The sequence below is a fragment of the Pelagibacterium sp. genome (assembly GCF_048264985.1).
Taxonomy (GTDB): Bacteria; Pseudomonadota; Alphaproteobacteria; order Rhizobiales; family Devosiaceae; genus Pelagibacterium.
Genome location: NZ_JBLXCL010000008.1, coordinates 1 through 56,772, shown reverse-complemented (window position 1 = coordinate 56,772; position 56,772 = coordinate 1). Strand labels below are relative to the sequence as shown.

Below are 56,772 nucleotides of genomic sequence, written 5' to 3'. Positions count from 1 at the left end.
ATCTTCGAGCTGTCCATTGCCGCTCTCTTCGATCCGCAGCCGGTGATAGCCGATCTCAGGCAGGAGATGGACGAAAACGTACGCTGTTGCAGCGCCCCCGGCAAAGCTGAGCCCGGCCGGCCGGCGCAGCCTTGCGCCTATACCCAGCCGACCGGCAAAAATACAGATCAGTGCAAATCCGAATGCACTCAGGGCCGCCAAACCGTTCATGGCCCCTCAATGCGCAATGCGGCCCGATGGTTCAAACCCTGCGCGGCCCGGTTCACCTACCTGCTGCGCAGCGCCAGCTCTTCTTCAGCAGTGATGGCACGTGCACCTGCGATCATGTCGACATAGCCAAGCGCGATTCCAAAAATGCCGAATGCGGCAACGATACCAATAATGCCGATCAGGGTTTCATAGGGCATGCAAGCCTCCATCGATTGGTGATGGAGGTGTTATGCGCCTGATTTCGCTGGCTTTATTTGATCCAGATCAATTGATCCGAAAAAATCAATGCACGCTGTTCTGAGCGGCCTTGAGCGTATTGGCCATCAGCATGGCGATGGTCATCGGACCGACACCGCCCGGCACCGGCGTAATGGCTGCTGCGCGCTCACACGCCGTCCCGAATGCGACATCGCCAACCAGCCGGGTCTTGCCCTCTCCGCGCTCAGGGGCAGCGATGCGGTTGATGCCCACGTCAATTATTGTTGCGCCGGGCTTGACCCACTCGCCCTTGATAAATTCGGGCCTGCCGATGGCAGCAACCACAATATCGGCGCTGGCGCAGAGAGCAGGCAGATCGCGGGTACGCGAATGGGCAATCGTTACAGTGGCATTGGCATGCTGGAGCAAGGCTGCAACAGGGCGACCAACGAGGTTCGAGCGGCCGACCACAACCACGTTCAAACCCGAAATGCCATCGGGATGGACAGTCTCAAGCAGCTCCATGCAGCCTTTCGGCGTACACGGCACGAGCGTCTTGTCGACCTGTCCTGACGCCAGCCGTCCGATCGACACATCATGGAGCCCATCGACGTCTTTGGCCGGGTCGAGAGCGGCGATTGTCGTACGCTCGTCGAGATGGGACGGCAGCGGCAGTTGCACCAGAATACCATGTATTGCGGGGTCGGCATTAAGGTCACCGATCAGGGCCAGCAACGCGTCCTGCGTGGTCTCGGCGGCCAACGTGTGCTGGACCGAATGGAACCCGCATTCCTTGGCCATCCGGCCCTTTGAGGCAACGTAAACCTGACTGGCCGCGTCTTCACCCACAAGCACGACGGCCAGGCCCGGCGGCGTTCCGTTGGCTGTGGTGAAAGCGGCAGCGCCGGCCTTGACCTTCTCGATTGCCGAAGCGGCAACGGCTTTCCCATCGATGATCCGTGCGGTCATGGTTGTGGTCCTTTCAAGCGAAAACGACTGTCTTGTGCCCGTTGAGCATGACGCGGTTTTCAAGATGGCTTTTTACAGCGCGCCCCAGCACGCGGCTTTCGATATCACGACCGACGGCGATCAGATCGTCGGGGCTCATCGCATGAGTTACGCGTGCGGTTTCCTGCTCGATGATCGGCCCTTCGTCGAGATCGGGTGTCACATAATGGGCAGTCGCGCCGATGATCTTGACGCCACGCTCATGGGCCTGGTGATAAGGCTTTGCGCCCTTGAACGAGGGCAGGAAAGAGTGGTGAATATTGATAATCTTGCCGAAAAGCCGCGTCGAAAGCTGATCGGACAAAATTTGCATATAGCGCGCCAGCACCACAAGATCGGCGTCGGCAGCCTTGATGATCTTGAGCACTTCGGCTTCCTGCTCCAACTTCTGCCCCTTGGCCACCGGCAAATTGTAGAATGGCAAACCCTCGGCTTCGGCAATCGCGCGGGCCGTCTCATGATTGGAGACGATGGCAGCAACCTCGGCCCGCAGCGCGCCAACCTTGATCTGGTAAAGCAGATGGAGCATGGCGTGATCGAATTTCGACACCAGAATCACGATACGGGGTGTACGCGCCTCATCGATAACCGAAGTCTTCATCTCGAACCGTTCAATAACCGGTCTGAGTGCCCGCTCCACGCCATCCTTGTCCACACCCTGCGGTGCCGTGAAGCCGATGCGCATGAAGAATTTGTCTGTGTCTTTGTCCCAGAACTGGTTGGACTCCGCGATGTTTGCGCCCAGTCCGAACAATTCGCTCGTCACACCGGAAACGATCCCGGGCTTGTCGGCGCAGGACAAAGTGAGAATGAAATTGGGCATGTGATGAAGGGCCCCCGGGGCTAGGATTTACCGGGGTTAATAAGGGGTGGAAAGCGTGATGTCGAGATGGACACAGAAAGGAAAGCAGCCGTCGCCCCGGCGAGGCGACCCTAGCCTTTCGCCAAGCAAATTCGTGCCCACAAGGGGCCTGGAACCGACAATGCTGCCTAACCCGCCGCCTTTTCGCTGCCTGGAATGTAGTTGAGTACCGGCCCGAGCCAGCGCTCAACCGCCTCAATCGCCATGCCCTTGCGCTGGGCATAGTCTTCAACCTGATCGCGTTCGACCTTGGCTACGCCAAAATAATAACTGTCGGGGTGAGCAAGATAGAGCCCGGACACCGACGAGCCGGGCCACATGGCATAGCTTTCGGTCAGCTTGACGCCGATTTCAGCTTCCACATCGAGCAACTCGAAAAGTGTTGTTTTTTCGGTGTGGTCAGGCTGGGCCGGATAGCCCGGCGCGGGACGAATGCCCTGATAGGGCTCGCCAATCAGCTCTTCGGGCGCATATGCCTCGGTGGCATAGCCCCAAAGCTCGGTGCGGACCATTTCATGCAACCGCTCGGCGAAAGCCTCCGCAAACCGATCAGCCAACGCCTTGACCAGGATCGATGAGTAATTGTCGTTATCTTCGTCGAATTTGTCAGCGATGCCGATTTCCTCAAAGCCCGCTGTTACGCAGAAGCCGCCGATATAGTCTGGCGTGCCGCTCTCGGCCATAAAGTCGGCCAATGCGAGATTAGCCTTATCGCCGGACTTGCCGAGCTGCTGGCGCAGTGTGAAAAATTTCGCCAATTCATCGGACCGGGTTTCATCTGTGAAAAGCTGCACATCGTCACCGGCCCGGTTAGCCGGCCAGAACCCGACAACGGCCTTTGGCGTAAACCACTTCTCATCGACGATGCGCTTGAGCATGACTTTTGCGTCGGCAAACAATTGGCTTGCCGCCTCGCCCTGACGCGCATCGTCAAGAATTTTGGGATAGACGCCCTTGAACTCCCAAGCCTGGAAGAAGGGCGTCCAGTCGATATAACGCGCCAGCTCGCCCAGATCCCAATTCTGAAAGGATCTGGTGCCCAGAAACGAGGGCGCCTTCGGCGTGTAAGCCGACCAGTCGGGCTTGAACGCATTATCGCGAGCGGTCGCCAGTGGGACACGCTTCTTATCGGCTTCGCCCTTCCGGTGCTTGTCCGCGACAGTCTCGTATTCCTGCCTGATGGTCTTGATATAGTCGTTTGCCGCTTCTTTGGAGAGCAGCTTGGAGACCACGTTGACTGCCAGCGATGCGTCCTTCACATAGACCGTGGGCCCATTATTGTAGCGCGGGTTGATCTTGACTGCCGTGTGGACACGGCTTGTCGTCGCGCCACCGATCAGCAGCGGAATGGAAAGTCCCTCGCGCTCCATTTCAGCCGCCACGTGCACCATCTCATCCAGCGACGGGGTAATAAGCCCGGACAGTCCAATGATGTCCACGCCCTGCTCGCGGGCAGTGTCGAGGATCTTCTGGGTCGGCACCATGACGCCAAGATCGATAATCTCGTAATTGTTGCAGGCCAGAACAACGCCAACGATGTTTTTGCCGATGTCGTGAACGTCACCCTTGACCGTTGCCATCAGGATCTTGCCCGCACTCTGGCGCTGGCCGTCGGCCTCTTCCTCCATGAAAGGCAGCAGATAGGCGACTGCCTGCTTCATGACGCGTGCGGATTTGACCACTTGGGGCAGGAACATCTTGCCAGCGCCGAACAGCTCGCCAACCACATTCATGCCGTCCATCAGCGGCCCTTCGATGACATGGAGCGGGCGCGCGAAACTCTGTCGCGCTTCTTCGGTATCGGCCTCGATATATTCAGTAATACCGTTGACCAATGCATGCGAAATCCGCTCACCAACCGGCTTTTCGCGCCAGCTCAGGTCCTTGGCTCTGGCCTCCTTGCCGCCCTGTCCCTTGTAGCGTTCGGCAAGATCGAGCATGCGCTCGGTCGAGTCCGAGCGCCGATTGAGGACAACGTCCTCGCAGGCCTCACGCAATTCGGGATCGATGGATTCATAAACCGCCAGCTGGCCAGCATTGACGATGCCCATATCCATGCCGACCTTGATGGCATGGTAGAGGAACACTGCATGCATAGCCTCGCGCACAGGTTCATTGCCCCGGAACGAGAACGAGAGATTTGAGACACCGCCCGAGATATGGACATGGGGCAGCGTATCGGTGATTTCCTTGGTCGCCTCGATGAAATCGACGCCGTAATTGTCGTGTTCCTCAATACCGGTCGCGACGGCAAAGATGTTTGGATCGAAAATGATATCCTCGGGCGGGAAGCCGACTTCATCGACAAGGATGCGATAAGCGCGGGTACAGATTTCAACCTTGCGCTGCTTGGTATCGGCCTGCCCGTCCTCGTCGAAAGCCATGACCACGACAGCGGCGCCGTAAAGCCGACATAGCCGCGCCTGCTCACGGAACTTGTCCTCGCCTTCCTTCATGGAAATGGAATTGACGATCGCCTTGCCCTGGACGCATTTCAGTCCGGCTTCGATAACTTCCCATTTTGAGGAGTCGATCATCACGGGAACCCGTGCAATGTCCGGTTCGGACGCTACCAGGTTGAGGTATTCCACCATGACCTGCTCGCTGTCGATCAGCCCTTCATCCATGTTGATGTCGATGATCTGAGCGCCGTTCTCCACCTGATCGCGCGCGACATCGAGAGCCGTCGCGTAGTCGCCCGAAGTGATGAGCTTTTTGAACCGCGCCGATCCCGTGACATTGGTGCGTTCGCCCACATTGACGAAGGGAATATCTTTTGTGAGCGTAAAGGGCTCAAGGCCCGACAGGCGCAGGCGCGGCTCGATCTCAGGAACCTGGCGCGGTGGGTATTTCGACACAGCGCCGCTGATGGCTGCGATATGCTCGGGGGTCGAGCCACAGCAGCCGCCAACGATGTTGAGAAACCCATCGCGGGCAAAACCCTCGATCTGACTGGCCATGAATTCGGGGCTCTCGTCATATTCACCGAATTCGTTGGGTAGCCCCGCATTGGGATAGGCGCAGACGAAAGTGTCGGCAATATCAGAGATTTCGGCCAAGTGAGCGCGCATCGCATTGGCGCCGAGCGCACAATTGAGCCCGATGGTAAATGGCTTTGCGTGCCGTAGTGAATACCAGAATGCAGTTGGGGTCTGCCCCGAAAGCGTGCGCCCGGACAGATCGGTGATCGTGCCCGAAATCATTACAGGCAAGCGGATGTTTTTACGTGCGAACACCTCTTCAGCAGCAAAAACGGCAGCCTTGGCGTTGAGCGTGTCAAAGATCGTTTCGATCAAGATCAGATCCGAGCCACCATCGATCAGCCCTTCGATCTGCTCACCATAGGCTATGCGCAACTGATCGAAGCTGGTGGCACGATAGCCTGGATTGTTCACATCGGGAGAAATCGACGCCGTACGGTTGGTCGGCCCGACGGCGCCGGCAACGAACCGGCGCTTGCCATCCTCGGCCTCGGCCCGGATTGCGGCGCGCTTGGCAGCCTGGGCACCCGCAACGTTAAGCTCATAAGCAAGCGCCTCCATGCCGTAATCGGCCTGTGCGATTGTAGTGCCGGAAAATGTATTGGTTTCGAGAAGGTCTGCACCTGCCATCGCATAGGAAAAATGGATATCCTCGATGAGTTTTGGCTCGGTGATGACCAAGAGATCATTGTTGCCTTGCAAGGGCTTTGACCAATCGGCGAAACGCTCGCCCCGGAAATTTTCTTCCGAGAGCTTTTCAAGCTGGATCATGGTGCCCATGGCACCATCAAGGATCAGGATGCGCTCGCGCGCCGCCTGGGTCAGCGCAGCAAGAATCTCGTCGCCTTCCTTGGCAGTCCGCACCGGCTCGGTGCCAGGTTGCAGCGCGTCGACGGCAATGCTGCCTTCGCCCATGCCGCCCATGCGCCCGTCAACTGGGGCGTGGGTGTGGCCGTGGGTACATCCGGGAGCGTTGCACATAAGAAAATCCGTTTCTGGCAGGGTTATCCTGCAAGGTGACACAAAGACATAAAGATATCTTTATGTCAAACAATGAGCCCTTCGAGCAGGTCCGCAAACCGGCCGACCCGCTTTTCTGTCGCATCGGCGAAGCCGACAACAAGACCGGTACGCTTCACACCAGCGCAATAACTCGAAAGCGCTGGCGTTTCAAAACCTTCCTTGGCAAGCCGCGCTGCGATTTTTGCATCGTCGGTTCCGTCCGCCAATCCCATCACAGTCTGTAGCCCGCCCATCGGCATGGCAATCTCGATGGCATCGCCCAGCCGCGCGCGCAGGGTTTGGACAAGCAAGCGGCCGCGCTCTTCATAGGTTCTGGCGATGCGCCGCAAATGGGTAACCAGCGCGCCGCTTTCAATCAGCTCGGCATAAGCGGCCTGTGCATGAATGTTGACCCGCAGCCCGAGATTGCGCTGCGCCTGACGTAAAGGGACAGCCAAATCCTCGGGCACCACCATATAGGCAAGACGCAGGCCCGGCAGCAGGCTCTTTGCAGTCGTGCCCAAATAGATCACCTCCCCGCCCCGACTGATCCCTTGCAAGGCAGCGATCGCGCGCCCTTGCCACATGAACTCGCTATCGTAATCATCCTCGAGCACGATGGCGCCTTCGCGTCGGGCCGCGTCGAGCAGATCCATACGCCGCTGCAAATTCATCCGTGCGCCAGTCGGATAATGGTGCGAGGGCGTGACATAGACCAGACGCGCGGCGCTACCGGCAAGCGCTGAAGGGTTGGCGCCCTGGTCATCGACTTCCAGCGCCCGCGTCACAAGCTGCGCGCCCGCAAATGCCGTCCGTGCCCCAAAGTAACCCGGAGATTCGACAAAACCGGCATCGCCCGGATCGGTCAGGCAATTGGTTACCAGAGAAAGCCCCGCCTGGATCGAAGGCACGATGATGACCTGATCGGCAGTGGCACTCACCCCACGGTGACGGGTCAGATGATCCGCAAGCGCGACCTTGAGGCGCGGCAAGCCCTCGACTTGATCATAATTGGCAGCCGGACCGAATTTCTGCCGCGCCACTCGCCGCAAACACCGCGCCCAGAGATCGGCTGGAAACAACGCCTCGTCGGGCGCTCCGGGTTCGAGTTGCCCCCCATTGCGCCCGCCTGTCCATTTGCGCAAATCACGCGCCAGCGCCTCACCTCGCTTCGATAACCCAAGCCCATCGCCCGCGCCTTCGATATGGGCAGCTTCCAGTTTTGCCCGCGCGACAATTTGTGGAGCGGCACCGGCCCGCACGGCGATAACGCCATCGGCGCGAAGCAATTCATAGGCGGCATTGACCGAGTTGCGCGAAATCCCCAGCCCCGCTGCCATTTGGCGCGAGCTGGGCAGGACAACCCCCTCCCGCAGCCGACCCGCGCGCGCGGCGTCACCGATTGCGCGATAGATCTGTTCGGGCAATGGCGCACCTGAACGCTCAAGCACAATCAAACCTTCAAGCATCTGGACCCTCAAAGAATATTCAAACTGGCACTTATACAGAGCCAGTTTATGACAGATAACTGGCCCTACTTCCAAGCCCGAATACAAGAAACAAAGGGTACCGCAATGAACCAGCACGACCTGCCACCTTACGCCCGTGCCCGCCAGCCTCGCCGCGCACGCTATGACGAAGAGACGGTCAATGGCATTCTCGATGGCGGACTTGTGGGCCATGTTGGCTTTATCGCCGATGGCCGCCCCATGGTGGTGCCCATGGCTTATGCGCGCTGGGGGCAGACCATCTATTTGCACGGCGCCACCAAGGCGCGCATTGTCGCCATGCACGCTGACGGCGACCCGCTTTCAATGACAGTCACGCTGCTTGAGGGAATCGTAGCGGCACGCTCGGGCTTCCACCACTCGATGAACTACCGCGCCGCAACAGTCCACGGCACTGCGCGACTGGTCACGGATCCGGGCGAAACCGAGGAGGCGCTCAAGCTCATTACCGAACACCTCCTCCCCCTGCGCTGGAACGAGGTTCGGCCAATGCACGACAAAGAACGCAAGGCGACAGGTGTTTTGGCGCTCGAGATTGAAGCAGCCTCAGCAAAGCTCCGACAGGCGCCCCCCGACGACGACCTTGAGGACCATGCGCTACCCATCTGGGCCGGCGTCATTCCCATTGTGACCAGCCTTGGGGCGCCTGTCGGCGATGGCAAGACCCCAGGCGACGTCGCGCCGCCGCCATCGACGCATCTGGCACGCAAGAAATTTGCCTAAAGATTGCGCAGATCAAAAAAATGCCTCTTCACTTGGCATGAATTTCTATCCATAGTTCATCCCGTATTTGTTTCACGAGACTGAACCAGTGACGCAGGGCCTGCCACGCAAGGGCGACACAGTCGATGAGATCGTCAGTCAACTCGCCGATGCCATAGTGGCGGGCCAGTTCCGGCCGGGCGAAAAGCTCGACGAGCTCACCTTGGCCAATCGCTTTCTTGTCTCGCGCACGCCGGTCCGCGAGGCGCTAAGCCAGCTTACAGCCATGGGCCTTGTGTCCCGCCGTCCCAATCGGGGTGCCGTGGTGGCAGAGTTGAGCGCGGAGCACCTGCTCAATCTGATCGAAGTGATGGCCGAACTTGAGGCGGTGTGCGCCCGGCTGGCCGCCGAGCGAATGTCCGGCCTGGAACGCAGAAGCCTTGAAGCCGATCATCTTGGCGCCGCGGAATTGGTTCGACTGGGCCGCACTGATGCCTACGCCGCTTACGACACACTGTTTCATGCCCGTGTTCAAACGGCGGCCCAAAACCCGCAATTGAGCGAAATGGCAGGGCTATCGCGCTCCAGGCTCACCCCGTTCCGAGCCGATCTGTTTGCCAATCCAGCGCGACTGGCAAAGTCCTATCAGGATCATGAGCTGATTGTTACAGCGCTGCTCCGGGCCGACGGCGCAGCGGCGGAAAGGCTGATGCGTGAGCATATTCTGGCGTCAAAGGCACAGATGACACCGGTGCCCGTTGCAATGCGATAGGGGCGGCACCGCAGCGCCGCCCCACGCAAACAATCGAAATTGCTTAGCGATGTTCGAGCTTGCGCCGGTCTTCACGCATTTCGAACCACATGGCGTTCAGAATGGCGAAAGCACATGCCAACCCCACACCGAGTATCCACGAAAAATACCACATAGTTTTTCCTCTCAGTAGGCGTTGGGGTTCTTGCCAAGGCTCTCGGTGGTCACCGGCCCGCTCATCACCTTGTAGACCCAGCTTGTGTAGGCAAGGATGATTGGCATGAAGAACGCTGTGACAATGAGCATTATGAACAATGTCAGATGGCTCGAGGTCGCGTCCCATACGGTAAGGCTGGCTACCGGGTTGTGCGAAGATGGCAGCAGGAAGGGGAACATGGACAGTCCCGCAGTTGCCACGATCCCGAACACGCCCAAACCTGCTGAGACTATGGTCAAGGCGCCCGGGCGAGCTTTCATCGTGAGGGCGGCGCCCGCCATACCGGCGAACCCGAGCAAAGGCGCAATGATCGTCCAGGAATGAGCCGAGTAGTTGGCCATCCAGCCACCGACTTCACGCACAACGGTCTTGGTCAGAGGATTGGACGCCTGATCGGTGACCAAGGCGCTGGTGATGACGTAGCCCTCGATGCCAAAGGCAATCCAGAGTCCGGCAAGACCGAACAGAACGATCGTCGCAAGTGCTGCCCATTGCCCGTACCGCCCCGATCGTTCGGCAAGGGGTCCGGCTGTGCGTGCAGCAAGAACACTCGCTCCCATCACCACAAGCATGCCCAGGCTGACCAACCCGCACAGAAGTGCGAAAGGCGACAACAGGCCAAAGAAGTTGCCCAGGTAAGACGGCCGCAGGGTGTTGTCGAGATCGAACGGCGCGCCAAGCAGAGCATTGCCGACGGCAACCCCGAAAATCAGCGCGGGAACGAATCCACCGATGAAAAGAGCCGTGTCCCAAGCATTGCGCCAGCGCGGATCGGTTATCTTGCCGCGGAACTTAAAGCCAACGGGCCGCAGGATCAGCGCCAGAAGAATGACGATCATCGCCAGATAAAAGCCCGAAAAACTCACAGCATAAAGCGGGGGGAAGGCAGCAAAAATAGCGCCCCCGCCGAGCACCAGCCACACCTGATTGCCTTCCCAGGTCGGGCCTTGCAGATTGAGCATGACCCGGCGCTCTTCATCGGTTCTGGCCACCGCGGGCAACAGCGCCCCCATGCCCAGATCCATGCCGCCCATTATGGCGAAACCGATCAGCAGCACACCCAGCAATGCCCACCAGATAAGGCGTAGCGTTTCGTAGTCGATTGGAATGAAATCCATGATCAGCTCTCCTTATTCTGCCGGGGCTGGCTTGCCGCCAGCATCATCGCCATAGCCGTCCGGCGACTGGGGAATGTCCGATTTTGGCTCGGGCGTTTCCATCGGGTCCGACTCCCCATTGAGAAGAGCCACATAATCCTTTGGCCCTGCCTTGATCGCCTTGACCATGAGAATCACCATGATGATCGCAAGGATCGTGTAGAGGGTGACGTAAAAGGTCAGGCTGATCGAAAGATCGAGCACGCTCAGACCCGAAGCTGCGTAAAAGGTCGGCAAGACCCCCTCGATAGCCCAGGGCTGTCGGCCGAATTCGGCGATGATCCAGCCAGCTTCCGCAGCCATCCATGGCAGTGGCATTGCCGCCACAGCGCCCCACAGGAACCAACGGTGTTTATCGAGCGTGCCACGCGATGCCTTCCAGAAGGAGAAGGCAAAAAACGCTATAAAGAAAAACCCGATGCCGACCATCAGCCGGAAGGTCCAGAACAACGGCCAGACAGCCGGGACTGTATCGGCCGCAGCCAAGGAGATTTCCTCTGGCGTGGCGTTTTCGATATCAACACGGTAGCGCTTGAGAAGCAGCGCATAGCCGAGGTCGGGCCAGGTTTCCGAAATTACCGCACGAGCTTGTGCATTCTGGCGATCGTCTTCGAGAACCTCGACGGCCTGATACGCCAGCAGCCCGTTTTCGATGCGCACTTCGGCATGCTCGACAAGTTCGTCGATGCCCGGAAGCTCGGTATCGAAGCTGCGTGTCGTGATCAGACCCAGTACCCAAGGCACCTTGAGTTCGAAGATCTCACCATTTGGCAGCGGGAACGCAACAAGGCTAAGCCCTGCGGGCGCCGGCTCAGTGTGATACATCGCTTCCATGGCGGCGATCTTCATCTTCTGGTGCTCGGTCGCGACATACCCGCTCTCGTCGCCGAGAACGACAACAGACAGCGCCGCTGCAAGACCGAAACTGGCCGCGACGACCATCGACCGCTTCGCCAGCTCAAGATGCTTGCCCTGCAAGAGAAACAAGGCGCTGATGCCGAAAACAAAGACAGCGCCGGTCACATAACCGGCCGAAACCGTATGAACGAACTTTGCCTGGGCAACCGGGTTGAACAGCACAGCCATGAAGTCGGTGACTTCCATACGCATGGTGTCGGGATTGAATGCAGCACCGACCGGGTACTGCATCCAGCCATTGGCAATCAAAATCCAAAGCGCCGAGAAATTGGCGCCCAGTGCGACCAGCCAGGTGACAACAAGGTGGCCGACCTTGGAGAGCCGGTCCCAGCCGAAAAAGAACAGACCGATGAACGTGGCTTCCAGAAAGAAGGCCATAAGCCCTTCAATGGCCAGGGGCGCGCCGAAAACGTCGCCGACATAGTGACTATAATAGGACCAGTTCATGCCGAACTGGAATTCCATCACGATGCCGGTTGCGACGCCCATGGCGAAGTTGATGCCGAACAACGTGCCCCAGAACAGCGTCATTTTTCGCCAGATCTCGCGGCCCGTCATCACATAAGTGCTCTCCATGATCGCCATCATGAAAGAGAGCCCCAGCGTCAGCGGCACGAATAGGAAATGGTAGAGAGCGGTCACAGCGAACTGTAATCGCGACAGGTTTACGACAACTTCGTCGATCATGGGTATGCCCCTAAGTCATTTGGGTGCCATCCGCAGACCAAGCGCCAAGTCGTGCGGAGAGCGACTGCCTAACCCTTACACTCTAGCACGATTTCGTTTCATTGACCTGGATCAAGGCGCCGCGCGGCGCGATGGCGCATTCAGAGCACTCAACTTTCGCGTATGGTACGTCCATGGCCTCACCATTTGACACAACGGCACCTGCAAAAACCACGCGCAACCTCATGGATTTGCGGCGGCTAGGCGGCAATGCGCTGACCGTGGCCATCGCTGCACCGCTCGTATCGGGCGTGTTGCTGGTCATTTATGCCTGGCTGCTGGCTCAGACGCTGGGGCGGGTGATTGAAGGTGGCGAACCGGTTTCTGCGGTAGCCGGCCTGATCCTGTTTTTGGGGGGCATCATCGTCGCCCGGGCTATTCTGGCGATGATCGGCGAGCAGGCCGGCACCATCGGCGCCGAAACAATCAAGAAGTCCCTGCGCGACAGTTTGTTCTCCCATCTCCTTGCCCAACGCCATGCCCTTGACCTTAGGCCTGGCTCCGGCGCGGTCGCAGCCGCGCTTATCGATCAGGTCGATGGGTTGGAAAATTTCTTCGCCCGCTATCTACCCGCCATGATCGCTGCTGCCATACTGCCCATTGCCTTCGCAGTGATCCTGTTTCCCATCGACTGGATCGTTGCGTTGCTGTTCCTGTTTACGGCGCCCCTGATCCCCGTATTTATGGCTCTTGCCGGATGGGGCGCACAGGCGGCGACCGATAGGCAGGCGACGGCGTTGTCGCGTCTGTCCGCTCATTTTTCCGACAGGCTGCGCGGTCTTTTGACCCTAAAACTGTTCGGCCGCGAAGCCGATGCTATCGCCGATGTCCACGCTGCAAGCGAAGCGCTGCGCCATCGCACCAACGCCGTGCTGCGCATCGCGTTTTTGTCCTCGGCGATTCTCGAGTTCTTTGCAGCGCTCGGCGTCGCCGGCGTAGCGCTGTATGTGGGGCTGACTTTTCTTGGTTTTCTGGGGGTCAATCCGGGCCTGACCCTGAGCGCGGGCCTGTTTGCCCTCATCATGGCACCGGAAATTTATTCACCCCTGCGCCAGCTTGCCGCTCATTACCATGACCGTGCAACGGCACGATCGGCGCTTGCCGAGATCGAAAAGCTGGTGGCCGACCCCAAAGCTCTGCTCAGCGCTGACCTTTCGCGCCCCAATATGGACAGCACAAGTGCTGCCCGGCTGGACGCAAGCGGGCTCACCGTTCGCGCGCCCACAGGAGCGCCCGTGCTGGACGCTCTCGACCTTGATCTTGCGCCGGGGTGTTCGCTTGCCATCATGGGACCAAGCGGCATCGGCAAATCGACACTGGCCCGAGCGATTGCGCGGCTGGTGCCCTATGAGGGTGCGATCACTATCGGGGACCGCCCCCTTGACGCATGGGCAGAGCCTGATCTGCGCGGAACATTGGCCTACATCGCTCAGAAGCCGAGAATTTTCAGCGGCACGATTGCCCAAAACATCGGGTTTGCCGATCCCGACGCCGATAGCGTTGCTATCGTTTCGGCAGCGGAGCGCGCGCTAGTCACCCAGTTTACGACTGGCTTGCCCGAAGGGCTTGCCACAATGGTCGGGGAGGCCGGATACGGCCTTTCCGGTGGCCAGGTGCAGCGCATCGGGCTTGCCCGGCTGTTTATGACCAACCCGTCCCTCATCATACTCGATGAACCGACAGCCCATCTCGACCCCGAAACCGAAGCACAAATCCTCGATCAGATATTTGCCTTCGCTCGGGGCCGAACGCTGGTCATTCTCACCCATTCGCCGTCTGTCGCCGCGCGCGCCGACGCCGTAATGCGCATGGCTGGCGGCAAACTGCTGCCAACCCCACACCGCAGCCAGCCGGCCGCGGCCAAGCGGGAGGATCGGGCATGAAGTCGCTATTGTTTTTTGCGCCCCTGTTCAAACCGCACGCAAAGCGGCTCGCTGTAGCGCTTCTGCTGTCATTGATAACGCTGGCTGCCGGTACCGCGCTGCTCGGCGTGTCGGGCTGGTTCCTGACAGCCACCGCACTGACTGCGCTCGGTGTTTCTTTTAACCTGTTCGCCCCATCGGCAATGGTGCGCGGTTTTTCCTTCATCCGCATTCTGTCGCGCTATTTCGAAAAACTGGTTGGCCACAACGCCACGCTTTCACTTTTGTCCGATTTGCGTCGCTGGCTGTTTGCAGCCCTTTTCCCGCGCCTTCCGCTTGCCGATCGCTCCCTGCGCCATGGCGATCTGGTGACGCGCATGACAGCCGATATCGACGCGCTCGACACCATTTTTCTGCTGGCCATCGGTCCATTTATCGCAGCATTGGTGCTGGGCAGTGCGGTTTCGGCGGTGCTGTTCACATTGCTTCCCGACGCCGGCTGGATCTATCTTGGCGCCATCCTCATCAGCGTCCTTGTCATTCCTGTTGCCCTTGCCAGCGCGACAAAGACGCTGGGCCGGCAGACCGTAGACGCCGCCGCCAATTTGCGGGCCCATACTCTTGATGCCATTGCCGGCCACGACGATCTTGTAAGCTTCGGCCAGACCGGATTTGTCGCTGCCCGTTTCGACGCCGCCAGCCAGCGCCTTGCAATGTTGCGTACCCGTCAGGGCTTGACCACGACAATCGCCGCAACCGGCGTCCAGATCGTGACCGGGCTTGGCTTGCTGGCCATAGTCCTTGTCGGGCTCGACGCTGTCGGGGCCGGAACCATGGATGGGCCGGTGCTCGCCGGCGTCGTGTTCGCAGCGCTTGGCAGTTTCGAAGCGACGGCAGTCATCGTGCGCTCGATCGGCAAGCTCGGCACGGCGCTGGCATCTGCAGAGCGACTGCACCAGATTGCCACAACACCTATCGCCATCGGTGATCCCGCCCGGCCAATAGCCTGCCCAAAAACCGGATCCGTTACGTTTGAGGAGGTCACATTCGGCTATCCGAATGCAGAACCTGTGCTTGCCGATTTATCCCTTACCATTGCAGCGGGGGAGCACGTCGCGATCTCGGGTCTGAGCGGCGCTGGAAAATCGAGCCTCCTTCATCTCGTCTTGCGCCTGTTTGACCCCCAAGCGGGTGCCGTGCGCATCGATGGCACAGATATTCGCGATTTCGCCCAGGCCGATCTGCACGCCAATGTCGCCCTGCTCAGCCAGGACAGCCCGGTGTTTCTCGATACCGTCCGCAACAATCTGCTTATCGCCAATCCTGATGCGACCGACGCCGACCTTTATGCGGCTCTGGCCAAGTCGCGGCTTGAAACCACAATACGCGCCCTGCCGCGCGGTCTCGATACGATCCTGGGTGAAACCGGCGCCACGCTTTCCGCCGGACAAGCCCGGCGCCTGTGTCTGGCGCGGACATTGCTGGCCCCGGCGAGCATCGTTCTTCTCGACGAACCAACAGCGGGTCTCGACAGGGATACCGAACTTGAACTGTTGGCCGACTTCCCCAATGCCTTGGCAGGTCGCACAGTGGTCCTTGCCACCCACGCCCTGTTGCCCCAGAACACGCCCTTCCGCCAGCTGGTCCTTCGCGATCGCGCGCTGGAAATGGTCTGATCCGATGCGCAAGGCGCCTTTGTCGGATGACCCCAAATACCTGCTCGGTGCCGCACATGACGATCAGCTTGCCCTGTGCGCGACGCTTGAATCGATTGCCGATTCCTTGCCCGACAAAGTCGATCGCCCGGGATGCATGAAGGCTGCACGCGCCGTTGGGCCGCTTTTTGCCCGCGTCCACGCGCTCGAAGAGGATATCGTTTTCCCCGCTGTCACAGCCCGCTGGCAGAACTTTGCCGATATTGCAGCCACTGTGGACCGGCTGAAACACGAGCACTTGGAAGACTCGTGTTTCGCAGAAGAACTCCATGACGCGCTGATGGCCTATGGCCGCGGTGAAAACAGCCCAAATCCCGAAGCGCTCGGTTACATGTTGCGTGGCTTTTTCGAAAGCCTGCGTCGACATATAGCGTTCGAACGCGAAGTGATCGTTCCACTCTTTGCCATGGCAGAGGCTGCAGCTAGCCCGAGCGCGCCCCGAGCCGCTCCAGATCGGGAATGAAAAAGGTGCGGTTGTTTTCGACCGAAATCACCCCTTCCTTGCGCAGCTTGGTCAACTGCCGCGAAACTGTTTCGATCGTCAGGCCCAAAAAGTCGGCGATGTCGGCACGGCTCAGTGGCAAATCGAATTTTGCATCGCTCCGTTCCCCGCTCTCACGCTGAACCTGAGCGACGGGATCGATATGGGTGGCGATCAGATAAAGAAAGCTTGCCACCTTCTCTCCGGCGGTCTTGCGCCCCAGCGTCACCATCCAGTCGCGCGCCTCGTCGAGTTCGCGCAGCGTTTGTTCAAGCAGACGATGCTCGAGCGCCGGGTTTTCGGAGATAATCGCTTCAAGTGCGCTCTTTGGAATGCGGCACAATTCAACGTCCGAGGCTGCTTCCGCAGACAGCCGGCTTTGGTGGCCGTAAATCCGGCCGAGAAAATCGGGAGCGAATTGCAATCCAACAACCTGCTGACGCCCATCCTCGAGCATTTTGGTCAGCTTGACCACGCCGCGCATGACATTAGCGTATGTGGTGACGTCGGCATCATCGGCGATCAACTCGCTGCCCGCCTGCTGGCGCACCATGCGCGTGTGCTTGGAGAGCGCAAGCAATTGATCGGGCTCGAGCACACCGCACAATCCTCGATGTCGCACTTCGCAATTGCGGCAAAGCACCGGTGTTTGCGAGTTGTGGATATCGTCCCTGCTCATGAGCTCAGTCCTTTCCATGGACCTGCTTTAAGGCCGTTAGCCGACAATTGAAACCGCCACCTCGCCAGGAACGCCAAGCGAAATCGTCGCACTGTCCAACATACTCATACAATTGATCCGATTGAAACAATTCCGGTTTAAGCCCGAGGGACTATTGAGACGGTTTTGCCTCGATAAATAACAGTAATTTTCATGCGACATGATTCCAACGATGATCCCCGGCTGGCCGATGGGCTGGATCCCGAACTGCTAGGGTTCATCAACGGTATAAGCGCGGCCTATGGCCGGTTTCCAAATTTCGAGACACTCGATATCCCGGCCCAACGTCGTGTCGCAGAACATGTGCGCGCGCCTTGGGCAAAGGGTGGCCCGCGCGTGTTCCGATCAACCAACCGGGTGATCGGTCAGCTCCGCACCCGGATCCATTGCCCTCGCCCCGGACCGCTTCCAGCGCTTGTCTACCTGCATGGCGGGGGATGGACATTTTTCAGCGTCGACAACAACGATCGGATGATGCGCGAGTATGCCTCGCGCGCCGGTATCACCGTGATCGGCGTCGAGTATCCATTGTCTCCTGAAACCCGATTTCCCAACCAGCTCACGCTTCTGGCCGACTTCGTCCGGCTGTTGGCCAATCGCGGCGAAGAATGGGACATTGATCCCACAAGGCTTGCCATCGGCGGCGATTCGGCGGGGGCCAATCTCGCGCTGGGAACAGCGATGACATTGCGCGACTGCGACTATGGCGATGCGCTGTGCGCGATGCTGCTCAATTACGGCGCATTCGATGCGCGCATGGGCAGCGAAAGCTACAAGAGGTTCGGCGATGGGCGCTATATACCAACGGCGGCGGAAATGGATGCGCTGTGGAGCAACTATGTCCGCGACCCCGCTCAACGGCTTGACCCTTTCGTTAGCCCCGTGCTTGCAGATCTTGCAGGACTGCCCCAGACTTTCATGACGATCAGCGCGCTCGATGTGCTTCGTGACGAAAACCTTGTCGTCAAATCAAAGCTTCAAGCTGCGGGCGTTGCAGTGTCTGGCGGGTTGTATCCAGGTTCAATCCATTCATTTCTGGAGGCCGCGTCGGTTTCCAGCCTGGCGGTCAAGGCCCTGAGCGATGGCGCAAGCTGGCTTACCCAAAAGCTGGCGCCGTCCGCGCAGCAATAAGTGAGCCGCCATGTGGGGCCATGGCGATCAGGCCTGGTATTGGTCGTCGGACACCTTTTCCAACCAGTCGACGGCTTTGCCATCCTGGACTTCTTGCACGGCGATGTGGCTCATCGCCGTTTCAGGCGCCGCGCCATGCCAGTGCTTTTCTCCGGGCGCGAACCAAACGATATCTCCGGGCCGAATTTCTTCGATTCCGCCCTCCCAACGCTGAACGCGACCAAGCCCTGCGGTAACGATCAGCGTCTGACCAAGTGGATGGGTGTGCCAAGCTGTGCGCGCACCCGGCTCGAAAGTGACGGCAGCGCCCTGCACGCGGTCCGGGGCAAACCGGTTAAAGAGCGGATCAAGCCTGACTGTGCCGGTGAACCAATCGTCCGGCCCCTTACCCGATGCTATCGAGCCAGCTCTCATGATTTCCATGATCTATCCCTTCCCGTTTGCCGCTTGCGTACTCGTGCCTTGCGTACGCGTGCGATGGTAAGTCAGCGCCATGCGTATGCAAAGGGCAAGCGGGGTTTTCACCGGCTGGATCAGAGTCGGGACGATCAGGGCCCGATTGCCTTCGAAAAGGAAATCGTCCGCGAAATGAGCGCGGAAGTTCTCGATCAAATTCGTCCGGCAATTGAAAAATAACGCGGCCCTGTCTGGCGCAAGCTTGGATACGCCGAGGCGGATCGTGGTGCCAGAGCGGGTTTTTCCGGTCAGATAGGCCGGCTCGCCCCATTTGATTGTTTCCGTCAAAGGGCCGACGCCATCGATTTCTGATGCCGTAGCAAAAATCATCGCACGAATATCACGCAAGTGTACAACGACCCTGGCTGGGTGCCGCGACAGCACCTGTGCGATGTCTGGTGGTATGGACGGCGTGCTCACGGTCTATCCCTGAGAGGCAAATGGATATCGGTCCGCAACTGATTTTGCGGCACCACACGCGGATCGTTGAGATACGCCTCAAAGATCGGCGCATCGTCGGGCTCGTACCCTGATCGGGGCAGCCAAGTGCCCAGCAGCCAGCGATACGCGCTGCGCATATCGGCGTACGGACCGGTATAATTGAGCCTTGCATACAGGCCGCCGCGCAAATGGGTTTCAACCAACGGCGCATCAACCGTCACGGTTTGGGCGATCGGCAGGCAGGCGCGCGCACGCAGTTCCGTCTCCGGGCCGAGATCGGGATCGTCAAAAAACAAGCCGATCATTTCGGGTACTTCAGGCACCGCCTGCCGCACAACAAGTTCGGAAAACAATCGTCCCATCGCGTGGTCGATTTCCATGTAACTGCCACGGTGGTCAATGCCTGCGCAGCGTCGTTCGGCAAGCGTAACAATTTCAATTGAAAATCCGGCGCCAGCGTCAGCAGCCTTGGCCCTGCTGAACTTTGCATGCGACCCGGCTTCGCGATAGGCGGCTGGGCTTTTCTCGAACGCATCCTTGAAGGCACGCCCGAACGTTTCAGTCGAACCATAGCCGGCGCGTGTTGCAATTTCGGTGATATCGGCGTCGGAGTTGGCCAGGCGGTCGGCAGCGCGCTGCAACCTGAGACGACGCACTGTTGCAACAATCGTCTCTCCGCGCATCGCCGAATAGATCCGGCTCCAGTGATAGGGCGACAGACATGCAATTTCTGCTAGCCGATCAAACGAGATCTCCGCCTCTAGGTTGGCAAAGACATAGTCATCGACCCGGTTCAATCGATCGATATAGCGCGCCTGCGTCTGGTTTTTGGTCATTGCTATCCTCACTTGCGTCAAAACCATACCCACCCTGCCACGCAGCGAACAGGCAAATCCTGCGCAAAACATCGACGGACGAAGGGAGTTCTAGCGCTGCAGCTTTGTATCAATTTCCAGCCAATCCAAATTCTAAACCCGGCCATCTTGCAAATCATTCTCATTTGCAATTGACTCATTGAGAATGATTGTCATATTCAATTGCATAATCGTTTCAACGTGCAATACTGGACGCCATGCTTATTCGACCTATTCTCCTCACCTCCTTCCTGCTGCTCCCGCTCGGCGCCACCGCTCAGGAGCCCGTTTCAGTTGTCGCCACAGTGGGCATGATCGGGGATATCGCCGGCATTCTGGGTGGCGACTGCGTTGCCGTTCAAACCATGATGGGGCCGGGTATCGATCCGCACCTTTATCAGGCAACTGCTCGCGACGTTCAGACGCTCAACCGGGCCGATCTGATCCTGTATTCAGGCTATGGGCTCGAAGGGCAGCTCGGCGAAGTCTTTGCCCGCTACGCCGAACGCGTCCCCACGCTTGCCGTTTCTGAAGCCGGAATCGCGCGCGAAGAGCTGGTCGCAACCGACAACGCGTATGGTGTTGACCCGCACTTGTGGATGGATGTCTCGCTTTGGGCGCAGATCGTGCCAGCCATCGCCACCCAACTCTCCCAAAGTGCGCCCGATTGCGCCGCATCGATCAGCGCCAACGCTGCAACCTATGGCGACCAGCTCGCCGCCCTCCATGACTGGACTGGGCAAACCATTGCCTCGATTCCCCAAACCCAGCGCATCCTTGTCACCGCACACGACGCCTTTGCCTATTATGGCCGTGCCTATGGCATCGAGGTGGAAGGCATTCAGGGGATTTCCACCCAATCTGAAGCGGCAATCGCCGACATTCGCGACACCGCGGACCTCATCGTTGCACGGGAAGTTCCGGCCATTTTCGTAGAATCGACAATCAACCCGCGCACGATCCAGGCGGTGATCGAAGCCGCCAACCAGGCCGGACAGCCTGTGCGGATCGGCGGCGAGCTGTTTTCCGACGCCATGGGCGAACCCGATACCGCGGACGGCACCTATATCGGCATGATCTATTCCAATACGACAGCCATCACCCAAGCGCTGGGCGGCACGCCCGCTCCGCTTCCCGCAGCACTTGCAGATTGGGCAGCTCAATGGATGATCGAGTAGACGCCAGCCTCCACGAACCCGGCCTTGCCGTCCATGTGGAAGATCTCACTGTTTCCTACCAATCAAAGCCGGTGCTTTGGGATATCGATTTCGATATTCCGCCCGGCGTGATGGCGGCGATCGTCGGCCCCAATGGCGCGGGGAAATCCACACTGATCAAATCGATCCTCGATCTGGTCAAGCCCACTGCCGGTCACGTCACCATTCATGGGCGCCCCTATTCCGACCAGCGCCGCAAGGTCGGCTACGTCCCCCAACGCTCAAGCGTGGACTGGGATTTTCCCACCACCGCGCTCGATGTGGTGACCATGGGGCTGTACGGCCAACTCGGCTGGGTGCGCCGTCCCGGTCGCGCCGAGCGTGACGGCGCGCTCGCAGCACTGACCCGTGTCGGCATGGCAGATTTTGCAGACCGCCAGATCAGCCAGCTTTCCGGCGGCCAGCAACAGCGTGTGTTTATCGCCCGAGCGTTGGTCCAGGATGCCGATGTCTATTTTCTCGACGAACCCATGGCCGGGGTCGACGCAACAACCGAACGGGCAATCGTCAAAATTCTGCACGCGCTGCGAGACGACGGGAAGACGGTAATAGTCGTCCATCACGACTTGCAAACGGTGCGCGACTATTTCGATTGGATGGTCATCCTCAATGTCAGGGTCATCGCCCAAGGCCCGGTTTCACAAGTCTATACATCAGACAATCTGCGCAAGGCTTATGGCGGCCAGATCGCCCTGATCGAGAGCGACGCAACGCTTGGGGCGTCGACCTGACCATGTTTGCTCTCTTGTCCGACTACACGCTCCAGAACGTTCTGATCGGCGCGGCCCTGCTGGGCATCGTTTCGGGTGTTCTCGGCAGTTTTGCAGTACTGCGGCGCCAATCGCTGCTCGGCGACACACTGTCTCATGCCGCCCTGCCCGGCATATGCCTGGGCTTTCTTATCGCCGGCTCACGCAGCCTTCCGGCCATTCTGGTCGGAGCGCTCATAACGGGCGCAATGGCGGCGCTAATCGTTCTGGCTTTGACACGAACCACGCGACTCAAAACCGATGCAAGTCTTGGCATTGTGCTCTCGATATTTTTCGCGCTGGGTATCGTGCTCCTCACCTTTATTCAGAATGGCGGCAACGCAGCGCAGGGCGGCCTTGAATCGTTTCTGTTCGGTCAGGCCGCCGCCATCCTGCGCTCCGATCTCTATGTCATGGGTACCATAGCGCTTGTTGCGCTCGGACTGGTCGCGCTGTTCTGGAAAGAGTTCAAGCTCATAAGTTTCGACCCAGCGTATGGCCAAACGCTCGGCTTGCCGGTCCTCGCCCTTGAGGCTGGCCTAACCACGATGATCGCCTTGGCAGTTGTTATCGGCCTGCAAATGGTCGGTGTGGTGCTGATGGCAGCAATGATCATCGCGCCTGCCGTCGCTGCGCGGCAATGGACGAACCGGCTTGGCACCATGGTCGGTCTTGCCGCGCTGTTCGGCATGATTTCAGGCGTTTTCGGTGCGCTGGTCAGTGCGACCGGGCGCGGACTGGCCACCGGACCGCTGATCGTTCTTGCCGTGTCGGCAATCGTTGTCATTTCGCTGGCCTTTGCGCCCCAACGCGGCCTGGTGTCCGCGGCCCTGCGTCAGCGGGAAAACAGCAAGAGCCTGCGCGGCCGCCGCGTTCTGGCGACGCTCTATCGGCTCGCTGCCGAACACAACGATCCAGCCTATCCTGCCGAGCAGGCCATGCTCGATGCCTATCACGGCACCGGAACCGCATCGGCCCTGCGGCGGCTTCAGGCACGCGGCCTGGTTGAAGCCACACGTCACCACCCCGAGCCGACGCCTCACTGGACATTGACCGAGAGCGGCATCGCCGAGGCGCGCGCCGATCTTCAAGGAGCCGGACAATGACTGCCATGCTTTCCGCGTTCTTTGATTCCCCGGACGCCATGATCATGCTGACCGGCGCTTTGGTTGGCATCGCGGCGTCGCTGCTCGGCACATTCCTGATCCTGCGCGGCGCCTCAATGCTGTCCGACGCCATCTCTCATTCAATTGTGTTCGGGATCATCATTGTATGGATGCTCACTGGGCAGGCGAGTGGTCCCATCCAGATCATCGGCGCTGCCCTGACCGGCCTGCTGACGGTAGCACTAACCGAAATGCTGACAGCAACGCGCCGGGTCAAGGCCGATGCGGCCATCGGTCTCGTCTTTCCGGCGCTGTTTTCGATTGGTGTTCTGCTCATCAACATTTACGCCCGCGATGTGCATATCGATCAACATACGGTGTTGCTTGGCGAAATCGGATTTGTCTGGCTCGACACCTATGACATCGCAGGTTTTCTGGTACCCGAAGCTGTTGTCTGGATGGGCGTAATGGCCATCATCAACCTCGCTTTCGTCACACTGCTGTTCAAGGAACTCAAGCTGGCAACTTTCGATGCAGCGCTGGCCAAAGCGCTCGGTTTTACGCCTGTTCTTCTGTCCTATGGACTGCTGGCGCTGCTGTCGGGCACGGCAGTTGCCGCCTTCGATTCCGTAGGCGCCATTCTCTTTATCGCCTTTGTCATTGTTCCACCTTCAGCGGCCTACCTTTTGACCGACCGCCTGTCTTTGATGCTGATGTTTGGCGCTGCCATTTCGATCGTCTCATCGGTTGCAGGCTACTGGCTGGCCGTCTGGTTCAACGTCTCGATCGGCGGCATGATGGCAATCATGACAGGGGTGTGTTTCGGCGCTGCCCTGGCCTTTGGTCCACGCTACGGCCTGATTGCGCAAAACGCACGCCGCCGGGCACGTGGCGCGGAAAATGCAGCACGCACACTTGCTGTGCATCTGTTCAACCACGAAGACGACCCAGCGGAAAAAGAAGAAAACGTCACTGCCGCGCTGCGTGAACACTTGCACTGGAGCCAGTCGAAGTCGGACGCCATACTCTCGAAGTCCCTATCGGACGGTCTTGTTACCCGCTCCGGGGATCGTCTCACTCTCACCGAGAAGGGCCGAGCTGCCGCCCGTGACGTACTCGAACCCTGGGCGCGGGCGGGTTGAACATGCGTTCAGCGCTTTAGCGCCTCAACATCCCTATAGAGGTCAAGTGCCTCCGGGTTGGCCAGTGCCGCCGTATTCTTGACGGCGCGGCCATGGATCACGTCACGCACCGCAATCTCGGAGATTTTTCCCGAGCGCGTCCGCGGAATTTCAGCGATTGCGATGATTTTAGCCGGGACGTGCCGGGGGCTGGCGCCAGCGCGGATGCGCGTCCTGATCTCTTTTTCCAAGGCGGCATCAAGCACGTGCCCATTCGCCATCCTGACAAACAGGATCACCCGTTGATCACCCTCGAAATCCTGGGCGACGGCAATGGCCTCCTCGATGGCGCCGATGGTTTCAACCTGCCGGTAAATCTCGGCAGTTCCGATCCGCACCCCGCCGGGGTTAAGCGTCGTATCGGATCGCCCATGAATGACGAACCCGCCGGATGGTCGTTTTTCGACAAAGTCGCCATGCGCCCAGACCCCATCGAAACGCGCAAAATAGGCGTCATGATAACGGCTGCCGTCAGGATCACCCCAGAACGCTACCGGCATCGAGAGATGGGCATTTCGACACACAAATTCCCCGGCAATACCCGAGACCGGACGCCCTTCATCATCGAGCGTATCGACGTCCATCCCTAATAGCGCGCATTGCAACTCGCCGCGCCGCACGGCCAGCAGCGGATTACCACCGAGAAAACACGCGCAGATATCGGTGCCGCCGGAAATCGATGCCAGATGGACGTTCGGTTTCCAGTCATTATAGATGTAGTCAAAGCTCGATGCGATAAGTGGCGAGCCAGTAGACAGGATGAGTTTGAGCGCTGAGAGCCTGTGCGTTTGCCTGGGCATGAGCCCGGCCTTAGCACAGGCGTCAATATACTTGGCGCTTGTTCCAAACACCGAGATTTTATCTTCATCGATCAGATCGATGAGCCGCGCCGGTTGAGGATAGAACGGATTGCCATCATAGATGACGAGCGTCGCCCCCAGCGCCAGACCGGAAATCTGCCAATTCCACATCATCCACCCGCAAGTGGTGAAGTAGAAGAACCGGTCATCAGCGCCGACGCCGCAATGGAGCATTTGCTCCTTCTTGTGTTGGATGAGAAGTCCCGCGCCAGAATGGACTATGCATTTGGGCTTGCCCGTCGTGCCCGAAGAATAAAGGATAGCCAGCGGGGCGGAAAACGCCATACGGTTGAATTTGATCGCTTGCGGCGCGAACGAGGCGACCCAATCCTCGACCGCAATGGCATCGAGATCGGCAAGACTTTCCGGCACTGTTCCGAGCACCACGATTTTGGCGAGATCTGTTTGTTGTACGACCGAGCGGATCGTGGCGGACACATCGATGGTTTTACCCGCATAGCCATAACTGGGCACTGCAACAAGCACCTTGGGATCGATCTGACCGAGCCTGTCGCTGGCTCCGGCGGGGCCGAAATCCGGCGAGCATGACGACCAGATCGCTCCAATCGCCGCAGTCGCCAGATAGAAGACGATGGCTTCGATATCGTGGGTGACGATGGCCGCGACCCTGTCGCCTTCGCAAACACCTTCTCCCCGCAGTGCCTGCTCGACCTGGGACACCCGCTCATAAAGTGCGCGCCAGCTGATCTCGCGCCGCGTGCCATCGTCGCGATGCGCGATGATGGCGACATCCTCGTCACGGCGGATAAGGATGTTCTCGGCATAATTGAGCCAGGCACCGGGATAGAATTTGGCGTCCCGGATGGTTTCGCCAGCTACAAACGCGGTTTCTCCCTTGTCCCCGATGACGGACATAAAATCCCACAACGCATCATGAAAGGCACGCGGTTCGCGGATCGACCAGGCAAGCAGCGCCGCGTAGTCGGAGGGATCAGAGCCGTGTTCTGGGCGCGTGAACTCTGCAAACCGCCACAATGCCGAGGCTTGTTTTCGCGCCGCACTGGCTTCCCAGATGATCTCGGCAGCCCCTGTTTCGTGCGGTCCGGACATGATGTTCCTCCCATGCTCGGCGTCGAGCTAGCGCTCCACGCACATCGCGATGCCCATACCACCACCAATACAAAGTGTCGCGACACCCCGCTTGACGTTCCGCCGCGCCATTTCATGCAGCAGCGTCACCAAAACACGCGCGCCGGATGCTCCGATGGGATGGCCAAGCGCGATCGCACCGCCATTGACATTGACCCGATCAGGATCGACGTCGAGGCCTGACATGACCGCTAGACTTTGCGCCGCAAACGCCTCGTTGGCTTCCCACAAATCGACATCACCTACGCGCCATCCGGCCTTTTCCAGCGCTTTGCGTGACGCTGGTATGGGGCCAAGTCCCATCACGTTCGGATCCAGCCCCGCTACGGCCCAACTCACGATCCGCGCCAATGGTTTGGCACCGTGTTCCCTAAGCGCAGCGTCCGACATCAGCACCACCGCGGCAGCACCATCATTGATGCCTGACGAGTTGGCTGCTGTGACGGTGCCGTCTTTTTCGAAAGCCGGACGCAACCTTGCCATGCTCTCCATGCTGCTATCGTGCCTGATAAACTCGTCCTGATCGACGATTGTATCGTCCCTGCGGCCCGCTATCGTCACAGGCGCAATCTCAGCGGAAAACCGGCCAGCCTTCTGCGCTGCCGAAGCGCGCTGCTGAGACGTAAGGGCAAATTTGTCCTGTTGCTCTCGGGTCAGTCCGCATTGACGAACGACATTTTCCGCAGTGACGCCCATGGCCATATTGCCGAACGCATCAGTCAAGCCATCGCTCATCACAGTATCAATAAAGCTCACATCGCCAAGTTTCGTGCCCGAACGCAGATAGGCAGCGTGAGGCGCGCGGCTCATCGATTCCTGCCCACCGGCCAATACGATATCGGCATCGCCCAAGCCGATCTGCTGGGCAGCCAGCGCGACGGCGCGCAGTCCTGATCCACACACCTGGTTGACGACAAAGGCAGTGGACGTATCGGACAATCCGGCAAGCCGCGCCGTCTGCCGCGCCGGGTTCATCCCAGCGGCTGCGGTCAGCACCTGCCCCAGTATCGTTTCCTCGATATGCTCTGGCGCAATCCCCGCATCGGCAATTGCAGCTTTCGCTGCAACCGCGCCAAGCTGATGCGCAGCCAGCCGCGACAAGCTACCATTGAGCGAACCGATCGGGGTGCGCCGTGCGGCAACGATATGAACCTGGTTCGCCATGATGGTCTCCTCCACTCGACGTGTGGATCCAATGTAGCCCCTGTACACTTACCGCCCAAAGCCGTATTTATACGTCATGGACCAGCCCCACCTCCACTTCACGCTCGAAGACCTTCCTGTGCCGATGGTCTATGCAACCCACCGGATCATCCGCCAGGTCAATACTGCCTTCGCCGATCTGTTTGGCTACCTGCCCGACGAATTGACCGACCGCAGCTTCAAGATTCTGTATCCCGAATTGTCCGACTTCGTGATGGTTGGCGAACTCTGGCGCAGCAATTTTTCAGGCGGTCGCACCTATACCGACGAACGGATCATGGCGCACCGGGACGGAACACACTTCTGGTGCCGCGCACGCGGCAAATCGATGATCGCCAGCGACCCATTTGCCCGGGCGCTCTATTGTTTTGATCCCATCGCACGCCCGATCGACATCCAGCGTCAGGCCCTCACGCCACGCCAGACCCAGATATTGACCCTTGTGGCACAGGGAAAAACAAGTACCGATATTGCTGGAGAACTCGGCCTTTCGCCGCGCAGCATCGAAACCCATCGCTACCGCTTGAGCCGCCAGCTCGGGCTCAAAAACGCCGCCGAGCTGGTCAACTGGTTTGCCACGACCAAGGCCGCATCATCGTAAGGCGGGCCTACAGACGCTCGATGGTTCCTGCAAGTTCGTCGATCAGCCGGGCGCTTTCGAGGATCTTTTTTTCGTCGAACCCAGGCTTGTGCGATGCAATGACAAGCACTTCGCGCAGATTGCCCATGGCACGGCGGAGCGGTGCCGGATCCGCGCGATCCTTGGCCTCGGCAAGTGCCTCCAACCGTGAGCGAGCAGCCGCGAGCGTTTTCGCGTTCTCGGCGAGATGAGCACGCCCATCATCGGTGATCGCAAAACTCTTGCGAGCACCTTCAGCTCCCGTTTCTTCGATCAGCGCCATCTCCAGCAACAAGGACAGCGCCGGATAGATCATGCCGGGGCTTGGAGCGTATTGCCCACCTGAAAGCGCCTCGATTTCGCGGATCAGTTCATAACCGTGGCGCGGCTGCCCGGTGATAAGATCGAGCACAACAAGCTGCAATTCTCCGGAATCGAAAACCCGACCACGCCGGCCGCCTCTCTGATGAGGAAATCGACCGCCCGGACCGAACGGATCGCCGCGTCCGAAATGATGGTCACGCATAATCAAACTCCTGTTCACACTGGAGTAAGATATATTTTGACTGCATCATAATTTCAAGGGACACGCAGCTTATTATCATAAGCACTCGCTTGCGGCCGCCTTAGCGAAATACAGGTTTTCGCTTTTCGAGAAACGCGTTCAGACCCTCTTCGGCATCCGGTCCGGTCTGGCTGAGTGCGGCGGCGAGGCTTTCCGCATACAGGCCAGCCTCGGGCGCCATAGTGCCGATCCGGGAGATGGCATGGATGATGAACTGATTGATGGTCGGCGAGTTTTCGGCAATCCGTTCGGCCAGTTCGAAAGCCTTGTCGAGCGCACTGCCATCGGAAAGGGCATAATGGGCGAGCCCGACCCGCTCACCTTCGGCGCCCGAATAGATCCGTCCTGTCAGCATCATTTCCATCAGACGATCGTCCCCGATGAGCTTTGCGATGCGTACCGAACCGCCGCCGCCTACAAAGATGCCGCGCATACCCTCGGGCATCCGAAACTGAACGTTGTGTTCGGCAACCCGTACGTGGCAGGCCGCTGCCATTTCCAGCCCTCCCCCCATGACCGCACCGTTCAGGGCAGCAATAATTGGCACGCGTGAATATTGCATGGCGTCCATAACGCGATGCCAGTTTCGCGAGTGCGCCATCACGTCGAGGGGTTGGCGGTGGACCTGCTCGCTGAGATCCAGGCCGGAGGAAAAATGCCCTCCAGCGCCACTGATCACAACAGCGCGCGCGGTTTCGGGAACATTGGAAAAGAAGCCATCCAGCGCCGCAATCGTTGCATCGTTCAACGCGTTGCGTTTCTCGGGCCGATTGAGCATCAGGTGGACAATGGCGCCCTTACTCTCGACCAGGAGCGCATTCTTGTCCTCAACCATGATCTTTCCCTTCGGGACTTGTGTGGGTTACTGTGTTGCCGGCGCGCCAAGCGCGGCGCGCACATCATCGGGTATCGGCAGGGACTTTATTGTTTCGCCATCGTGCGGGTCGCGACCGACCCACACACGCTTTTCGTGAGCGTGAATGGCAAGCTCGTCCGCATTGAAAAGCATATGGCGAACGCCAAAGCTCGAGCGGCCCAAATCGGTAATGTCCGAGCGAATCTCGACAACGTCGCCAAATCGCGATGGTTTGGAAAACTTCGCGCCGGTATCGACCATCGGAATGCCGACAATGCCATACCGGGCAATCCATTCGCGTTTGTGCATTTTGAAGGCTGCCGACAAGAGCGCCGCCGTCGCATTGTCGAAAAAACGGAAATAATTCGGGTAATAGACGATGCCTGCCGGATCACAGTCGCCAAACTGGATTTCAATGCGCGTAGCGTTTGAAAACATGCCCTGTCCTACTTCGGCGCCATACGCAGGGCGCCATCAAGACGCACAACTTCGCCATTGAGATAGTCATTTCCGACCATCGTCAGAACGAGGTCCGCAAATTCGTCCGGTCGGCCCAACCGTGAAGGATTGGGGATCGACTGCCCCAGCGCCTCAATGGCGTCCTCGGGCAATTCCTCGAGTAGTGGCGTAAGAAAAAGCCCCGGTGCAATGGCTAGAACCCGTACACCAAACCTTGCAAACTCGCGCGCCGCGGGAAGGGTCAGTGATACGATGCCGCCCTTGGATGCTGCGTAGGCGGCCTGCCCGATCTGACCGTCAAACGCTGCGACCGAAGCCGTCGAGATCACGACGCCGCGCTGCCCATTGGCGTCGGGATCGAGCTGCTGCATGGCATCGGCCGCCAGCCGCATCATGTTAAAACTGCCAATGAGGTTGACCCGCAACACGCGCTCGAACGCATCGAGCGGCATTGGCCCTTCGCGCCCTACGATGCGCGCTGCAGTGCCGATGCCAGCACAATTGACAAGGATCGAAGGGATGCCCAGCGCTTCGATCGCATCGGCAATAGCCTCTTCAGCGCTGGCTGCGTCGGAAACATCACACGGGAAAAAGCGACCACCGATCTGGGTAGCCATCAACGCGCCCCTATCAGCGTCACGATCGAGAATGGCGACTTTGGCACCTGCGCCCACCAGCGCGTTCGCAGTGGCAGCGCCCAGTCCCGACGCAGCCCCTGTGACGATTGCGGTTTTTCCCGCGATGTCCATCAGCCGGCCCTCGGATTTTCGATGAGAAGCGCAATCCCCTGCCCGCCACCGATACAGGCCGAAGCGATCCCGTAGCGTTCACCGGAGCGTTCAAGCTCATTGGCCAGGGTAAGCGCCAGCCGTATCCCCGTAGCGCCCAGCGGGTGGCCGATGGCGATGGCGCCACCGTTGACGTTGAGCCTGTCTTCATCGAGCCCCAACTCATCGACACATGCCAAAATCTGCGCGCCGAACGCCTCGTTAATCTCGATGCGCCCGACCTGGTCGATCGCGAGACCGCTGGCTTCGAGCACTGCACGAATGGCGGGCGCAGGACCGATCCCCATGATCTGCGGCGGAACACCAACGGCTGCCGACGCAACAATACGTGCCTTCGGCGCGAGGCCATGAGACTTGGCGTACCCGGAAGTTGCAACAAGCACTGCGCCTGCACCATCAACGATGGCCGATGAATTGCCCCCTGTCTGGACGCCACCGAATGCAGGGCGCAGTGTGGAGAGGATGTCATAAGGCGAGGGGCGGATATGGCTGTCGGTATCGACCTGTTCGATCCCGCGCGGCAAATCGATTGTACGGGTGTCCAGACCTTCTATCTCAAAGGCCTCGCTGACCACCGGCACGATCTCTTCAGCCAGCAGCCCAGTATCGCGCGCCGCAATCGCGCGCTCAAAACTGCGCACGGCGAAGCGGTCGACGCGCTCTCGATCGATGCCGTATTGCCTGGCGAGATTTTCGGCGGTATCGCCCATCGTGACGCAGCCGGCCGGGTCGTAAAGGGCTTCCCAGAGGAAGTCCTTGAACTCGACCTTGCCCATCGCAAACCCGTTTCGATGGGTATAGGCGGCAATCGGGTTCCGGCTCATCGATTCAGCGCCTGCCCCAAGAGCGAGCGAAGCGCGCCCAAGCGATACAGCATCCGCTGCCTGAGCAATGACCTCCAGCCCGGTGCCGCAAATCCTTTGCACAAGATGGGCAGGCGCGTCGGTGGGTGCGCCTGCATACAGTCCAATATGGCGCGGCGTCATGAACGCATCAAACGAGGCCTGCGCCATCGATCCGGCAATAGTCGTTTCTATGTCGCTCGCCGTTACGCCTGTTTTCGCGATTGCAGCGCGTGCCGCCTTGATGCCCAGGTCAATGGGCGATATCTGCGCAAGTGCGCCGCGATAATCGACAAACGGGGTACGGGCACCGCCAAGTAACCAGGCATCATCGAATGTAAGCCGCAATCCCTTGGCCATGGATTATCCCTTTCTCGGCAAATCAAGAACGCCGGTCGGCACAGGTTCCTCATAGAGCGCCTCAACGAGCGCTTTTCGTGCAGCCAGAACGGCGCGCTGATTGATCGAGCCTTTGTCGGTGACTTCGCCCTTATCGATATCGGGTGGCGCGATCATCACATGCGCCCGCGCTATGTGATTGGAGCTGCCCGTAGCGCGAGACGCAAGCGCCCCAAGATCGAGAGCGAACTTTTCGCGTATGGCCGGATGATTGGCGATTTCCCCAGCATCAGTGCCCGAGGGCAAACCCGCATGACGGGCACAGGCTTCAAAATCGGGAAAGATCAACGCTCCAAGATGATTGCGGTCAGCCCCGGTCAGAACCACATCGCGGATCAAGGGTGCGCATGCCCCGATCACCCCTTTGCGTACAGTGGCGAAATTGACCCAGGTGCCGGTCGAAAGTTTGAAGTCTTCACTGACTCGCCCATCAAAAACGAATCCCTTCGAGACATCGGTCTCATCGATCGGCTTGATGGCATCCCCGATCATGTAAAATCCTTCATCATCGAAGGCGTCAGCGGTTTTTTCCGCGTCGCGCCAATAGCCTGGTGTTACGTTTGGACCTTTCAGGCGCAATTCCATCTTGTCGCCATTGGGCACGAGTTTGATTTCCATGCCTGCCGCCGGCAACCCGATATGACCGGCGTCCTGAACCGGCCAGGTCGTAGTGAAGGCAAAGGGCGCGGTTTCGGTCGAGCCGTAACCGGTGATCATCATGACGCGCTCGCCCAGTTCTGCCCGTGCTGCCCTGTCCATACCATCGAAGACGTGCTGTGACAGGCTGGCCCCGGCATATTGCATGAGTTTCATGCGGGAAAAGAATTTGCGCCGAACCGCATGGTCGTGCTCGAACGCAGCAACCAGAAACTCGTACCCTTTTGGCACTGTAAGATAGAGTGTGGGCTGCACATCGTGAAGATTGCGCAGCGTGTTGCCAATCCTGGCTGGTGTGGGCTGTCCGTCATCGATGTAGAAGCTGCCGCCATTGTAAAACGCGATGCCGGTATTGTGGCTCGATCCCGCAACGTGGTTCCAGGGCATCCAGTCCAGCAGCACCGGTGGCTCGTCCTTGAGAAAGGCCAGAGCCGTGCGGATCATCTCCTGGTTGCAGGCCATCATGCGGTTGGTGGTGATGACGCCCTTGGGCATGCCTGTGGAGCCAGATGTAAAGAGCACCTTGGCGATTGTATCGGGCGTGACCGCATCGCTTGCGGCAGCGACAGCGCTTGAAACCGAGGTTTTGGCCAGCGTCTCAAATTGCCGCGCAGCCCGGTGAGACGGAAGATTGGTTTTGACCACCAGCGGGATGGAATCATCGAACGCCGCCTCGATCGCCGGCGCAAACTTTTCGCCATCGGAGGCATAAATCATCCCTGGCGTCAGCAAAGCGGCGATATGTTTGAGCTTGCCGAAATCGGTCGAGATCAGCGAATAGGCCGGAGAGATCGGGGCATAAGGAATGCCAACCGAAATCGCCGCAAGCCCTAAAAGAAGATGCTCGATTTCATTGCCCGAAAGAATGACAAGCGGCCGGTCCTGAGATAGCCCTTCATCGAGAAGGGCCTGAGCGAGCGGCCCGATGGCCGCCATGACCTCGCCATAGCTAAGCTTGCGCCAACCATCGGCATCACTGGTTCGATCCGCGACCATGAGCGCGTCGGGTGTCTTTATCGCCCATTGGGCAATGGCATCGACCATCGAGCGCGGATAAGCGGCCAACGACTCGCTTGAACGCACACGCAGGACGCCATTCTCGGTGCGCTCGGCACGGGCCGACATATAGCCCATCCTGACATCGCGAACGGGCGACGATTGTTCCGACATAACCAACCTCCCAGTCAAATTATGTTATGAAACATAACTACGAGTCGTCAAGCCGACAATTCCACATCTCAACCCGATTGCAACCCCTTCATCTGTTCGTCATAGAGGCGCAATAGACATCGGCGATAATTGCGTAGTTAAACTGCGTGTCACCATCTGAATTCCGGGCGCACATGCAGGACCGAGCCTACCCGACACTCGCCGAGGCGACAAAAATCTGGGCGCGGATCGGACTGCTCAGCTTTGGCGGGCCGGCCGGCCAGATCGCCATGATGCATCGCATTCTTGTCGAAGAACAAAAATGGCTGGGCGAACGGCGCTTCCTGCACGCGCTCAACTATTGTATGCTGTTGCCAGGCCCCGAAGCCCAGCAACTTGCTGTCTATATCGGCTGGCTGATGCATCGCACCGCGGGTGGGATCATCGCCGGCGCGCTCTTTGTCATTCCTGGCATTATCGCCATCATGGCCCTGAGCTGGATCTATGCCATCTGGGGCAATGTGGGGCTGGTAGAAGGGCTGTTTTTCGGATTGAAAGCGGCAGTTCTCGCTATCGTCATTCAGGCCGTTATCCGTATCGGCAGCAGGGCGCTGAAAAACAGCGCGATGCTGGCCATCGCTGCCGCAGCCTTTGTAGCAATTTTCGGATATTCGGTTCCCTTCCCGCTTATAATTGTGATCGCAGGATTGTTCGGGTTTGCTGGAGCCTATGCCAATGTCCCGGCGTTTGAGACGAAAGTCGGCAGCACATCTGTCGGTGCCGCAGATATCGCCGATACCGTGCTCGGCGACCAATCGCCTGCCCATACCCGCGTTGATCTGGGCTGGGCGCTGCGTATGTCCATTGTCATTCTCGTTCTTTGGCTGACCCCTGTCGTTGGGCTGGCGGCGCTGTTGGGCGCTGATGACATCTTCGCCCAGATCGCCGGCTTTTTCAGCGTCATGGCGGTCGTCACGTTCGGAGGCGCTTACGCGGTTCTCGCCTATGTGGCGCAAGAGGCTGTGCAGAATTTTGGCTGGCTGGCGCCGGGGGAAATGCTCGATGGGCTGGGAATGGCCGAAACGACACCCGGGCCCCTGATCATGGTCACCCAGTTTGTCGGCTTCATGGGCGCGTTCCGTTCACCTGGCAACTTGCCACCCTTACTGGCGGGTACGCTCGGCGGCTTGCTGACTACCTGGGTCACGTTCGCGCCATGCTTTCTCTGGATTTTTCTTGGCGCGCCATTCATCGAGCGACTGCGGGACAATAGAGTGCTGACCGCAGCCCTGAGCGCCATTACAGCAGCCGTCGTGGGCGTCATCCTCAACTTGGCAGTATGGTTCGGGATGCACGTCCTGTTCTCGGACGTCCGCGCATATTCCGGCTTCGGGCTGCAGCTCGATGTCCCGGTCCTCACTACAATCGACTGGCTCTCTGCTGTCTTGATTGTTGCGGCGATTGTGGCAATCTTCAGGTTCAAGCTGGGTCCGGTCACCGTGCTGGCGGGCTGCGCCACTGCTGGCGTTATCTTCAGTTTGGCCGGACTTAACACGTAGCAATCACCGCCCAGACGCACGGCAAGCCTGTCATGACTTGACGCCCGTACTATATATCGATATTTCTCGATATATGGATACAGAACATGCACTGTCCGTCTTTGATGCTCTTTCCCAGCCCACTCGGCTGGCGATCTTTCGCCGCCTGATCAAGGCGGGGGAAGCCGGTCTTCCGGCCGGCGAAATTGCCGTGTCGGTCAATGGGCGTCAGAACACGACGTCGAGCCACCTCGCAACGCTGGCCCGATCGGGGTTGATCGCAGCTACCCGCGAGGGTCGATCCATTCGCTATAGCGCCAACTACACTGTTGCCGGAGACCTCGTGGCCTTCCTGCTCGAGGACTGCTGCGGCGGGCGGCCGGAAGTCTGCGCCCCCCTGATTACCAATCTCGCCTGTCTGCAGCCTCAAACAACGGACGCCTGCTGTGACTGAAAAGCCCTATTCCGTCTTGTTCCTGTGCACGGGCAATTCGGCGCGCTCGATTATCGCCGAAGCCTTGCTCAACCGTGACGGCAATGGCAGATTCAAGGCTTGGTCGGCCGGCAGCCAACCCAAGGGCCATGTTCACCCTTTCACGCTCGATCTGCTGCACAGTCTGAGCATCGACACCGGCTTTGCGAGATCCAAAAGTTGGGACGAATTCGCAGGCGTCGATGCGTCAGCTTTCGATTTCATTTTTACGGTCTGCGACAGTGCCGCCAACGAGACCTGCCCGATCTGGCCCGGTCATCCCATGACAGCGCATTGGGGCGTGCCCGATCCGGCTGCGGTCGAAGGGACCGATGCCGAACGGCATTTCGCCTTCGCCGAAGCGGCACGGCAATTGGGCAACCGCATCTCGCTCCTGCTTAGCCTCCCCATCGCCAGCCTCGAACGCATGGCGCTCCTTTCCAGGCTCGACACAATCGGGCAGACCAAGGACTGAAAACCATGACGCTTGACTCCACAGCACCCGCACCCGCGGGCGGGATCGGCTTTTTCGAAAAATGGCTCTCTGTCTGGGTCGGGGCATCCATTCTTGCAGGTATCGTGCTCGGCAATTTCGTGCCCGACCTGTTCGCAACACTGGCAGGTTTGGAATACGCGTCGGTCAATTTCGTTGTCGCGGTTCTCATCTGGGCCATGGTCTATCCCATGATGGTCGCTGTCGACTTTACCGCCATTGGACAGGTCGGACGCCAGCCCAAAGGCCTGATCCTTACCCTGGTGGTCAACTGGCTGATCAAGCCGTTTTCCATGGCGCTGCTGGCAGTGCTGTTCTTCAACGTCCTGTTTGCCCCATTGATTGCTCCGGACGATGCCCAGCAATACATCGCCGGGCTGATCCTGCTGGGCGCGGCGCCATGCACGGCCATGGTCTTTGTCTGGTCGCAACTGACCAAAGGCGACCCAAATTACACGCTGGTTCAGGTGTCAGTGAACGATGCGGTAATGGTTGTTGCGTTCGCGCCCATCGTCGCAGTTTTGCTCGGCCTCACAGAGATCACGGTGCCTTGGGAAACCCTGCTGCTTTCGGTCGGTCTCTATGTCATTCTGCCGCTGATCGCCGGGGCCATCACCCGCCGGCTACTCCTGCGCGGGAACCAGACTGAGACGGGACGCATCGATGCGTTCAATGCGCGCATCAAGCCAGCCTCAGTGATCGGACTTCTCGCCACGGTCGTGCTGCTGTTTGGCTTTCAGGGGCAGACAATCCTCGCCAATCCCCTTGTCATTGTATTGATCGCGATCCCTCTGCTCATCCAGTCCTATGGCATCTTTGCCATCGCATACTGGGCAGCCTGGAAGTGGAAAGTCCCTTTCAATATTGCGGCACCGTGCGCCCTGATCGGCACCTCCAATTTTTTCGAACTGGCAGTTGCCGTAGCCATCTCCCTGTTCGGTCTTAATTCAGGGGCGGCACTGGCTACAGTTGTGGGCGTGCTTGTGGAAGTGCCCGTAATGCTCTCGCTCGTCGCTTTCGCAAACCGCACCCGCCATCGCTTCACGGAGGTCTGAAATGGCCATCACCATCTACCACAACCCGACCTGCGGCACCTCGCGCAACACACTCGCGATGATCCGCCAATCCGGCGAAGAACCTGATATCATCGCGTATCTCGATACCCCGCCCAGCCGGGAAACACTGTGCGATCTGATCAAGCGTTCCGGTCTGTCAGTACGCGAAGCAATGCGCAAGAAAGAGCCACCCTATAAAGAGCTCGGCCTCGAAGATCCTGCAATCACGGACGCTGCGCTCATCGACGCCATGCTTGCGCACCCCGTTCTGATAAACAGGCCGTTTGTGGTCACCGAAAAGGGCGTGCGCCAATGCCGACCTTCGGAAGCTGTCCTCGATATCCTCCCCAATCCCGATATCGGCCCCTTCACCAAGGAAGACGGGGAGATTGTCATCGATGGAAACGGTAGGCGTCATGTCTGATACTGATCGTTTTCCCGCTCTGGCCAAAGAGCATTTACACCCGATTGATGAGAACGCCCTGCTTGCACCGGAGCACAAAACCCACGCTCCACGCATCCTGCTGCTTTATGGCTCGCTGCGCGAACGATCTTATTCCCGACTCGCCACGTTTGAATCGGCGCGCATCCTGGACCAGCTTGGAGCGGAAACGCGCATCTTTGATCCAACCGGCCTGCCCCTTCCCGACGGCGCCCCCAAAGAACACCCAAAGGTCGTTGAACTGCGCGAGTTGGCGATCTGGTCCGAGGGCATGGTATGGTGCTCTCCCGAACGCCATGGCGCCATGACAGGGGTCATGAAATCACAAATCGACTGGCTACCGCTTTCGATGGGCGGGATCCGCCCCACACAGGGCAGGACGCTGGCCGTGATGCAGGTCAATGGCGGCAGCCAATCGTTCAACGCTGTCAATCAGCTCCGCATTCTGGGCCGCTGGATGCGCATGGTCACGATTCCCAACCAGTCTTCGGTGCCCAAGGCCTTCAATGAGTTCGACGCGGACGGGCGCATGCGTCCATCGCCCTACTACAACCGCATCGTCGATGTGATGGAAGAGCTGGTCAAATTCACACTACTGGTGCGTGATCGGGCCGACTACCTTGTCGACCGCTATTCCGAGCGGGTGGAAACGGCCGAGGCGGTTTCAAAACGGGTCAATCAAGGCGCGATTTGAGCGTTATGCCATATCAGCGGAATGCAGATGCGATGGCCCAGATCCCGAAGGCAATCAGTACGCCTCCCGAAATTCGGGATACCCATAACGCAAATGTTTCGGGAAGCCGGTGACTGGCCAGAGCGATGCCGCCGCTCAGGATGCACCACCAGAGCATTGAACCCGAAAATACCCCACCGACAACCAGCCAGGCGCTGGAAAATCCTGAGTTTGATGCGAGCCCAAGCCCTGCAAACAGCGCCCCAAAGGAGATAATTGTCATAGGGCTGGTGATGGTCAGCACAAATGTTGCCGCCGTCGTTCCCAAAAGATCACTCGCCGAAACCTTCTGCGCACTTTGGGGCGGCCCGGGCGTCAGGCTCTTCAAGCCCAACCAGATCATGAACGCGCCGCCGACCAGGCGCAGCGGCATGTCGATTTGCGCCAACAGGCCCGAAAAGGCGGCAAAACCTATAGCGGCCAGAGTCGCATAGACGCCATCGGCCAAGGCCGTCCCTAGGCCACCAGCCGCCCCGGCGAGAAACCCGCGCTGCAGCGTGCGGTTGATGCATAGCGCCCCGATGGGGCCGAGCGGAGCGGCGATAGCCAGCCCCAGCAAAGCGGATTTGAAGAACAAAGAGACATCCATCACACCCCATCCTTGGGCAAAAACGCCCCGGAAACTGGCGAAGAAAGCGCGAGAACGGTCTCGCTGCGCCCCAAGAACCCCTCGGCTTTCAGTTCGGCCAGGAAGCCTTCGATCTCGGAGGGGCTGCCGACGCGAATCTTGAGCAGATAGGCCCACGCGCCGGTGACGTGGTGGCATTCCAGAATTGACCGATGCGTCTGCGCATAGCGTCGAAAGGCCGTTTCGTCCGAACTCTCACGCAACCCGAGCCAGACAAAAACCAGCGTATCCCTATTGAGAGCGAGGGGATCGAGATCGACGGTGAAACGGCGAATTGTGCCTGACGCCACAAGGCGACGGATGCGCTCATTCACACTCGAGGGCGAGAGCCCGACCCCCTGACCGATATCGGCAAGCGATCGTTTCGAATCGACAGCCAAAAGCTCAATGATTTTAAGGTCAGTTTCATCCATAGCCGCACTATATACGGCACTTTATACAATTTCGCACATTTTTTTCTAACAAAAGCGAATTTGACCAAACTAAATAACGCAATTTCTAGCAATCGCCGAACGTATTGCGGCAGACTGCGGTGGTTCAAATGAAATTATGGATACGTGCGCTCTGGGCTTACGCGTGCTCGAAAAGCAGCTTTTCGAGGTCACCTTCAGGGGCTGAGCAGATGCAGAGCAGCACAGCGTCAACATCGCCCGAAGAAAGATAGGCATGCCCCATCGTGGAGTCGATGTAGATTCCCTGCCCGGCCCGAATCCGAACCGAGGAATAGTGTTCAGTGTGAACCTCGATTTCTCCTTCGAGAACGTACACGAACTCCTCGCCGGCATGGCGCACAAGCGACCCGAAACTGCGAATATCCTTGGCGCGCAACCGCGCAATGATCGGCACCATGCGCTTGTTGATGAGGTCGGTGCAAAGATAATTGTACTGATAGTTCTTCGTCTCATGCACCAGCGTGTTCTCGTCGGACACGACAGAACGACGCGTGCGTCCTGCATCGCGCTGTTGCTCTTCGATGGTCAAAAGCTCAGTCACGGGGATGCCAAGACCCGTGCAGATCTGGACGATCTTGTCATAGGTCAGGCTCATCAGGTCGTTCTCGACCTTCGAGAGCGTTGACAGAGCAACGCCCGTCCTCTTGCTCACGTCCTGTAGCGTGAAGCCGTGGCGATTGCGCATCGCTCGAAGGCATTCGCTCAATTTTGGCTGCTCACTCAAAACGCTGAAGGCTCCGTCGATTGAGTTTCAAATTGGCCGATAATTTAGCGTATAAGAAAAAAGATTGACACATGAGCCAAAGAAACTCAACAATCGAGCTTATGAGGCAAATCGCTTACGCACCAGCCCTTATCGCAGGTTTTGCACCAGCAGCCCGGATCTGACCGCGCACGATTGCCTTCGTGACGGCGGCTTTGCCGCGGCTCTATGCAAATCTTTCCTGGCGTGTCGGCAGAAAAGGGAATTCAAAGCATGACCAGAGCTCCAGCGGAATTTGCAGCCAAAGTCGAAGAGTTGCTGCATGCGTCAGCCGACGGTCCGGGCGCTGTCGTTGCCGTGCTTGAAGATGGTCAGGAGATTTTCGCCAGCGCATATGGAATGGCCAATATCAACAACTCCGTCCCGATGGCGCGGGACACCATCATCCGCATCGGCTCACAGACCAAGCAATTCACAGTCCTGCTGATCCTTATGCTTGAAGCCGAGGGTAAACTCTCCCTCAGCGATCGCGTTCAGGAGCACCTGCCCTACGTCCCTCAACTTGAGCACGATATCACGCTCGGTCATCTGGCTCAGAACGCAAGCGGCTATCGCGATCACCTCGAATCCATGATCTATGCCGGCCTATCGATTGTCACACCATCGACGCGCCAGGCGGCCCGCGATGTAATTTCACAGCAGGACCGGCTGAACTTTGCCCCCGGGACTGCAATGATCTACTCAAATGCTGGGTTTTTCATGCTTTCCGAGATCATCGAGAAGGTCGAGGGCAAATCATTTAATGCAGTGCTCAAGGAACGGATCACAGATCCGCTTGGCATGAAAGACACAGCGCTCATGCCGCGCGATGCCACGGTCATGAAGCGCCTGGCAGCGCATTATTGCCGCCGTGAGGGTGAGTGGAGCACCCAAGGCTGGGGGCTGGATCTAGGTGGCGAAGGGGGCATGATTTCAACCCTCGACGATATGATCATCTGGCTCAAGAACCTCTCGGACCCCAAGGTCGGCACGCCCCAAATGTATGAACGCATGGCAACGCCGACCGTGTTTGCCAATGGTGAAACCGGCTTTTACGGCATGGGCCTGGTGACCGATACCTACCGTGGACGTCGCGCCGTGGGGCATGGCGGGACGGTAGCAGGCGGCAAGTCCGAATCCACACGCTATGTCGATGACGGCCTTGGGATCATCATCATCGCCAATCACGACCAGATTTCTCCATTCGCAATCGCTCGACGCATCGCAGATGCCTATTTCGAGACCGAAATCCCCGCGCCGATTGACCTTGTGCCCGGGCGGTACCGCGAAGTTGAGGGCAATGACGTCATCGAAATTGCTAAAGGCGAAAACGGCCCAAACTTTCTCAGCGCCGGGGGTACAGTGAGCTTCGATTTCGCCCATCCCGGTGGCGCCAAGCCCGAGCGCGCAGTCACCGATCTGGTTTTGACCCCGGCTGCCGACGGCACCATTAAGGCGCGCTTCTGCGGAACGCCGCGCACTTACGCCCCGCTGCCCGAAGGCTGCAAGGCTGTCAAACCGCTGACCGGGCGCTACCGCAACGCAGCGCAAAATCTAGACGTGGAAATCTGGGGCGATTGTAACACTGCCCAACTCCGGCTGCGCTCCGATCTTGGCGCGTTTGCCGCCGAACTGGTTGCTGTCGATAGCGACCTTTGGCTCATGCTGCCCTCCGGCGCTACCCTGCGTCCGGGCCAGGCATGGACGGCTATGATCCAGGTGACTTCTGAGGGGTTCGCGTTCAACACCGAACGCATGAAGCATTTGGATTTCAAGAAGAGCTGAGGCTCGAACAAAGCGAGGAACACAAATGTCTCTGACCAAGCTATCTCCCAAAGAATTCGACGCACTGGCGCGCGATTATGCAAAGCGGTTCTCGATTTCCCGGCGCGGTTTTCTGGCCGGCTCTGCCGCGATGGGCGCCGCTGCCGGTATTGGCCTGCCGGGCATTGCACTAGCCCAGGAAGCCACTGGCATCCTGCGCGTTGGACGCGCCCAGGAACCCGATACCCTCGACCCCCATCGCACAACGCTTTCGGTTTCTTCGACAACAATGGATCTGATCTACGAGCCGCTGGCGCGGCGCGATTATGACGGCAATGTCGTTCCGGGCCTGGCCGAAAGCTGGGAGTTCAGCAACGAGAACCGCACACTGACCTTCAAGCTTAAGCCTGGCGCAGTATTCCATGACGGCACACCGTGCGACGCCGAAGCCGTCGCCTGGACAGTTGCGCGACACCTCGACCCCGAAGCAGCCTCGCCCAGCGCATTCTTTCTTGGACCGCTCGAGCGCGCCGAAGCAATCGATGCCCAGACCGTCGCCTACCATTTCACCGAACCGTTCGTTCCGGTCTGGGTTGGGCTGACATTGGGCTATTCGGCCCCGATCTCGCCAACTGCCGTCGAGGCATTGGGCGACGATTTCGGCCGTCAGCCTGTCGGCTCGGGACCGTTCAAATTCGTTTCCTGGTCGACTGACCGTGGCATCCGGCTCGACGGTTTTGCCGGATACGAAGCAATCGCTACCCCGCCACGGATTGAAGCGCTCGAATTCATTCACTACCCCGAAGATTCCACGCGCATTGCAGCTTTTGAAACGGGCGAGATCAACGCAATCTATACAAGTGGCGCCGTCCCGCTCGATGCGGTGCGCCGTCTGCGGCAGAACCCGGACGCGACAGTCATCGAGCGTCCCGCCCAGATGATGCGCGCGCTTGTGTTCAATCAGCAGCGCACACCCTTCGACAATGCCGATGTACGCAAGGCTTTTGCTCACGCCATCGATATCGAACGGCTCATCGCCTTCGCTCTCGACGGAAACGCGGTGCCTGCCTATTCCCCGATCAGCAGCGCGATCTCGGGTTATTCCCCGGCCACCGCCGAACAAGGCTATGGCTATGATCCAGAAGCCGCTCGCCAACTTCTTGCCGACGCAGGCCATGGCGACGGACTGAGCGTGACACTGGTCGCCAACGACACCCCGATCATCCGGCGGACGGCCGAAATCATCCAGGCACAGCTGGCGGAAATCGGCGTCGAAATCCTGATCGAAACACTCCCTATCGCGCAGTGGTCGGCCCAGACTGCACTCGGCGAGCAAGACATGGTGATCAGCACATATTCCTATAGTGACGCCGATATCGTTTATCCCGTCCTGCACACCACGGGCGCATTGGAGCGTACGTTCCATGAGAATGGCGAACTCGATGCCATGATCGAAGAACAGCGCATTACCGTGGACCCGGACGCACGCCAGGAAATTCTCGACGCCATCCAGGAACTTGTTGTCTCCCAGGCCTACTGGAAGCCTTTGTTCGAGCCGCTCAACTTCGCCATCGTCGCAAACAATGTGATCGATGCACAGATGAACACAGCGGGCGAGCTGCGCCCCGATCTGCTGGCCGTCGAGTCCTAGTCGAGTATGGTTCGCCAGATCGCCTCACGGCTGTTCTATGCCATTGTGATCCTGCTTGGAGTCATCCTAGTGGTGTCCTCGCTGGTCAAACTGGTCCCCGGTGATCCGGTCGACGTGTTGGCCGCCGGCAACCCGGCAATGACGGTGGCCGACATGGAGGTCCTGCGCGAGCGCATGGGACTGAACAGGTCGGTGCCCGAACAGTTCGTCGCCTATCTCGGGCAGGCCGTGCAAGGTGATCTTGGCACATCGATCCGTCAGGGCGTTCCAGTGATGACACTCATACTGGAACGCCTGCCGGCCACCGTTGAGCTGGCTCTATGGGCGGTGGTCTTGGCAAGCGTGATCGCCATCCCCCTTGGGGTTCTGACAGCCCTAAAACGCGGCACCTGGGTCGACTATGTCGGCACTTTTGTCGCGGTGCTTGGCGTTTCGATGCCCGGCTTCCTGCTCGCGGTTTTGATGATCCTGTGGTTTTCGGTCGAATTGCGCTGGCTACCCGCATCGGGGTATCGCGGCTCGGCTTTGGCGGCATTCGGGCAGGCAATTATCGAACGCGATCCTGCAGTTTTCTGGAATGCCTTCCGCTATTTCATCCTGCCGGCAATTTCATTGGCGTTCGTGATGATCGCCGTCAATGCACGACTGATCCGATCGGCGATGCTCGAAGTCCTGGAGCAAGACTATATCACCTTCGCAGCCGCCAAAGGCGTCCCCGGTTTCGTCATTGTCATCCGCCATGCCCTGCGCAATGCGCTGCTGCCCGTGGTCACCATTGTCGGACTGCAATTGGGCGCACTTCTTTCAGGCACCGTCGTGATCGAAACAGTCTTTGCATGGCCCGGCATCGGTCGGCTGGCTGTCGATGCCATTCATGTCCGCGACTATCCGGTCATCCAGGCCGTCGTGCTGGTCTCGGCCCTTTTGTTCATAGTTATAAATCTTGTCGTTGACGGGCTCTACCGCGTCATCGATCCGAGGGTCCGCGATGACTGATGCAACAATCGCCTCCACCGCAACACCCAACCGAAGCTTCCTCCGCTCGCTCAGGCAAAGTCCAAAAGGCATGAGCGGACTTGTAATGATCGCGCTGATGGTCGGCTGCGCCGTGTTTGCCAACTGGCTGGCGCCCCATGAACATGCGGTGCAAGTGCTCGACTGGCGATTTGCGCCGACTGTCTGGCAAGATGGCGGCTCCACCACAAACCTGCTTGGCGGCGACAATCTTGGCCGCGACGTTCTGAGCCGCACGATCATGGGGGCCCAGGTCTCCATTCAGGTGGCGCTGATCGTTGTTTCGATTGCTCTGGTCGTCGGCACGCTGCTTGGCGCAATCGCCGGCTTTTTCGGCGGGATCGTCGACACGATCATCATGCGGATTGTCGACTTTCAATTGGCGTTCCCTTTCCTGCTGCTCGCCCTGATTTTCATGGCGGTTCTCGGCCCGGGTTTTGCCACTCTGGTCATGGCATTGGCTTTTGCGCTCTGGATCAATTTCGCCCGCGTGGTGCGCAGCGAAACGATGCGAATTCGCAAGCTCGATTTCATCGATGCGGCAACCACAATGGGCGTCACCCGCATGCAGATCATCTTTACCCATGTCCTGCCTAACGTACTGCCGGCCGTCCTGGTTGTCGCAACGCTCGATATCGCCCTAGTCATCATTTCCGAGGCCGCGCTATCGTTCCTCGGCCTTGGCGTTCAACCGCCAACTGCGTCCTGGGGCGTCATGATCTCCGAGGGTCGAGATTTCCTCTACGATCAGCCGTGGATCGTTATAGCGCCGGGTATCGCCGTGCTTATTTCCGCAGTCGGAATCAACCTTTTCGGAGACTTCCTGCGCGATTATTTCGACCCACGCCTGGAAAGGACGCGCGCATGAGCATCCTTTCGGTATCGGGACTGACTGTCGACTACCCCTCCCGCGGCGGCGCTGTTCGGGCCGTCGACGGCGTGAGCTTTACCTTGGCGCCCGGATCGGTTCTTGGCATCGTGGGCGAAAGCGGATCGGGTAAATCCTCCATCGGCATGGCGCTGATGGGACTCACCGCAGCGTCCCATGCCACCATCGGCGGCACCATGACATTCGATGGCACAGATTTGCTGTCCCTCAATCGATCCCAATGGCGGAACCTGCGAGGCGACCGGATCGCCATGGTGTTTCAGGACGCCATGGCAACCCTTAATCCCGTGCTGCGTGTCGGCGACCAGATCGCAGACGTGTTCCGTTACCACCGCCCGAAAATGTCGCGTCGTGAAATTCGCGCTGCAACGCTTTCTCTGCTTGAACGCGTGGGCATCCGCGACGCCGCGCGCCGGATAGACAGTTTCCCCCATCAACTCTCTGGCGGCATGCGGCAGCGCGTCGTCATTGCCGCTGCGATCGCTCTCAAACCTGACCTTTTGATCGCAGACGAGCCGACAACCGCGCTCGACGTCACCGTGCAGGCGCAAATCCTCGAACTTATGGATACCCTGATCCGCGAGCAGAATACGGCAATGGTAATGATCAGCCACGATCTCGATGTCGTTGGCGATGTTTGCGATCAGGTTGTGGTTATGAAGGACGGCGTCATCGTCGAAGCCGGATCTGTCGATGATGTCCTCTCCCGGCCCCAACATTCATACACGCGCCAATTGCTGGACGCGCGGCCGATATTTGGCGCCGGACGGGAGGCTCAGTATGGGTGACATCCTCTTGCGGGCTGACAATCTCCGCCGTGAATTCCGCCTGCCCGGCAAGCTGTTCGAACGCCAGAGACACATGGTAGCGGTCGACGATGTGAGCTTTGTCATCCATCGTGGCGAGTCCTTCGGACTGGTCGGGGAAAGCGGGTCGGGCAAATCAACGATCGGTCGAATTCTCGCCCGGCTGACCAGCCCCACTTCAGGCAACGTTACATTTGAAGGTGATGACTGGCTGGCGCTGTCTGGCAAGACCTTGCGTCAGCGCAGGCGCGACGTTCAGATGATCTTTCAGAGCCCCTACGCCTCGCTCGATCCCCGCTGGCGCGTGCGCGATCTGCTGGCCGAACCGTTGCGCTCATACACCGACCTCAGGGGCGCGGCGCTGTCAAAGCGGGCCGCCGAACTACTCGATCAGGTCGGCCTCAATCCCGAATGGCTGGATCGCTATCCGCATCAATTCTCCGGCGGGCAGCGTCAGCGTATCGCCATTGCGCGCGCACTAGCGTCAAAACCCAAGCTGCTCATCGCCGACGAGCCGGTCTCGGCCCTGGATGTATCGAGCCAGGCCCAGGTTCTCAATCTGCTGCGCAAAATCTGCGCCGAAGAGGGGCTGGCCATGCTGTTCATCTCCCATGACCTTTCGGTGATCGATCATTTGTGCGAGCGAGTTGGCGTTCTCAATCAAGGCAAGCTTGAAGAAATCGGGGAGACAACTGCAATTTTTCACTCCCCCGCCACCGACTACACACGCAAGTTGATTGACGCTGTGCCGGGCAAGAGACGTCGCCAGATGGAGCAAGCCAATGCATGATATCGTTATTCGTTCCGGCCGGGTGATCGATCCCGAGACCGGTCACGACGCCATTTGCGATGTCGCAATCGATGGCGGACGCATCACCAAAGTGGGCGATGTCAGCGCGGCCGGTCACAGCGAAATCGACGCACAGGGACTTGTCGTTGCACCTGGCTTCATCGATCTTCACGCCCATGGGCAGTCATTGCCAGCCGACCGCATGCAGGCGTTCGACGGTGTCACCACTGCACTCGAACTTGAAGTGGGGGCCCTGCCGGTTGGCGATTGGTACACAGCCCAGCAAGCCAAGCCGCGGCTGCTCAACTACGGCACGGCCGCCGCATGGATTTTCGCGCGCAAGGCGGCAATGATCGGGCTGGAACTCGACGGCAGTGAACCCGCAATTACAACAATGGGTCGCGGCAGCGACGATATGCGATGGTCGCGCGATGCAGCGAACCAGGCTCAGGCCGACGACATCGTCGCGTTGACGCGCAAGGGCATTGAAGAAGGCGGGCTCGGTATCGGCATCCCGTACGGCTACGCCCCCGGCGCCGGCGCAAAGGAAATGAGCCTTGTTTGCGACCTTGCCGCACAAACCGATACGCCCACCTATACGCACATCGCGCAGATGTCCAACATCGACCCCAAGAGCTCTATCGAATCGTATGTGCTGCTGATCGGGCTGGCCGGAGCAACCGGCGCGCATATGCACATCTGTCACCTCAACTCGACGAGCCTGCAAGACGTTGAGCGCGCTGCTGCATTGATTGCCACAGCCCAGAAGCAGGGCCTGAAGATAACAACCGAAGCCTATCCCTACGGCACCGGCTCGACGGTCATCAGCGCCGGCTTTTTCGTCGATCCCGATTTCGAAGCGCGAACCGGCACCGGATTCGACGCCATCGAAGTCGTTTCGACCCACAAGCGTATCCAGGATCGCAACGACCTCGAAGCGGTCAAGGCCAAGGATCCCTCAACGCTGGTGCTCTGGCATTTTCTCGACACCGACAGCAACACGCGCCATCAGAACTTGCTCGATGTCTCCGTCATGTACCCAGGCGGCGCGATAGCTTCGGACGCCATGCCCTGGAGCCTGGCAGACGGTTCGCTTTACGATGGCGACGAATGGCCGCTCGGCGCCGACAAAACGGCTCACCCACGGTCCTCGGGCACCTTCACCCGCTTTCTCCGCCAATGGGTGCGCGAACGCGACGCGATACCGCTTGTCGAAGCAATCGGCAAATGCACGCTGACGCCGGCGCAGATCGTTTCGTCCTGCGCGCCTGCTTTTGCGCGCAAGGGTCGACTGCAGCCGGACGCCGACGCCGATATCGTTGTCTTCGACCTTGCCAGTGTGGCCGAACAGGCCACCTTTGCCGAAATGAACAAAGCAGCGATCGGGATGAAACATGTTCTGGTCAACGGCACTCCGGTCATAAGTGCCGGTGAGCTGGTCACAGATGTTGCCCCTGGCCGCCCGATCCGGCGCGGTGACGAATGAGCATTCCGATCCTCGTTGTCACCGGCTTTCTCGGCGCGGGCAAGACCAGCTTCATCAATGGACTTCTCGAAGACAATGACGGCCGCCGCATCGGGGCCATAGTCAATGATTTCGGGGCCATCAACATTGATGCAAGCCTGATCGAAACACGAACCGAAGCAGTCGTCGGGCTTAGCAACGGGTGCGTGTGCTGTTCACTCCAAGGCGATTTGCTGCGCACGATTAAGACCCTGCTCGCTTCTCCTCAGCCAGTCGACCACATAGTGATCGAAGCCAGTGGCGTTGCCGATCCTGCCGGGATCATCGAAGCGATCATGGATCCTGTGCTTGTCGGCAGCATAAGGCTCAACGCCATCCTGGCGCTCGTCGATGCTCAGGATTTGGTCGACAATCCAAAGCGCCGCGACGATCCGCTGTGGCAGGCGCAGGTGGGCGCTGCCGACTTTGTTGCCGTCAATCGCATCGAAGATGAAGCGCGAGACGACCTTCTCGCCCAGATGCGACAGATCACGTCAGCTGCCTTATTCGACCACGATCGTGAGGGGCTTCCCAGCGCGTTGCTGCTCGACAGCGAGATTGGGGGTCATGCACCCGCAAAACGTCTGTCCCGGTTTGCCACCGACCGTTTCGAAACCTTCGAGATCAATGGCTCCAGGCCCATTGCGCTCGAACCGTTCCAGCTTGGCATCCAACGGCTTGCACCCGGCCTGCTCCGCGCCAAGGGCGTGTTGAATTTTTCCCATATGCCATCGTCCAGCATGCTGTTCCAGCTTGTGGGACGGCGCGCAACTCTCGAAACGCTCAACCGACGCGGATCCGAAAGCGCGTTGGTCTTGATCGGCGAGCGCGGCGGTTTCGATCGCGAAGAGGCGCGAAAGTTGCTCTCGCCGCTGTTTCTCCAATAGATAGGACCACCTGATGCGCGTCTTCAGTGCTGTTCTGGCCACAGAAACCAACACATTTTCGCCAATCCCAACTGGGCTGTCGTCTTTTGTCGAAGATGGCACCTACTATCCGGCCGGTCAGCATCCCGACCATATGACACTCTATGGGGGGCAAGTCTGGGCCGCGCGCGAACGCGGTAAGCGTGAGGGCTGGACCCTGTTTGAAGGGCTGACCGCATCGGCACAGCCGGCAGGCAAGACCACCCGTACCGCCTTTGAAACACTACGAGATCAAATCCTTAGCGATCTCGAAGCCGTAATGCCGGTCGACATGGTCTTGCTGGCCTTGCATGGCGCCATGGTGGCTGAAGGCTATGATGACTGCGAGGGCGACATCCTCTGCCGCGTGCGCGACTTGGTGGGGCCCGACGTCGTTGTCGGCGCGCTGATCGATCCCCATTGCCATCTTACCAAGGCGATGATCGATAACGCCGATCTGATCGTGACCTACAAGGAATACCCGCACACCGACATCTACGAGTCCGGCGTTGTCCTTGTCGATCTTTGCGCCCGCATTGCTGCCGGCGAGATCAAACCCTCACCCGCCCTCGTCGATATCGGCATGGTCAGCCTCATCCGCACGACCACGGAGCCGGGCTTATCGCTGATCAACCATGTGCGGGCGCTGGAGCAGGAACCGGGCATTGTGCTGATTTCGCTTGCGCAAGGGTTTCCCTGGGCCGATGTGCCCGACATGGGATCGCGCGTTTTGGTCTACACCGACAATGATCCCGATAAGGCTCAAGATGTGGCGCAGACCCTTGCCGACAAGATCTACGCAATGCGCGAGACGCTCTCTCCTCCGATGCTCACGGTGGCTGAGGCCCTTGCGGCAGCTAACGCCGCGACGCAGAAACCCGTCATTATTGCCGATACCTCCGATAATGCGGGGGGCGGAGCTGCCAACGATTCCACTTTCTTTCTCGCAGCAATGGCCGAAGCGGGATTTGGTAGCGCGGCGATCGGACCTCTGTGGGATCCCATCGCTGCGCGGATGGCCTTTCTGGCTGGCGAGGGCGCCAAACTGGCACTGCGCGTTGGTGGCAAGATAAGCCCGCTATCCGGCGATCCCTTCGACGGAGAGTGGACGGTGCGGGCCCTGCGGCGGAATCATACGATGACGGGCCTGGGCGGGGTGCCTGTCGATATGGGCGATTGTGCACTAATCGAACTCAACGGAATTTGGGTTGTTCTGACCAGCGGACGCGCCCAGGCGATGAATCCCGACCTCTTTACCGGCATGGGACTCGATATTTCCGCCCTGAACATAATCGTCGTCAAATCAACCCAGCACTTCCGCGCCGCCTTTGAACCGATCGCAGGCACCATTCTTTATGCGGCGGCACCGGGTTCGGTGAGCCCAGACCTTTCCAGCCTGCCATACACCAAGATCGCATTGCCCAAATGGCCAATCGATCGATAGGCGGCGAACGCCAATGACCGACATTATCGTATTGGGTGCTGGCATGGTCGGCGTCTCCACTGCCCTTGCACTGCTCGAGCGCGGCCATGACGTCACACTGGTCGATCGCCAGCAGCCGGGGCAAGAAACCAGCTATGGCAATGCCGGGATCATCCAGGCGGAGGCAGTTGAGCCTTATGCTTTCCCACTCGATCCCCGCGCGCTGTTCGCCATCGCAACCGGACGGACAAACGATGTAGCCTACAGGGTCTCGGATTTGCGCCACTGGGCAACACCAGCTTTGCGTTACGCCTGGCACTCTCGCCCGACATCGTATCGAGCCAAAGTCATTCCTCCGTGGTCGGAAATGATCCGTTCGGCAACGCGTGATCACGCAGCCTTGATCGCGGCGGCGGGCGCCGATGACCTGATAACCCGCAGGGGCTTCCGGCAGGGTTACCGATCGGCAAGGGCGTTGGAAAAGGCAGCAAAAGCCGCTGACCGGCTGCGGGCAAGATTTGGTGTTGGCTCGGCACTGATGGATGGCAATACGCTCTCCCAAAGCGAACCCGGACTAAGGCTGGCTATGGCAGGCGCAATACACTGGACCGACGCCTGGACTTGTTCGGATCCCGGTGAGCTTGTGCAGCGCTACGCGGAACTGTTTCGAGCTCGCGGCGGAAGGGTGGCAATCGGCGCTGCCGATGCAATCGAAAAACGCGGATCGGCGTGGTCGTTCCAAAACCAAGAATGCAAACTCTACGCCGACCAGCTCGTTGTCTGCCTCGGGCCCTGGTCTCCAGCGTTCCTGCGCCAGTTCGGGCACAACTTTCCCATGGTCCTCAAGCGCGGCTACCACCAGCATTTTGCAGTTGAGAATGGCCCTCGCCTGCCCTTCATGGATGTTGCAAGCGGCACAGTGATGTCACCGATGCGTCAGGGCCTTCGCGTATTGACAGGTGCCGAACTTGCAGCGCCCGACGCTGCGCCAGGGAACGCTCAGATCGGGCGTTCAGTCGCGGCAGCAAGCGAGCTGTTCGATGTGTCAGAGCCTTTTGAGAGCAAGCCCTGGATCGGCACGCGCCCCTGCATGCCCGATATGCTGCCGGTCATCGGTCGTTCTGACAGGGACAAAAAGCTATGGTTTAACTTCGGTCACGGTCATCAGGGGTTCACACTCGGCCCAACGACAGCGCGCATTTTCGCCGATCAGTTTTCCTGACTGGTACGCCAAACAAAAAAGGCCCCGATACGCGGGGCCTTCTGTTTGAACATCCAAAGAGATCAGAACTCGTCCCAATCATCCTTGAGCGCATTTGCGCCGCTGGTCGGCAGATACCTTGCGGCAGCAGTGGCGCGTGGCTTGGCGACGTCCTCAACCGCGGGCGTGGCGGATCCGCTCACGATAAACCGCGCGACAACCCCCTCAAGTTCGTTGGCCTGGCTTTCGGTCTGCTCGATTGCCGCATTGGTTTCTTCGACAAGCGCAGCGTTATGCTGTGTCATCTCGTCCATCTGCCGGATCGATCCTGAAATCTCACGGATCGAACTGGATTGAGATTTGCTGGCCTCAGCGATTTCCGTAACGATTGTGCGATTTTCGCGAACATCGCCGAGCATAGCTGTCAACGTCCCGGCCACATCGGTAACCAGACGGGAGCCTTCCTTGACTTCATTCGAAGATTGTTCAATCAGCGCTTTGACATCGGACGATGCCGACGCTGCCGACTGCGCAAGCCTGCGCACTTCGACAGCGACGACGGCAAAGCCCTTGCCGGCATCCCCCGCACGCGCAGCCTCGACCGAAGCGTTGAGCGCCAGAAGATTTGTTTGAAACGCTATATCGTCGATCATGCCGATGATGTCGGAGATCTTGTCTGAAGATGTCTTAATGCGTTCCATGGCCTCTCGGGCCTCCTGCATCACCTTACCGCCAAGTTCGGCGCTGTTGGCAACCACTTCCGCCTTGCCGCGGGCCGTCTGGCAGCGGTCGGCGTTTTCCGAGACTGTCGTGGACAGACCGTCGATCGCTGCAGAGGTTTCTTCGATTGCCGCAGCCTGACGGGTCGTGCGCTCGGCCAGATCGTTTGCACCTGAGAGAATTTCCCCAGTCGCCAGTTTCATCGCCTTTGAGCTGGACCGAAGTTGGTTGATGACCTCGGCAAAGCGCTCGAGCGACGTGTTGTAAGCGATACGCAGATCTTCGTAAGCTGGTGGGAACGGCCCATTGATGCGGTAGGCCAGGTTGCCGTCCGCCAGGCGCGAAAGCCCTTTGGCCAACTCCTCCACGACTTGCTGCTGGTCCTGGGCCGCGCGAGCACGATCGGCTTCTGCTTCGGCGCGTTCCTTGTCAGTACGGCTACGCTCGCGATCGGCGTCCTCACGTTGCTGAGCGGTCGTTCGCTCAAGAACCTTGCCGTGCGAAAGTTTGTGCCGGAATATCTCAAGAGCTGCGGCCACCTGGCCGATTTCATCCTTGCGTTTCTGACCGGAAACCTCGTCTTCCAGCTGGCCCTCAGAAAGCCGGCCGACTTCGCCCAAAAGCGAGCCAAGCGGCTTTTGCACAAACACACGGATTGCGGCAAACAAGGCGCCCATAACTGCAAGGAGCATGATCAGCCCGCCCGCGGCAAGGATCAGGGTCTGCTGATTGACGGCATTGGCCACAACGCTTTCGGGAACATCGACGGCAACAGCCCAATTCGCATCCAAGCCCTGAAGCGGGAAGGTGTGTACGATACGATAGACTTCACCGCCATCCTGTCCAACCACGTTGTCGACAACGATCGGCTCTGCCGCCGCAATGGCATTGAGCACGTCCGAAGCGCTGTCGGCTGCATACTCTTGCATGACGGTGTCCGGGTTCGGTGCCGTCAGCCATTTGCCTGCACCCGAGAGCAGATAAACACGCCCAGTGCCGAATGGCCGGGCATCGGCAAGCGCTGCGGCCAGAGTGCCTAGGCCCACATCGACGCCAAGCACGCCACGCAGCTCGCCTTTGACAACGATGGGCTGAGTGACGCTCATCATCAGCATATCGTTAGCCGACGGCTCAACGTAAGGTTCGGTCGCCGCGCCGCTCAGGCTGGTGGCGGAAAGCCTGTAGTATTCTGCGTCATGTTCGGTGCCATCGCCAATAACCAAGTCCAGTCCGTTCTCTCCGCGCGTCCAATACGGAGAGAAAAAGCCGTTTGCGTTCGTCGCGGCGTCCATGTTTTCGACGCGCGGGTACTCGACCCCGTCAAAGCTGCCGGGGGCCTGCACAACCCACGATCCAAAGACCAGATCGAAGTTTTCGACTGCCGCCTTGAGCATCTGGCTGATCGTAGAGCGATCCAGCGCGTTGGTGGTCATCCCGTTCTCAATTGCACCAGCCATTGAGGCCGTTGCCCCGGCAAGATTGTTGACTGCTGAATCGACTGCTGCGCCCATGGCGCGCGCTTCGGCCTGAGCCTGTTCGAGCACCGTTGCCACAGTCCGATCACGCGCCTGCAAAATGACAAACGAGAAGGTTGCGATCAAAAGCAGCGTAATGGCAACTGCGCTGACAGATAGAAGTTTGAAAGCAAGTGACTTTTTCGGACTAATGGACATTATGGACGTCTCAGTTCTTGAGCTGACAGGTTTGTACTGAATACGTCATACGCAATGACCTATTGAGGAAGACTTTACCGCCGCTCGACGGGAACCGCTGCGTCAAAATGCCCTGCATCGCTCGGCCTCATGGCGCCGATACGTCACCCTACATCCAAAGCCCAAGCGCGTCCTAGCGCCCCGTTCTGCCCAGGATTCCGGTATATGTTTGGAGATCGGCATTACCTCCGCTCAGGATGCAGATGACTGTACGGCCGGCAATATCGACCTGATCGGACAGCAATGTCGCCAACGCTACGGCACCGCCCGGTTCGACGACCACCTTGAGTTCTTGGGCCGCTATCCGCATAGCGTGTGCAGTTTGATCGTCGCTGACAACGCCAACGCCGCTCATCGCGTTCGCAAGAACTGAAAATGCCAATACGCCCGGGCTAGGCGTCATTATGGCGTCGCAAATCGAGAAGTCCGTTGCTTCATTGCCAACGCGCTTGCCGGCCTGCAATGAGCGTAACATATCATCATAACCTTCGGGCTCGGCGCCCCAGACCTGCGCTTTAACCGCTCTATGTGCCAGCGCCAGCACTGCGCCCGAGGTCAGCCCTCCGCCCCCGCACGGAGCAATCACCATGTCTGGTATCGCGCCCAATGCTTCGGCCTGTTCGAGGCTTTCGAGGGTCGCCGTTGCTTGCCCGGCGATGACATGTGGATTTTCATAGGGATGAATCATGATCCTGCCCGCATCGAGATAGGGCTGGATCGCGGCGTCCCTGTTCATCAGCCTGCGGCTGTAGGTGATGACTTTGCCCCCGTCGGCTTCAATTCCGCGAACTTTTGAGTGCGGAGAATCGTCGGGCATGGCGATGACTGCATCTATTCCCAGCAGCCGGGCGGCCAGAGAAACTCCCCGCCCGTGATTGCCTGACGAAAACGCGACAACACCCTTTGTTCTATCCTCGGGCGACAGTGTCGACAAACAGTTGAAAGCGCCGCGAAACTTGAACGATCCGGTCCGCTGAAACATCTCGGATTTGAAAAGAATGCGGCCGCCGGTTCTTGCATTGAGGACTTCGGATTCCAGCAAAGGCGTACGCACGACGTTGCCGTTGAGGCGCCCGACTGCACCCTCCAAGTCAATTTCAGCGATGTGCCCCATAGTCGTCTGCATCATTTTCGTCACCGTAAAAAAGTTTCGGCTAACACGCCGCCGATATTACATTATCGGTAAAATTTGAACTTGAATTTCAAGCGGGGTCGACACGACACTCCGCCTAGTGAGCGTTAGATATCTGACTGATAGCCTTGCGGTTTAAGCACGCCCAACGAGAAGCGAGACGACGATGGGCTGGTATGTACAGTTGCGGCAATTGGCCTGAGGGCCGGGAGTTCATGCTACAGCACTGGTGCCCGGAACGATTTTCGAGCGCGTAATGGGCAGGGCGTTTGAATAGAATGGGTGCGCATGCGTTGTTCTCGTGCCGGTGGAGGGCTGATGTGCTGAATGATGTGCGAATTTGCATGATCGAAAAAAGCAGGTGGAAGCCAATCTGCTTCAGCCGCTGTTTCGCCACGGCGCCGAAAGGCTGGCGTTTAAACCCATCGTAGCGGCGGGGGATAATTCGGCGCGCGCTGGAGCGGACATAACGCCGACATAACCCGAACCGTGATTGTAGGCCATGCAATACCGGCTTGGTTGCGACCTTAATAAGGTCAAAGGCCCTACCCCAGCGGCCAACGAAAAATGATGGCCGCCGAATGCTCTGATTGACCAACGCTGCTCTTGGCTTCATCGTCGAAGGCCTATTTGCTCGCAACCGGCGCTATCTCGAAATGCTCGCAGCAGTCACTGGCCAAAGCACCCATCGATCTCGAGCATTTTTTGTGAAATTGCAGCCTCAAGTAGCGGCTCAAGAAATAGCAAACGGCGCTGGCAAAAGCCGAGCGCCGCTTCTGTTTGCGTTTACGCCAGGGCTAAAACTCGTCCCAGTCCGCACTGATTGCCGCATTCCCTTGCGAGAGATATGTGGCCGCTGCTGTTCTAGGCAGCCCCATTTTCGTCTTTGCGCTATCTGGATCAGCTTGCTGGATGGGCGCAGCGCGCTCGTTATCGCCCAATCTAAAGACACTGACGATGCCATCGAGTTGTGAAGCCTGGGCCTCTGTCTGCTCGATTGCCGCATTGGTTTCCTCGACCAGCGCCGCATTGTGCTGGGTCATCTCGT

The 56,772-nt window shown here is 58.9% G+C and carries 53 protein-coding genes and 1 pseudogene (1 of these 54 only partly in view); 27 read left to right on the top strand and 27 right to left on the bottom strand.

All coding sequences use genetic code 11. The annotated features are described in order from the left end of the window. From ACN0TA_RS15950 to ACN0TA_RS15925, 6 genes are all read right to left on the bottom strand, one after another. A protein-coding gene (locus ACN0TA_RS15950) for a hypothetical protein (protein WP_417584729.1) crosses the window boundary here: on the bottom strand, positions 1–210 show its 5' portion. Its footprint begins 486 nt before the window's first position; only the first 210 of its 696 coding nucleotides appear in the window; its start codon is at positions 208–210; the stop codon falls past the left edge of the window. Between the two features lie 56 nt (positions 211–266). Next, entirely contained in the window at positions 267–407 is a 141-nt protein-coding gene (locus tag ACN0TA_RS15945) for a hypothetical protein (RefSeq protein WP_417584727.1), read from the bottom strand. A gap of 85 nt (positions 408–492) precedes the next feature. Further along, complete coding sequence (gene folD / locus ACN0TA_RS15940; protein WP_417584725.1) at positions 493–1,377, bottom strand: bifunctional methylenetetrahydrofolate dehydrogenase/methenyltetrahydrofolate cyclohydrolase FolD; 885 nt, start codon at positions 1,375–1,377, stop codon at positions 493–495. Positions 1,378–1,390: 13 nt separating this feature from the next. Further along, entirely contained in the window at positions 1,391–2,239 is an 849-nt protein-coding gene (purU, locus tag ACN0TA_RS15935; protein WP_417584723.1) for a formyltetrahydrofolate deformylase, read from the bottom strand. A 167-nt stretch (positions 2,240–2,406) separates the two neighbouring features. Continuing rightward, positions 2,407–6,183 carry a methionine synthase gene (gene metH, locus ACN0TA_RS15930; RefSeq protein ID WP_417584821.1) on the bottom strand — a complete coding sequence of 1,259 codons (3,777 nt, stop codon included), beginning with the start codon at positions 6,181–6,183 and terminating at the stop codon, positions 2,407–2,409. 122 nt (positions 6,184–6,305) lie between these two features. Next, positions 6,306–7,730 carry a PLP-dependent aminotransferase family protein gene (locus ACN0TA_RS15925; RefSeq protein ID WP_417584721.1) on the bottom strand — a complete coding sequence of 475 codons (1,425 nt, stop codon included), beginning with the start codon at positions 7,728–7,730 and terminating at the stop codon, positions 6,306–6,308. 105 nt (positions 7,731–7,835) lie between these two features. Here ACN0TA_RS15925 and ACN0TA_RS15920 point away from each other — a divergent pair, with 105 nt between their 5' ends. Beyond that, complete coding sequence (locus tag ACN0TA_RS15920) at positions 7,836–8,492, top strand: pyridoxamine 5'-phosphate oxidase family protein (RefSeq protein WP_417584719.1); 657 nt, start codon at positions 7,836–7,838, stop codon at positions 8,490–8,492. An 88-nt stretch (positions 8,493–8,580) separates the two neighbouring features. Then, positions 8,581–9,243, top strand: a complete 663-nt coding sequence (locus ACN0TA_RS15915; protein WP_417584717.1) for a GntR family transcriptional regulator — start codon at positions 8,581–8,583, stop codon at positions 9,241–9,243. A 43-nt stretch (positions 9,244–9,286) separates the two neighbouring features. On the opposite strand, the gene cydX is transcribed toward ACN0TA_RS15915, so the two are convergent. The 3 genes from cydX to ACN0TA_RS15900 are packed head-to-tail and all read right to left on the bottom strand — an operon-like array spanning position 9,287 to position 12,198. Next, the gene (gene cydX / locus ACN0TA_RS15910) at positions 9,287–9,397 is read right to left on the bottom strand and encodes a cytochrome bd-I oxidase subunit CydX (RefSeq protein ID WP_417584715.1); all 111 of its coding nucleotides are present in this window, start codon (positions 9,395–9,397) and stop codon (positions 9,287–9,289) included. Positions 9,398–9,408: 11 nt separating this feature from the next. Continuing rightward, a complete protein-coding gene (gene cydB / locus ACN0TA_RS15905; protein ID WP_417584713.1) occupies positions 9,409–10,557 on the bottom strand; it encodes a cytochrome d ubiquinol oxidase subunit II in 1,149 nt (382 codons plus the stop codon). 12 nt (positions 10,558–10,569) lie between these two features. Next, a complete protein-coding gene (locus tag ACN0TA_RS15900) occupies positions 10,570–12,198 on the bottom strand; it encodes a cytochrome ubiquinol oxidase subunit I (protein ID WP_417584819.1) in 1,629 nt (542 codons plus the stop codon). A gap of 176 nt (positions 12,199–12,374) precedes the next feature. Here ACN0TA_RS15900 and cydD point away from each other — a divergent pair, with 176 nt between their 5' ends. The 3 genes from cydD to ACN0TA_RS15885 are packed head-to-tail and all read left to right on the top strand — an operon-like array spanning position 12,375 to position 16,280. Continuing rightward, positions 12,375–14,123, top strand: coding sequence for a thiol reductant ABC exporter subunit CydD (gene cydD, locus ACN0TA_RS15895; protein WP_417584711.1), 1,749 nt, complete (start codon positions 12,375–12,377; stop codon positions 14,121–14,123). Next, complete coding sequence (cydC, locus tag ACN0TA_RS15890) at positions 14,120–15,778, top strand: thiol reductant ABC exporter subunit CydC (protein ID WP_417584709.1); 1,659 nt, start codon at positions 14,120–14,122, stop codon at positions 15,776–15,778. Before cydD ends, cydC begins: the two co-directional genes overlap by 4 nt. Before the next feature lie 4 nt (positions 15,779–15,782). Then, positions 15,783–16,280: a hemerythrin domain-containing protein gene (locus ACN0TA_RS15885; protein ID WP_417584707.1), complete on the top strand. Its 498-nt coding sequence runs from the start codon at positions 15,783–15,785 to the stop codon at positions 16,278–16,280. On the opposite strand, the gene ACN0TA_RS15880 is transcribed toward ACN0TA_RS15885, so the two are convergent. Beyond that, positions 16,240–16,977, bottom strand: coding sequence for a Crp/Fnr family transcriptional regulator (locus tag ACN0TA_RS15880; protein WP_417584705.1), 738 nt, complete (start codon positions 16,975–16,977; stop codon positions 16,240–16,242). The two genes, ACN0TA_RS15885 and ACN0TA_RS15880, sit on opposite strands and share 41 nt — an antisense overlap. 192 nt (positions 16,978–17,169) lie before the next feature. Here ACN0TA_RS15880 and ACN0TA_RS15875 point away from each other — a divergent pair, with 192 nt between their 5' ends. Then, entirely contained in the window at positions 17,170–18,147 is a 978-nt protein-coding gene (locus ACN0TA_RS15875; RefSeq protein ID WP_417584703.1) for an alpha/beta hydrolase fold domain-containing protein, read from the top strand. A gap of 27 nt (positions 18,148–18,174) precedes the next feature. On the opposite strand, the gene ACN0TA_RS15870 is transcribed toward ACN0TA_RS15875, so the two are convergent. From ACN0TA_RS15870 to ACN0TA_RS15860, 3 genes are read right to left on the bottom strand one after another with little or no spacing between them, the layout of a single operon-like run. After that, positions 18,175–18,570, bottom strand: coding sequence for a cupin domain-containing protein (locus tag ACN0TA_RS15870; protein ID WP_417584701.1), 396 nt, complete (start codon positions 18,568–18,570; stop codon positions 18,175–18,177). Positions 18,571–18,573: 3 nt separating this feature from the next. Next, positions 18,574–19,023 carry a DUF1801 domain-containing protein gene (locus ACN0TA_RS15865; protein WP_417584699.1) on the bottom strand — a complete coding sequence of 150 codons (450 nt, stop codon included), beginning with the start codon at positions 19,021–19,023 and terminating at the stop codon, positions 18,574–18,576. Further along, complete coding sequence (locus ACN0TA_RS15860; RefSeq protein WP_417584697.1) at positions 19,020–19,880, bottom strand: AraC family transcriptional regulator; 861 nt, start codon at positions 19,878–19,880, stop codon at positions 19,020–19,022. The genes ACN0TA_RS15865 and ACN0TA_RS15860 overlap by 4 nt, the downstream gene beginning before the upstream one ends. A 236-nt stretch (positions 19,881–20,116) precedes the next feature. Between ACN0TA_RS15860 and ACN0TA_RS15855 the strand changes: the two genes are divergently transcribed. Genes ACN0TA_RS15855 through ACN0TA_RS15840 form a run of 4 tightly spaced genes read left to right on the top strand, consistent with a single transcriptional unit; the run spans position 20,117 to position 24,112 of the window. Next, complete coding sequence (locus tag ACN0TA_RS15855) at positions 20,117–21,076, top strand: metal ABC transporter solute-binding protein, Zn/Mn family (protein WP_417584695.1); 960 nt, start codon at positions 20,117–20,119, stop codon at positions 21,074–21,076. Beyond that, on the top strand, positions 21,061–21,846 hold the full coding sequence (locus tag ACN0TA_RS15850; protein WP_417584693.1) for a metal ABC transporter ATP-binding protein: 786 nt from the start codon (positions 21,061–21,063) through the stop codon (positions 21,844–21,846). The genes ACN0TA_RS15855 and ACN0TA_RS15850 overlap by 16 nt, the downstream gene beginning before the upstream one ends. Before the next feature lie 2 nt (positions 21,847–21,848). Continuing rightward, a complete protein-coding gene (locus tag ACN0TA_RS15845) occupies positions 21,849–22,970 on the top strand; it encodes a metal ABC transporter permease (RefSeq protein WP_417584691.1) in 1,122 nt (373 codons plus the stop codon). Next, positions 22,967–24,112, top strand: a complete 1,146-nt coding sequence (locus ACN0TA_RS15840; RefSeq protein ID WP_417584689.1) for a metal ABC transporter permease — start codon at positions 22,967–22,969, stop codon at positions 24,110–24,112. Before ACN0TA_RS15845 ends, ACN0TA_RS15840 begins: the two co-directional genes overlap by 4 nt. 8 nt (positions 24,113–24,120) lie before the next feature. Here the strand turns inward: ACN0TA_RS15840 and ACN0TA_RS15835 are convergent, their stop codons facing one another. Both ACN0TA_RS15835 and ACN0TA_RS15830 read right to left on the bottom strand, forming a co-directional pair. Further along, complete coding sequence (locus ACN0TA_RS15835; protein ID WP_417584687.1) at positions 24,121–26,082, bottom strand: acetoacetate--CoA ligase; 1,962 nt, start codon at positions 26,080–26,082, stop codon at positions 24,121–24,123. 27 nt (positions 26,083–26,109) lie between these two features. Next, the gene (locus ACN0TA_RS15830; protein WP_417584685.1) at positions 26,110–27,285 is read right to left on the bottom strand and encodes an acetyl-CoA C-acetyltransferase; all 1,176 of its coding nucleotides are present in this window, start codon (positions 27,283–27,285) and stop codon (positions 26,110–26,112) included. 76 nt (positions 27,286–27,361) lie between these two features. Here ACN0TA_RS15830 and ACN0TA_RS15825 point away from each other — a divergent pair, with 76 nt between their 5' ends. After that, entirely contained in the window at positions 27,362–27,925 is a 564-nt protein-coding gene (locus ACN0TA_RS15825) for a LuxR C-terminal-related transcriptional regulator (protein WP_417584683.1), read from the top strand. 7 nt (positions 27,926–27,932) lie between these two features. On the opposite strand, the gene ACN0TA_RS15820 is transcribed toward ACN0TA_RS15825, so the two are convergent. From ACN0TA_RS15820 to ACN0TA_RS15795, 6 genes are all read right to left on the bottom strand, one after another. After that, positions 27,933–28,469, bottom strand: a complete 537-nt coding sequence (locus tag ACN0TA_RS15820; RefSeq protein WP_417584681.1) for a PadR family transcriptional regulator — start codon at positions 28,467–28,469, stop codon at positions 27,933–27,935. A 100-nt stretch (positions 28,470–28,569) separates the two neighbouring features. Next, complete coding sequence (locus ACN0TA_RS15815) at positions 28,570–29,343, bottom strand: crotonase/enoyl-CoA hydratase family protein (RefSeq protein WP_417584679.1); 774 nt, start codon at positions 29,341–29,343, stop codon at positions 28,570–28,572. Positions 29,344–29,370: 27 nt separating this feature from the next. Continuing rightward, positions 29,371–29,802, bottom strand: coding sequence for an acyl-CoA thioesterase (locus tag ACN0TA_RS15810; RefSeq protein WP_417584677.1), 432 nt, complete (start codon positions 29,800–29,802; stop codon positions 29,371–29,373). A gap of 8 nt (positions 29,803–29,810) precedes the next feature. After that, entirely contained in the window at positions 29,811–30,572 is a 762-nt protein-coding gene (locus tag ACN0TA_RS15805) for an SDR family NAD(P)-dependent oxidoreductase (protein ID WP_417584675.1), read from the bottom strand. Then, on the bottom strand, positions 30,572–31,813 hold the full coding sequence (locus tag ACN0TA_RS15800; RefSeq protein WP_417584673.1) for a thiolase family protein: 1,242 nt from the start codon (positions 31,811–31,813) through the stop codon (positions 30,572–30,574). The genes ACN0TA_RS15805 and ACN0TA_RS15800 overlap by 1 nt, the downstream gene beginning before the upstream one ends. 3 nt (positions 31,814–31,816) lie before the next feature. Continuing rightward, positions 31,817–33,679: a feruloyl-CoA synthase gene (locus tag ACN0TA_RS15795; protein WP_417584671.1), complete on the bottom strand. Its 1,863-nt coding sequence runs from the start codon at positions 33,677–33,679 to the stop codon at positions 31,817–31,819. 173 nt (positions 33,680–33,852) lie between these two features. On the opposite strand from ACN0TA_RS15795, the gene chrA reads away from it, so the two are divergent. The 6 genes from chrA (at position 33,853) to arsH (ending at position 38,352) form a co-directional block, all read left to right on the top strand. After that, positions 33,853–35,217 carry a chromate efflux transporter gene (gene chrA / locus ACN0TA_RS15790; protein ID WP_417584817.1) on the top strand — a complete coding sequence of 455 codons (1,365 nt, stop codon included), beginning with the start codon at positions 33,853–33,855 and terminating at the stop codon, positions 35,215–35,217. Between the two features lie 73 nt (positions 35,218–35,290). Next, the gene (locus ACN0TA_RS15785) at positions 35,291–35,650 is read left to right on the top strand and encodes an ArsR/SmtB family transcription factor (protein WP_417584669.1); all 360 of its coding nucleotides are present in this window, start codon (positions 35,291–35,293) and stop codon (positions 35,648–35,650) included. Next, positions 35,643–36,143 carry an arsenate reductase ArsC gene (locus tag ACN0TA_RS15780; protein ID WP_417584667.1) on the top strand — a complete coding sequence of 167 codons (501 nt, stop codon included), beginning with the start codon at positions 35,643–35,645 and terminating at the stop codon, positions 36,141–36,143. The genes ACN0TA_RS15785 and ACN0TA_RS15780 overlap by 8 nt, the downstream gene beginning before the upstream one ends. A 5-nt stretch (positions 36,144–36,148) precedes the next feature. After that, positions 36,149–37,216, top strand: coding sequence for an ACR3 family arsenite efflux transporter (gene arsB, locus ACN0TA_RS15775; protein WP_417584665.1), 1,068 nt, complete (start codon positions 36,149–36,151; stop codon positions 37,214–37,216). A gap of 1 nt (position 37,217) precedes the next feature. After that, positions 37,218–37,640: an arsenate reductase (glutaredoxin) gene (gene arsC, locus ACN0TA_RS15770; protein ID WP_417584663.1), complete on the top strand. Its 423-nt coding sequence runs from the start codon at positions 37,218–37,220 to the stop codon at positions 37,638–37,640. Continuing rightward, entirely contained in the window at positions 37,633–38,352 is a 720-nt protein-coding gene (arsH, locus tag ACN0TA_RS15765) for an arsenical resistance protein ArsH (RefSeq protein ID WP_417584661.1), read from the top strand. Before arsC ends, arsH begins: the two co-directional genes overlap by 8 nt. Positions 38,353–38,365: 13 nt before the next feature. Here arsH and ACN0TA_RS15760 read toward each other — a convergent pair whose 3' ends face one another. From ACN0TA_RS15760 to ACN0TA_RS15750, 3 genes are all read right to left on the bottom strand, one after another. Then, on the bottom strand, positions 38,366–38,980 hold the full coding sequence (locus ACN0TA_RS15760) for a LysE family translocator (RefSeq protein ID WP_417584659.1): 615 nt from the start codon (positions 38,978–38,980) through the stop codon (positions 38,366–38,368). Next, positions 38,980–39,432, bottom strand: coding sequence for an Lrp/AsnC family transcriptional regulator (locus ACN0TA_RS15755; RefSeq protein ID WP_417584657.1), 453 nt, complete (start codon positions 39,430–39,432; stop codon positions 38,980–38,982). Before ACN0TA_RS15755 ends, ACN0TA_RS15760 begins: the two co-directional genes overlap by 1 nt. Positions 39,433–39,589: 157 nt before the next feature. Next, a complete protein-coding gene (locus tag ACN0TA_RS15750) occupies positions 39,590–40,177 on the bottom strand; it encodes a helix-turn-helix domain-containing protein (protein WP_417584655.1) in 588 nt (195 codons plus the stop codon). A gap of 270 nt (positions 40,178–40,447) precedes the next feature. Here ACN0TA_RS15750 and ACN0TA_RS15745 point away from each other — a divergent pair, with 270 nt between their 5' ends. Genes ACN0TA_RS15745 through ACN0TA_RS15700 form a run of 10 tightly spaced genes read left to right on the top strand, consistent with a single transcriptional unit; the run spans position 40,448 to position 52,181 of the window. Then, positions 40,448–41,998: a serine hydrolase domain-containing protein gene (locus tag ACN0TA_RS15745; RefSeq protein WP_417584653.1), complete on the top strand. Its 1,551-nt coding sequence runs from the start codon at positions 40,448–40,450 to the stop codon at positions 41,996–41,998. 25 nt (positions 41,999–42,023) lie between these two features. Beyond that, the gene (locus ACN0TA_RS15740) at positions 42,024–43,628 is read left to right on the top strand and encodes an ABC transporter substrate-binding protein (protein WP_417584651.1); all 1,605 of its coding nucleotides are present in this window, start codon (positions 42,024–42,026) and stop codon (positions 43,626–43,628) included. A gap of 6 nt (positions 43,629–43,634) precedes the next feature. Beyond that, on the top strand, positions 43,635–44,624 hold the full coding sequence (locus ACN0TA_RS15735) for an ABC transporter permease (protein ID WP_417584649.1): 990 nt from the start codon (positions 43,635–43,637) through the stop codon (positions 44,622–44,624). Then, positions 44,617–45,510 carry an ABC transporter permease gene (locus ACN0TA_RS15730; protein ID WP_417584647.1) on the top strand — a complete coding sequence of 298 codons (894 nt, stop codon included), beginning with the start codon at positions 44,617–44,619 and terminating at the stop codon, positions 45,508–45,510. The genes ACN0TA_RS15735 and ACN0TA_RS15730 overlap by 8 nt, the downstream gene beginning before the upstream one ends. Further along, positions 45,507–46,319 (top strand): ABC transporter ATP-binding protein, encoded by an 813-nt coding sequence (locus ACN0TA_RS15725; RefSeq protein WP_417584645.1) that lies wholly within the window; start codon positions 45,507–45,509, stop codon positions 46,317–46,319. The genes ACN0TA_RS15730 and ACN0TA_RS15725 overlap by 4 nt, the downstream gene beginning before the upstream one ends. Next, the gene (locus ACN0TA_RS15720) at positions 46,312–47,127 is read left to right on the top strand and encodes an ATP-binding cassette domain-containing protein (protein WP_417584643.1); all 816 of its coding nucleotides are present in this window, start codon (positions 46,312–46,314) and stop codon (positions 47,125–47,127) included. Before ACN0TA_RS15725 ends, ACN0TA_RS15720 begins: the two co-directional genes overlap by 8 nt. Further along, a complete protein-coding gene (locus ACN0TA_RS15715; RefSeq protein ID WP_417584641.1) occupies positions 47,120–48,613 on the top strand; it encodes an amidohydrolase family protein in 1,494 nt (497 codons plus the stop codon). Before ACN0TA_RS15720 ends, ACN0TA_RS15715 begins: the two co-directional genes overlap by 8 nt. Next, entirely contained in the window at positions 48,610–49,518 is a 909-nt protein-coding gene (locus ACN0TA_RS15710; protein ID WP_417584639.1) for a CobW family GTP-binding protein, read from the top strand. Before ACN0TA_RS15715 ends, ACN0TA_RS15710 begins: the two co-directional genes overlap by 4 nt. A gap of 13 nt (positions 49,519–49,531) precedes the next feature. Next, on the top strand, positions 49,532–50,980 hold the full coding sequence (locus tag ACN0TA_RS15705; protein ID WP_417584637.1) for a M81 family metallopeptidase: 1,449 nt from the start codon (positions 49,532–49,534) through the stop codon (positions 50,978–50,980). A 13-nt stretch (positions 50,981–50,993) separates the two neighbouring features. Further along, positions 50,994–52,181 carry an NAD(P)/FAD-dependent oxidoreductase gene (locus ACN0TA_RS15700; protein ID WP_417584635.1) on the top strand — a complete coding sequence of 396 codons (1,188 nt, stop codon included), beginning with the start codon at positions 50,994–50,996 and terminating at the stop codon, positions 52,179–52,181. Positions 52,182–52,243: 62 nt separating this feature from the next. Here the strand turns inward: ACN0TA_RS15700 and ACN0TA_RS15695 are convergent, their stop codons facing one another. The 3 genes and pseudogenes from ACN0TA_RS15695 to ACN0TA_RS15685 all read right to left on the bottom strand — a co-directional run. Beyond that, complete coding sequence (locus ACN0TA_RS15695) at positions 52,244–54,553, bottom strand: methyl-accepting chemotaxis protein (RefSeq protein ID WP_417584633.1); 2,310 nt, start codon at positions 54,551–54,553, stop codon at positions 52,244–52,246. Positions 54,554–54,725: 172 nt separating this feature from the next. Beyond that, positions 54,726–55,721 (bottom strand): threonine ammonia-lyase, encoded by a 996-nt coding sequence (locus ACN0TA_RS15690; protein WP_417584631.1) that lies wholly within the window; start codon positions 55,719–55,721, stop codon positions 54,726–54,728. A gap of 800 nt (positions 55,722–56,521) precedes the next feature. Beyond that, positions 56,522–56,772, bottom strand: a pseudogene (locus ACN0TA_RS15685) (methyl-accepting chemotaxis protein); the annotation flags it as partial.

Bases quoted from the DNA above. Each gene is read 5' to 3' on its own strand.
- ACN0TA_RS15945 (WP_417584727.1), bottom strand. From the start codon at position 407: ATGCCCTATGAAACCCTGATCGGCATTATTGGTATCGTTGCCGCATTC.
- folD (WP_417584725.1), bottom strand. From the start codon at position 1,377: ATGACCGCACGGATCATCGATGGGAAAGCCGTTGCCGCTTCGGCAATC.
- purU (WP_417584723.1), bottom strand. From the start codon at position 2,239: ATGCCCAATTTCATTCTCACTTTGTCCTGCGCCGACAAGCCCGGGATC.
- metH (WP_417584821.1), bottom strand. From the start codon at position 6,183: ATGGGCGGCATGGGCGAAGGCAGCATTGCCGTCGACGCGCTGCAACCT.
- ACN0TA_RS15925 (WP_417584721.1), bottom strand. From the start codon at position 7,730: ATGCTTGAAGGTTTGATTGTGCTTGAGCGTTCAGGTGCGCCATTGCCC.
- ACN0TA_RS15920 (WP_417584719.1), top strand. From the start codon at position 7,836: ATGAACCAGCACGACCTGCCACCTTACGCCCGTGCCCGCCAGCCTCGC.
- cydX (WP_417584715.1), bottom strand. From the start codon at position 9,397: ATGTGGTATTTTTCGTGGATACTCGGTGTGGGGTTGGCATGTGCTTTC.
- cydB (WP_417584713.1), bottom strand. From the start codon at position 10,557: ATGGATTTCATTCCAATCGACTACGAAACGCTACGCCTTATCTGGTGG.
- cydD (WP_417584711.1), top strand. From the start codon at position 12,375: ATGGCCTCACCATTTGACACAACGGCACCTGCAAAAACCACGCGCAAC.
- cydC (WP_417584709.1), top strand. From the start codon at position 14,120: ATGAAGTCGCTATTGTTTTTTGCGCCCCTGTTCAAACCGCACGCAAAG.
- ACN0TA_RS15885 (WP_417584707.1), top strand. From the start codon at position 15,783: ATGCGCAAGGCGCCTTTGTCGGATGACCCCAAATACCTGCTCGGTGCC.
- ACN0TA_RS15880 (WP_417584705.1), bottom strand. From the start codon at position 16,977: ATGAGCAGGGACGATATCCACAACTCGCAAACACCGGTGCTTTGCCGC.
- ACN0TA_RS15875 (WP_417584703.1), top strand. From the start codon at position 17,170: ATGCGACATGATTCCAACGATGATCCCCGGCTGGCCGATGGGCTGGAT.
- ACN0TA_RS15870 (WP_417584701.1), bottom strand. From the start codon at position 18,570: ATGGAAATCATGAGAGCTGGCTCGATAGCATCGGGTAAGGGGCCGGAC.
- ACN0TA_RS15860 (WP_417584697.1), bottom strand. From the start codon at position 19,880: ATGACCAAAAACCAGACGCAGGCGCGCTATATCGATCGATTGAACCGG.
- ACN0TA_RS15855 (WP_417584695.1), top strand. From the start codon at position 20,117: ATGCTTATTCGACCTATTCTCCTCACCTCCTTCCTGCTGCTCCCGCTC.
- ACN0TA_RS15850 (WP_417584693.1), top strand. From the start codon at position 21,061: ATGGATGATCGAGTAGACGCCAGCCTCCACGAACCCGGCCTTGCCGTC.
- ACN0TA_RS15845 (WP_417584691.1), top strand. From the start codon at position 21,849: ATGTTTGCTCTCTTGTCCGACTACACGCTCCAGAACGTTCTGATCGGC.
- ACN0TA_RS15840 (WP_417584689.1), top strand. From the start codon at position 22,967: ATGACTGCCATGCTTTCCGCGTTCTTTGATTCCCCGGACGCCATGATC.
- ACN0TA_RS15835 (WP_417584687.1), bottom strand. From the start codon at position 26,082: ATGTCCGGACCGCACGAAACAGGGGCTGCCGAGATCATCTGGGAAGCC.
- ACN0TA_RS15830 (WP_417584685.1), bottom strand. From the start codon at position 27,285: ATGGCGAACCAGGTTCATATCGTTGCCGCACGGCGCACCCCGATCGGT.
- ACN0TA_RS15825 (WP_417584683.1), top strand. From the start codon at position 27,362: ATGGACCAGCCCCACCTCCACTTCACGCTCGAAGACCTTCCTGTGCCG.
- ACN0TA_RS15820 (WP_417584681.1), bottom strand. From the start codon at position 28,469: ATGCGTGACCATCATTTCGGACGCGGCGATCCGTTCGGTCCGGGCGGT.
- ACN0TA_RS15815 (WP_417584679.1), bottom strand. From the start codon at position 29,343: ATGGTTGAGGACAAGAATGCGCTCCTGGTCGAGAGTAAGGGCGCCATT.
- ACN0TA_RS15810 (WP_417584677.1), bottom strand. From the start codon at position 29,802: ATGTTTTCAAACGCTACGCGCATTGAAATCCAGTTTGGCGACTGTGAT.
- ACN0TA_RS15805 (WP_417584675.1), bottom strand. From the start codon at position 30,572: ATGGACATCGCGGGAAAAACCGCAATCGTCACAGGGGCTGCGTCGGGA.
- ACN0TA_RS15800 (WP_417584673.1), bottom strand. From the start codon at position 31,813: ATGGCCAAGGGATTGCGGCTTACATTCGATGATGCCTGGTTACTTGGC.
- ACN0TA_RS15795 (WP_417584671.1), bottom strand. From the start codon at position 33,679: ATGTCGGAACAATCGTCGCCCGTTCGCGATGTCAGGATGGGCTATATG.
- chrA (WP_417584817.1), top strand. From the start codon at position 33,853: ATGCAGGACCGAGCCTACCCGACACTCGCCGAGGCGACAAAAATCTGG.
- ACN0TA_RS15785 (WP_417584669.1), top strand. From the start codon at position 35,291: ATGGATACAGAACATGCACTGTCCGTCTTTGATGCTCTTTCCCAGCCC.
- arsB (WP_417584665.1), top strand. From the start codon at position 36,149: ATGACGCTTGACTCCACAGCACCCGCACCCGCGGGCGGGATCGGCTTT.
- arsC (WP_417584663.1), top strand. From the start codon at position 37,218: ATGGCCATCACCATCTACCACAACCCGACCTGCGGCACCTCGCGCAAC.
- arsH (WP_417584661.1), top strand. From the start codon at position 37,633: ATGTCTGATACTGATCGTTTTCCCGCTCTGGCCAAAGAGCATTTACAC.
- ACN0TA_RS15760 (WP_417584659.1), bottom strand. From the start codon at position 38,980: ATGGATGTCTCTTTGTTCTTCAAATCCGCTTTGCTGGGGCTGGCTATC.
- ACN0TA_RS15755 (WP_417584657.1), bottom strand. From the start codon at position 39,432: ATGGATGAAACTGACCTTAAAATCATTGAGCTTTTGGCTGTCGATTCG.
- ACN0TA_RS15745 (WP_417584653.1), top strand. From the start codon at position 40,448: ATGACCAGAGCTCCAGCGGAATTTGCAGCCAAAGTCGAAGAGTTGCTG.
- ACN0TA_RS15740 (WP_417584651.1), top strand. From the start codon at position 42,024: ATGTCTCTGACCAAGCTATCTCCCAAAGAATTCGACGCACTGGCGCGC.
- ACN0TA_RS15735 (WP_417584649.1), top strand. From the start codon at position 43,635: ATGGTTCGCCAGATCGCCTCACGGCTGTTCTATGCCATTGTGATCCTG.
- ACN0TA_RS15730 (WP_417584647.1), top strand. From the start codon at position 44,617: ATGACTGATGCAACAATCGCCTCCACCGCAACACCCAACCGAAGCTTC.
- ACN0TA_RS15725 (WP_417584645.1), top strand. From the start codon at position 45,507: ATGAGCATCCTTTCGGTATCGGGACTGACTGTCGACTACCCCTCCCGC.
- ACN0TA_RS15720 (WP_417584643.1), top strand. From the start codon at position 46,312: ATGGGTGACATCCTCTTGCGGGCTGACAATCTCCGCCGTGAATTCCGC.
- ACN0TA_RS15715 (WP_417584641.1), top strand. From the start codon at position 47,120: ATGCATGATATCGTTATTCGTTCCGGCCGGGTGATCGATCCCGAGACC.
- ACN0TA_RS15710 (WP_417584639.1), top strand. From the start codon at position 48,610: ATGAGCATTCCGATCCTCGTTGTCACCGGCTTTCTCGGCGCGGGCAAG.
- ACN0TA_RS15705 (WP_417584637.1), top strand. From the start codon at position 49,532: ATGCGCGTCTTCAGTGCTGTTCTGGCCACAGAAACCAACACATTTTCG.
- ACN0TA_RS15700 (WP_417584635.1), top strand. From the start codon at position 50,994: ATGACCGACATTATCGTATTGGGTGCTGGCATGGTCGGCGTCTCCACT.
- ACN0TA_RS15695 (WP_417584633.1), bottom strand. From the start codon at position 54,553: ATGTCCATTAGTCCGAAAAAGTCACTTGCTTTCAAACTTCTATCTGTC.
- ACN0TA_RS15690 (WP_417584631.1), bottom strand. From the start codon at position 55,721: ATGATGCAGACGACTATGGGGCACATCGCTGAAATTGACTTGGAGGGT.